The following is a 45,532-nucleotide window of genomic DNA, read 5'->3' as shown; positions in this document are numbered from 1 at the left end:
GGCCGGCATGTAGGGACGCGTGTCGTAACTGGTCTTGTAGCCGGGCAAAGCGATCAGGCCCACCAGCGCCAGCGCGCCGGCCAATGTCGGCTACACCGCGGCCGAGAAACATTTCTCGCGGGCCCGGCTGGAGCCCGAATTGCTCATGGTCGAAACCGATCACGACATGCGTAACCCGGAAAGCATGCTCATCCTGGACAAGGTGGCCAAGGCGGTATTTCACGTTCCCGGCGTCGCGCAGGTGCAGACCATCACCCGGCCGTTGGGCACCCCGCTGGTGCACAGCTCCCTGGCGTTCGTGGTCAGCAACTCCAGCGCGGCGCAGCAGGAAAACCTGACCTACCAACAGGATCGGGCCAACGACGCCCTCAAACAGGCGAACGAGCTGAACAAGACCATCGACATCCTCAAGCAGCAATACGTATTGCAGCAGCAGCTCGCCGGCACCACCCACGACGAGACCGAGAGTTTCCACGACACGCTCGGCACCATCCAGGACCTGCGCGACAAGATCGCGTACTTCGACGACTTCTTCCGACCGGTTCGCAGCTACTTCTACTGGGAACGGCATTGCTACGACATTCCCATCTGCTTCGCGTTCAGATCGCTCTTCGACGCGCTCGACGGGATCGATCAGCTCACCGAGAAGTTCGAAAACCTCACGGCCTCACTCGATAAGCTCGACGCGCTGCAGCCGAAACTGGTGGCGCTGATACCGCCGCAGATCCAGAGTCAACAGACCAACCGCGATTTGACTTTGGCCAATTACGCCACGCTGTCGGGCATCTACGCGCAGACCGCGGCCGCGATCGACAACGCGACCGCGCTGGGGCGGGCCTTCGACGCCGCCAAGAACGACGACACCTTCTACCTGCCGCCGGAGGTGTTCAACAACCCCGACTTCAAGCGCGGGCTCAAACTGTTCCTCTCACCCGACGGCAAGGCCGCCCGCATGATCGTCACGCACGAAGGCGATCCCGCTACCCCGCAAGGCATTTCGCACATCGACCCGATGGCCAAGGCGGCGCACGAGGCCCTGAAGGGCACGCCGATGGCGGACGCGGGAATCTATCTCGGCGGGACGGCCGCGACGTACAAGGACATTCAGGACGGTGCCAAGTACGACCTGATGATCGTCGCGTTCGCCGCGCTCAGCCTGATCCTGCTGATCATGATGATCATCACGCGCAGCCTGATCGCCGCGCTGGTCATCGTGGGCACCGTCGCCCTGTCGCTGGGCGCATCGTTCGGGCTCTCGGTCCTGGTCTGGCAGTACCTCCTCGGCATACAGCTGTATTGGGTGGTCCTCGCGCTGGCCGTGATCCTGCTTCTCGCAGTGGGATCCGACTACAACCTGCTGTTGATCTCCCGGTTCAAGGAAGAGATTCACGCCGGCTTGAACACCGGCATCATCCGGGCGATGGCGGGTTCCGGATCGGTGGTCACCTCGGCCGGCATCGTCTTCGCGGTGACCATGTGCGCGTTCGTCTTCAGCGGTTTTCAGGTTCTCGGTCAGATCGGGACGACGATCGGCCTCGGCCTGCTGTTCGACACGCTGATCGTGCGGTCGTTCATGACGCCTTCCGTCGCAAGGATTCTCGGGCGCTGGTTCTGGTGGCCGCAACGGGTGCGCCCGCGCCCGGCCAGCACCATGCTGCGGCCCTACGGTCCGCGCCCGGCGGTTCGGCAGTTGTTGCTGTGGGAGGACGACGACCCGGCGGTGCTGTCCGGCTCGACCTCGCCGACGGTGCTGTCCGGCTCGGCGCGCTAGCGGAGCATGGTGGCGACGATCCCGGCCAGGTAGCCCAGGCGGGCCACCTCCGACGGCCGGAATTCCGGGCCCGGGCGGCCCAGCACCACCGCGGTGTGCGGATCGCCCAGCGGGGCCGCGACCATCGTGGTGTCCATGTCGCGCCAGGCCTGCGGCACCCAATCGCCCGCGCTGTCGAGCGTGACGGCCCGCTCGATCGGCAGCCACGGGGCCGAATCGGCCCGCGTCTCGGGCGCCCCGGGGCTCGAGGCCAGCCGCTGGAGCCCGTCGCCCGCGCTGCGCACCACGGTGCACCAGCTGACCCGCAGCACCCGGGGCGCCTCGTTGGCCAGGACCTGCAGCCGGGACGCGTTGTCGCCGGCCGCGGCGACGTGGTCCAGCAACTCGAGCTCGCGATGCGCTTCCAGCAGCCCGGTGTGCGGGCGCACGCTGTCCACCCGAACACCGTTGAGTGATTCCGCGGCGGTGATCAGCGTGTCCGGCATCGCGCCGGGGGGCAACTCGATCACCAGGTCGTCGATCGCATAACCCGAGCTGCGCTCGACCACGTCAAGGGACAGGATGTCGGCGCCCACGGAACCGAGCGCGACGGCCAGCGAGCCCAGGCTTCCCGGGCGGTCGACCAGCTCGATGCGCAACAGATACGACGGCACGGCCAACACTGTTGCACAGCGATGCGTGGACTGCATTTCTGCGCATAACCGGCGGCCCTGAACCTGGCCCCGCGGTCGCGACTAGGCTTTCCTGTCGTGTCTCAGATCTCCCGCGACGAGGTGGCGCACCTGGCCCGGCTGTCCCGGCTGGCGTTGACCGACAGCGAACTCGACAGCTTCGCCGGCCAGCTCGACGCCATCCTGACCCACGTCAGCCAGGTGCAGGCGGTCGACGTCACCGGCGTCGAAGCGACCGACAACCCGCTCAAGGACGTGAACGTCACCCGGCCGGACGAGCCGACCCCCTGCCTGACGCAGTCCGAGGCGCTGGCCCAGGCGCCCGAGGCCGCCGATGGCCGCTTCGCGGTGCCGCAGATCCTGGGGGACAGCGAGTGAACGAGATCATCCGGTCCGACGCCGCGACCCTAGCGGCCCGGATCGCGGCCAAGGAGCTGTCGTCGGTCGAGGTCACCCGGGCGTGCCTGGACCAGATCGCGGCGACCGACGACCGCTACCACGCCTTCCTGCACGTGGCCGCCGACGAGGCGTTGGGGGCGGCCGCTGTCGTCGACGAGGCGGTGGCCGCCGGGGAGCGGCTGCCCTCGCCGCTGGCCGGGGTCCCGCTGGCGCTCAAAGACGTGTTCACCACCGTCGACATGCCCACCACCTGCGGCTCCAAGATCCTCGAAGGCTGGCGTTCGCCCTATGACGCCACCGTCACCACGCGGTTGCGCGCGGCGGGCATCCCGATCCTGGGCAAGACCAACATGGACGAGTTCGCGATGGGCAGCTCGACGGAGAACTCCGCCTACGGCCCCACCCGCAACCCGTGGGATCTCGACCGGGTGCCCGGCGGCTCCGGGGGAGGCAGCGCGGCGGCGCTGGCCGCGTTCCAGGCGCCCCTGGCCATCGGGTCCGACACCGGCGGCTCGATCCGGCAGCCGGCGGCGCTGACCGCGACGGTCGGCGTCAAGCCGACCTACGGCACCGTGTCGCGCTACGGCCTCGTCGCGTGCGCGTCGTCGCTGGATCAGGGCGGCCCGTGCGCGCGCACGGTGCTGGACACCGCGCTGCTGCACCAGGTGATCGCCGGCCACGACCCCCGTGACTCCACGTCCGTCGAGGCGGCGATACCCGATGTGGTCGGGGCCGCCAAAACCGGCGGGACGGGTGACCTCAAGGGCGTGCGCGTCGGAGTCGTGAAGCAGCTGCGCGGCGACGGCTACCAGCCGGGCGTGCTGTCCTCGTTCGAGGCCGCCGTCGGGCGGCTGACCGAGTTGGGCGCCGAGGTGACCGAAGTCGATTGCCCGCACTTCGAATACGCGCTGGCGGCCTACTACCTGATCCTGCCGTCGGAGGTGTCGAGCAACCTGGCCCGCTTCGACGCGATGCGATACGGGCTGCGCGTCGGTGACGACGGGACACACAGCGCCGAGGAGGTGATGGCACTGACCCGGGCCGCCGGTTTCGGTCCGGAAGTCAAGCGGCGCATCATGATCGGCACCTACGCGCTCTCGGCCGGGTACTACGACGCCTATTACAACCAGGCGCAGAAGGTGCGCACGCTGATCGCCCGCGACCTGGACCGGGCCTACGAGTCCGTCGACGTGGTGGTGTCGCCCGCGACGCCGACCACCGCCTTCCCGCTGGGCGAGAAGGTGGACGACCCCCTGGCGATGTACCTGTTCGACCTGTGCACGCTGCCGCTGAACCTGGCCGGCCACTGCGGCATGTCGGTGCCTTCGGGGTTGTCACCCGATGACGGCCTCCCGGTCGGACTGCAGATCATGGCCCCTGCGCTGGCCGACGACCGCCTCTACCGGGTGGGCGCCGCCTACGAGGCGGCGCGCGGCCCGCTGCCGTCGGCACCCACCCTGTAGCCGCTTACCGGGCGATTTTGCGCCTGCTCGCGCCATAGGGGCGTCGCCCCAGGCAAGATAAGGGCATGCGGATCGGAGTTCTCACTGGAGGTGGTGACTGCCCGGGGCTGAACGCGGTCATCCGGGCGGTGGTGCGCACCTGCGACGCCCGGTACGGCTCGTCGGTGGTCGGCTTCCAGGACGGGTGGCGCGGATTGCTGGAAAATCGGCGCATACAACTGCAGAACGACGACCGCAATGACCGGCTGCTGGCCAAGGGCGGCACCATGCTGGGGACCGCCCGGGTGCATCCCGACAAGTTGCGGGCCGGGCTGGACCAGATCAAGCAGACCCTGGACGACAACGGCATCGACGTGCTCATCCCGATCGGCGGCGAAGGCACCCTGACCGCAGCGCACTGGCTGTCGGAGGAGAACGTTCCCGTCGTCGGCGTGCCGAAGACCATCGACAACGACATCGATTGCACCGACGTCACTTTCGGTCACGACACCGCGCTCACCGTCGCCACCGAGGCGATCGACCGGCTGCACAGCACCGCGGAATCCCATCAGCGGGTGATGCTGGTGGAGGTGATGGGCAGGCACGCCGGCTGGATCGCGCTGAACGCCGGCCTGGCTTCTGGCGCGCACATGACGCTGATTCCCGAGCAGCCCTTCGACGTCGAGGAGGTGTGCCGGTTGGTGAAACGCCGCTTCCAGCGCGGAGATTCGCACTTCATCTGCGTGGTCGCCGAGGGGGCCAAACCGATTCCGGGCTCAATCTCGTTGCGCGAGGGCGGACTTGACGAGTTCGGCCACGAGAAGTTCACCGGCGTCGCGGCCCAGCTGGGCGCCGAGGTGGAGAAGCGGATCAACAAGGACGTCCGGGTGACCGTGCTCGGTCACGTCCAGCGCGGCGGCACCCCGACCGCCTACGACCGGGTGCTGGCCACCCGGTTCGGCGTGAACGCCGCCGACGCCGCCCATGCCGGCGAGTACGGCCAGATGGTGTCGCTGCGGGGGCAGGACATCGGGCGGGTGGCGCTGGCCGACGCCGTGCGCCAGCTCAAGCTGGTGCCCGAAAGTCGCTACGACGACGCCGCCGCCTTCTTCGGCTGATCCCCGCGGATTCGGCAAACGGCGGGTGGCCCTGACCTGACCCCGGCCTGACCAGGGCCTGAACTTGCCCCACGGCCGCCCAGCTCGGGGCCCGGTCGCGCAAAATTCGTGGTTTCCGAACCGGTTCCCAGCGGTTATACCCCCGAAGTGAGCAACCGCGGTTCGATTCGCGGAGTCGTTCAGCACCCCGCGGCGACGGCGGGGCCGGTGGGCCCGCCGGTTCGTCTGCCGCGTCCGCCCGCGCGGCGTGTCGATGCCGATCCGGCGGCCGCCACAGTGCCTCAGCCCCACCCATCGGACCCGGCCATCCGCCGGCCGCCGTTCAGGCCGCCCCCACCCGCACCCGCCCCGGCGCCGGGAGGCCCCGCGGGGCGACGGCCTGCTCGACTGCCGGGCGGGACGGCGCTGGACGGGCTCGACCAGCAGGAGCGCGACGTCACCTCCCGGTTTAGCTGGCGAGAAATGGTCCGTCGCCTGACGGGCGTCGATCTAGGCCCCGGCAAAGACGCCCGGTACGCAGAGGAGCTGCGCAACCGCATCCGTGCGGAGGTGGGCGGCGCATTTCCCATCGCCGTTCTCAACCTCAAGGGCGGCGTCGGCAAGACCGCGGTGGTGGAGGCGCTGGGGTCGACGTTCGCCGACGTGCGCCACGACCGGATCGTCGCCGTCGACATGGACGCCGGCGACCTGGTGGAGCGCCACGGCAAGCCCAACGCACTGGGAATGGCCGAGCTGCTCGCCGACGACACGATCACGAGTTACGCGGACGTCCGGGCGCACACCTACATGAACAACTTCGGCCTGGAAGTGCTCGGATTGCCCGACTACGCGCACACCGACTGGCGGCTCGAGCGGCACGACGCGGTCAAGGCGTTTTCGATCCTGCGGAACCACTATTCGGTGGTGTTGGTGGACTGCGCGAAGGCGCTCAACTCGGGGGTGATGGACGCGGTCCTGCGCGAGGCGCTGGCGTTGGTCGTGGTGACCAGCACGTCCATCGACGCGATTCGGAAGACCGCCACCACACTGGATTGGTTGGCCAACAACGCATATCAATGGCTGGTGCAGTCGACGGTACTGGCGATCAACCACGTCGAGCCGGCCAAGGTGGAACTGCTGGCCGCCACCGAGCTCGAGCGATTGTCCGGGCGCGTCGGCGCAACGGTGGTGCTGCCGTTCGACCGGCACATCCACGGCGGGAATCAAATCGAGCTGGATCGACTGAGCAAGGAAAGCCGGCGAAGTTACCTCGAGATGGCGGCGGTGCTGGCCGACATGTTCCCCGGCAGGGGCGGCGAGCCCGACCGGTTCCCCGTGCCCCGCTCGCCGCACTGGCCCTGATCGTCGGTGACCCGCTTCGCCCGGCTCCGCCGCGCTCGCGGTCACCACTACGGTCGATGGTGGTGACCCGCTTCGCCCGGCTCCGCCGCGCTCGCGGTCACCACTACGATCGACGGCATGAGTGTTGCTGCCAGCGCCGATCTCATGGACTACGACGAGGTCATCTCGCGCTTCGACCCGGTACTCGGCCTCGAGGTGCACGTCGAGCTGTCGACCGTCACCAAGATGTTCTGCGGCTGCTCCACCGCGTTCGGCGCCGAACCCAACACCCAGGTATGCCCCGTCTGCCTCGGGCTGCCCGGCTCGCTGCCGGTGCTCAACCGCACGGCGGTGGAATCGGCCATCCGGATCGGGCTGGCGCTCAACTGCGAGATCGTGCCGTGGTGCCGGTTCGCCCGGAAGAACTACTTCTACCCGGACATGCCCAAGAACTACCAGATTTCCCAGTACGACGAGCCGATCGCGATCAACGGATACCTGGAAGCGCCGCTGGACGACGGCACCACGTGGCGCGTCGAGATCGAGCGCGCGCACATGGAGGAGGACACCGGCAAGCTGACCCACCTGGGCAGCGAGACCGGCCGCATCCACGGCGCGACGACGTCGCTGCTCGACTACAACCGGGCCGGTGTGCCGCTGATCGAGATCGTCACCAAGCCCATCGTCGGCGCCGGCGAGCGGGCCCCCCAGATCGCCCGGTCCTATGTCACGGCATTGCGAGACCTGTTGCGCGCCTTGGGCGTATCCGATGTCAGGATGGACCAGGGATCGATGCGTTGCGATTCTAACGTCTCGCTGATGCCCAAGGGCTCCACCGAGTTCGGCACCCGCACCGAGACCAAGAACGTCAACTCGCTGAAAAGCGTTGAGGTCGCCGTGCGTTACGAAATGCAGCGGCAGGCCGCCGTGCTGGCGTCCGGCGGTCAGATCATCCAGGAGACCAGGCACTTTCACGAGGCCGGATACACCAGCCCGGGCCGCGCCAAGGAGACCGCCCAGGACTACCGCTATTTCCCCGAGCCCGACCTCGAACCGGTCGCGCCCAGCCGCGAGTGGGTCGAGCAGCTCCGCGAGACGATCCCCGAACTACCGTGGCTGAGCCGCAAGAGGATTCAGCAGGAATGGGGCGTTTCCGACGAGGTGATGCGCGACCTGGTCAACGCCGGCGCCGTCGACTTGGTGATCGAGACGGTCAAGCACGGCGCCACCAGCGAGCAGGCGCGCGCCTGGTGGGGAAATTTCTTGGTGCAGAAGGCCAACGAGGCCAACGTCGGCCTGGACGAGCTGGCGATCACCCCGGCTCAGGTCGCCGCGGTGATCGCGCTTGTGGACGACGGCAAGCTGTCCAACAAGCTGGCCCGCCAGGTCGTGGAGGGGGTGCTGGCCGGCGAGGGCGACCCCGAGCAGGTGATGGCGACGCGCGGCCTCGAGCTGGTGCGCGACGACTCGGTGACCCAGGCCGCGGTCGACGAGGCGCTGGCCGCCAATCCCGATGTGGCGGAGAAGATCCGGGGCGGCAAGGTGGCCGCGGCCGGCGCGATCGTCGGCGCGGTGATGAAGGCCACCCGGGGGCAGGCCGACGCGGCTCGGGTCCGCGAACTGGTGCTTGCGGCCTGCGGGCAGGGCTAGCCGGCCCACCAGGAGCAACTCGGCAGGACGCGCGAGACTTCAGCCCATCATTAGCCGAGTCTCGAACGTGATATCACCTGCGATATCGAATTCGCGAATCATGTGGTGGTTCGCTCACGGTAGGGGTGTGGCTGCTGTGGCGTGCTCCGGCAGGCCTCAATCAGGTCTTGTCGTCGTTGTTGCGCGGGAAACCGCCGCCCTGCGGGAACAGCGGGAACACCACGTCGTCGAGTTTCTCGGCGTCGCCGGCGGTCTTGTTGACGGTTGCGCCCCAGACGTTTCCGTCCGGTGACATCCGCAGCGCCCACGCGTGGGCGTGGGTGTCCTTGCGGACCACGTCGGGTTCACCGGTGACCGCACCCGTCGCCGGGGCCAGTCGCACTGCCACCGTCAGTTTGGTGTTGATCAGGTTGACCAGCACGGTCCCGTCCATCGCCGCGCAGCCGGCTACGCCCGGCTTGTCCGGCCAGGTCCACACCGTGGACACCTCCGAGGTCTTGGTGATGCGCTGCAAGCGATCCGCCGTCGGGGTGCGGTCGGCGACGTAGAGCGAGCCGTCCACGGGATCGATGCACAGGCCGCCGCCCGCGCCGACGCCCGACAGCGCCGTCGTCGGCGGGGCCTGCCCGATGGTGGTCGGCTGCTCGATGCGAAGCACCTTGCCGGCCAGCGATTTGGGATCCGAGGCCGCCGCGGGGTTACCCGCATCGCCGGTCATCACGACCAGCGTGGTGGGGCTCGTGAAGATCAGCGCGCCGGTGTTCCCGGTGGCGCCCTTGGGGATCCCGGTCAGGATGTCCTTCGGAATGTCGCCGTCGGCGACCCGGATCACCCGATTGTCGGTCGGCGTGCTGATGTAGGCGTACATGAGCCGGTCCTGGGTGTAGGTCGGCGACAGCACGATGTCCATCAGGCCGCCGTCCCCGGACGGATCGACGGGGATGACCATCTTCACCTTCGGCTCGGCGCTCACCGAGATCTCCTTGACCGCGCCGGTGGTGCGCTCGGCGACCAGCGCGGTTTTGCTGTCGGGCCCCATGATCAGGCCGCTGGTGCTCTCCAGGCAGCCCTGCATTACGCCCGGAGCCGGGCACGCCTTGGGGAACGGCGTGGGCGGCAGCGGCGGCGGCGGAGGAGGCGTCGAGCTGGGTTGCGGCTTGAGTTCGGGGTTGGTGGTGAACGGCTGCGACTGGGCGTCGTTGAATCGTGCGCACCCGCTCGCGACAAGCACCACCGCGCAAAGCGCGGCGAACCCGCACCGAACCGAGCGCCCTAATCGCATGACCGACAGGCTACGGACACTGTGGCCGCCGCCGCCACACGCCCGCGCCCGCCCGCCTGGCGCGACGCGTTCCGACCGCTTCCCGCGAACGGCGAACGGGTCGGGCCGGGCGGCGATTTCCGGGCGTATGGTGCCCTTCGGCGGGCCGCGAAAGGCATTTTCGGGCCGATCTGGGCGTGTTCGGCGGGCAAACCGCCGATTGCCTGGCGAAAGCGCCGCTCAAATCCCCAATTCAGGGCCAACTGCCCTTACCCTGACACGCGTGACCAGTCAACCGAATGACGGACATTGGCAGCGGCCCGGCGAATCCCCGGAGCCAACTCCAGGTCGCCCCGCGACGGCGCGTGTGGTTGACCCCGAAGACGATCTGACGCCCGTCGGTTACCCCGGCGACTTCAACCCCTCCACCGGAACCACCACCGTCATTCCCTACATGGGCGACCACGCGGGCGTGGGCGGGTCCAGCGCGGCCGGTTACAACGTGCTCGACCAGCAGGAGCCGTTGCCCTACGTCCAGCCGCAGGCATCGCGGCACGCGGCGGCCGAGCCCGCCGAGATCGACGCGGACGAACACCACGGCCGGCTGCACGAGGTCGGCCGGCGCGGAACCCAGCATCTGGGTTTGCTGATCCTGCGAGTCGGGCTCGGGGTCGTGCTGGCCGCCCACGGGCTGCAGAAGCTGTTCGGCTGGTGGGGTGGCTCCGGCGTGGGCGGCTTCAAGAACTCACTGTCCGACGTCGGCTACCAGCACGCCGACATCCTCGCCTACGTCAGCGCCGGCGGCGAGCTTGTCGCGGGCGTGCTGCTGGTACTCGGCCTGTTCACTCCGGTGGCCGCCGCCGGCGCGCTGGCCTTCCTGATCAACGGCATGCTGGCGACCATCACCGCGCGGCCGCATCCGCACAGTTTCACGTACTTCCTGCCCGACGGGCACGAATACCAGATCACGCTGATCGTGATGGCCGTCGCGGTGATCCTGTGCGGGCCGGGCCGCTACGGTCTCGACGCGCGCCGGGGCTGGGCGCACCGGCCCTTCATCGGGTCGTTCGTCGCGCTGCTGGTCGGCATCGCCGCGGGCATCGCGGTGTGGGTGCTGCTCAACGGGGTCAACCCGATCGCCTGAGCCTCACTCGTACGGGTTGGGCACCCGGCCGGAGCTGGCCTCGGTCAGCTGCGGCAGCGTCGCGAACGTCACCGCGGGCAGGCGCACCTCCGCGCCGCTCTTGAGACGCGCACGGGCCCACGAACCCCGATGGAAGCGCAGCCCGTCGATGTCATCCCAGTCCAGCGTCTGGCTGCCCAGCAGCGTTCGGACCGTCACGCCCCGATCGTCGGCGACGGTCCGCAACCGGACGATCAGCGCCGACAACAGCACGGGGATCACCAGCAGCGGCGCCGAGGGCGGCCACAGCATCACCGGGATCAGCAACCCCAGGGTGAAGAACCCGACGGCCAGATGCGCGATCGGGGACACCTTGATCACGACGGGTGTGTGGGAGGACGATCCGGTAGCCACCCGACCATCATTTCACCCGTTGCGAGGGGCCGGATCCATGTGCGGGCCGAGGGCAGCGGATTTGACTGCTGAGCTGTGCGAAGGCTACCGTCGGACGTTATGGATACCGCCGGACAGCCCGGGATGCTCGTAGTAATTAGTCGGCGCGTTGGTGCCTGACTAGCCTCTCGGCATTTGAAGCTATCCAGACCAACGCGCAACCCTCGTGCAGCAGAAGAGCTGTCGGGGGTTTTTTGTTGCCCCCAGCGAGACTCCCAGAGTGAATAAGGACGAAAGACAGTGAGCGCACCCACGAGGCAGCACACCACCCAGCCGGAGCGTGCCGCCGACATCGCCTCCGACGCGGCGGAAACCCCCGCCGCCGCCCCCGCAAGGAAGCCGAAACGTGTTGGGCCCGAAAAGGTTACCGGCGCCCAGTCGGTGATCCGGTCGCTGGAGGAACTCGACGTCGAGGTCATCTTCGGGATTCCCGGCGGCGCCGTGTTGCCGGTGTATGACCCGCTGTTCGACTCGAAAAAGCTTCGCCACGTGCTGGTTCGGCACGAGCAGGGCGCCGGTCACGCCGCCAGCGGCTACGCCCACGCCACCGGCAAGGTCGGGGTGTGCATGGCGACGTCGGGCCCCGGCGCGACCAATCTGGTCACGCCGCTGGCCGACGCCCAAATGGACTCCGTGCCCGTCGTCGCCATCACCGGCCAGGTGGGCCGCACGCTGATCGGCACCGACGCCTTCCAGGAAGCCGACATCTCGGGCATCACGATGCCGATCACCAAGCACAACTTCCTGGTCCGATCGGGCGACGAGATTCCGCAGGTGATGGCCGAGGCGTTCCACATCGCCTCCTCGGGCCGCCCCGGCGCGGTGCTGGTCGACATCCCCAAGGACGTGCTGCAGGGTGAGTGCACGTTCAGCTGGCCGCCGCGCATGGACCTGCCCGGCTACAAGCCGAACACCAAGCCGCACAACCGCCAGATCCGCGAGGCCGCCAAGCTGATCGCCGACGCCCGCAAACCGGTCCTCTACGTCGGTGGCGGCGTGATCCGCGGGGAGGCGACCGAACAGCTGCGCGAGCTGGCCGAACTGACCGGCATCCCGGTGGTCACCACCCTGATGGCTCGCGGGGCGTTCCCCGACAGCCATCGACAGCACATGGGCATGCCCGGCATGCACGGCTCGGTCGCCGCGGTGGCGGCGCTGCAGCGCAGTGACCTGCTGATCGCCCTGGGCACGCGCTTCGACGACCGGGTGACCGGGAAACTCGACACCTTCGCGCCCGAGGCGAAAGTCATCCACGCCGACATCGACCCGGCCGAGATCGGCAAGAACCGCCACGCCGACGTGCCGATCGTCGGCGACGTCAAAGCGGTCATCACCGACCTGATCGCGATGCTGCGGCACTACGACATCCCCGGCAACGTCGACATGACGGAATGGTGGGCCTACCTGGACAGCGTTCAGTCCACCTACCCGCTGAGCTACGACCCGCAGAGCGACGGCAGCCTCGGCCCGGAATACGTCATCGAGAAGCTGGGCCAGATCGCCGGCCCCGACGCGGTGTATGTCGCCGGGGTGGGCCAGCACCAGATGTGGGCGGCGCAGTTCATCTCCTACGAGAAGCCGCGCACCTGGATCAACTCCGGCGGGCTGGGCACCATGGGGTTCGCCATCCCGGCGGCCATGGGCGCCAAGATGGCCCGACCCGAGGCCGAGGTGTGGGCCATCGACGGCGACGGCTGCTTCCAGATGACCAACCAGGAGCTGGCCACCTGCGCGATCGAGGGCGTGCCGATCAAGGTGGCGCTGATCAACAACGGCAACCTGGGCATGGTGCGGCAGTGGCAGACGCTGTTCTACGAGGAGCGGTATTCGCAGACCGACCTGGCCACCCACTCGCATCGCATCCCCGACTTCGTCAAGCTGGCGGAGGCGCTGGGGTGTGTCGGATTGCGTTGCGAGCGTGAGGAAGACGTCGAGGACGTGATAAACCAGGCCCGGGCGATCACCGACCGCCCGGTGGTGATCGACTTCATCGTCGGCGCGGACGCGCAGGTGTGGCCGATGGTCGCCGCGGGCACCAGCAACGACGAGATCCAGGCCGCTCGCGGCATTCGCCCGCTGTTCGACGACGAGAGCGAAGGGCACGCCTGATGCACACGCACACGCTGTCGGTGTTGGTGGAGGACAAACCCGGTGTGCTGGCCCGCGTTGCGGCGCTGTTCTCGCGGCGCGGTTTCAACATCGAGTCGCTCGCCGTCGGTGCCACCGAGCAGAAGGACATGTCGCGCATGACGATCGTGGTCAGCGCGGAGGAGACCCCGCTCGAGCAGATCACCAAGCAGCTCAACAAGCTGATCAACGTCATCAAGATCGTCGAGCTCGACGACGGGGCCGCGGTGTCCCGGGAACTGGCGCTGATCAAGGTGCGCGCCGACGCGGGCAGCCGCAGTCAGGTGATCGAAGCGGTTAACCTGTTCCGCGCCAAGGTAATTGACGTATCGCCAGAGGCGCTGACGATCGAAGCGACCGGTGATCGCGGCAAGATCGAGGCGCTGCTGCGGGTGTTGGAACCGTTCGGCATCCGCGAGATAGTCCAATCGGGAGTGGTGTCGTTGTCCCGCGGTCCGCGCGGCATCGCCACGGCCAAGTAACACACAAGGAGATATTCAACAGTGGCACTAGAAATGTTCTACGACGACGACGCAGACCTGTCGATCATCCAGGGCCGCAAGGTCGGCGTCATCGGGTACGGCAGCCAGGGGCACGCCCACTCGCTGAGCCTGCGCGACTCCGGCGTGCAGGTGCGGGTCGGGCTCAAGGAGGGTTCGAAGTCGCGGGCCAAAGTCGAGGAGCAAGGGCTGGAGGTCGACACCCCCGCCGAGGTGGCCAAGTGGGCCGACGTCATCATGCTATTGGCGCCCGACACCGCGCAGGCGGAAATCTTCGCCAACGACATCGAGCCCAATCTGAAGCCCGGTGACGCGCTGTTCTTCGGGCACGGCCTCAACATTCACTTCGGTTTGATCAAGCCGCCCGCCGACGTGACCATCGCGATGGTCGCCCCTAAGGGGCCCGGCCACCTGGTGCGCCGCCAGTTCGTCGACGGCAAGGGCGTGCCGTGCCTGATCGCGGTCGACCAGGACCCGAACGGCAACGGCGAGGCGCTGGCGCTGTCCTACGCCAAGGCCATCGGGGGCACCCGCGCCGGCGTCATCAAGACCACGTTCAAGGACGAGACCGAGACCGACCTGTTCGGCGAGCAGGCCGTATTGTGCGGTGGCACAGAGGAATTGGTGAAGACCGGCTTCGACGTCATGGTGGAGGCGGGCTACCCGCCGGAGATGGCCTACTTCGAGGTGCTGCACGAGCTCAAGCTCATCGTCGACCTGATGTACGAGGGCGGCATCGCCCGGATGAACTACTCGGTGTCCGACACCGCGGAGTTCGGCGGGTATCTGTCGGGTCCGCGGGTCATCGACGCCGGCACCAAGGAGCGGATGCGCGAAATCCTGCGCGACATCCAGGACGGCACCTTCACCAAGAAGCTGGTGGCCAACGTCGAGGGCGGTAACAAGCAACTCGAGCAGCTGCGCAAGGAGAACGCCGAGCACCCCATCGAGGTGACCGGCAAGAAGCTGCGCGACCTGATGAGCTGGGTCGACCGGCCTATCACCGAGACGGCGTAGTCGCGAGCGGACGGGCGTCCGTGAGGCCGCCCGTTCGCTGGGCCGTCCGTCCGCGAGACTTAAACCATGGCGACCGTTTACGGCGTGTCGTGTGCGTGGTTTAAGTGTCGCGGAGGCGGGCGTGCGGCCGGCCGTCTGGACCACGCGGCGGGGAGCCAGCCGCGAGGCCGCCCGTTCGTGAGGCCGCCCGTTCGCGAGACTTAAACCATGGCGACCGTTTACGGCGTGTCGTGTGCGTGGTTTAAGTGTCGCGGAGGCGGCCGGCCGTCTGGACCACGCGGCGGGCCAGGTGATCCAGGGCGTTGCCGGTCGCCTCGTCGAACTCGTGGATGTTGTCGTGGGTGGAGGTCAGGCTCACCCCATACGGATTGCCGTCGACGAACTTGACCGGGTCGGTGTAACCGGGCGGCACGATGATGCCGCCGAAATGCATCAGGGTGATGTATAGCGACAGCAGCGTGGTTTCCTGTCCGCCGTGCACGGTGTTGGAGGACGTGAACGCGGCGTACACCTTATCCGCGAGCTTGCCCTCGGCCCACAGCCCGCCCAGCGAGTCCAGGAAATTGCGCAATTGCGCAGCGGGAGAGCCGAAGCGGGTCGGCGAACCGAAGATCACGGCGTCGGCCCAGACGATGTCCTCACCCGTCACGGCCGGAAGGTCCTTGGTCGCTTGGTAATTCGCGGTCCAGGCCGGATTCTGCGCGAACGACTCCGGGTCGCGGGTTTCGGCGACGTGCCGCAGCCGGACCTCGGCGCCGGCGGACTCGGCGGCGGCGGCCACGCGTTGCGCCATCGCAGTGCCGTGCCCGGTGGCCGAATAGTAGATGATCGCGAGTTTGGTCACGAGCGCATCTTAGGGCACCCGGCCCGCGTCCCCGGCGCGCGTCGGTGCAGGTTACGGCAGTGGTGAGCCCGTCGATGCCCGTCAAACGGAGCCGTTAGGCTGGCCGGGTGAATCTGCCTGTTGTATTGATCGCCGACAAACTCGCCCAATCGACTGTCGCCGCCCTGGGAGACCAGGTCGAGGTGCGTTGGGTAGACGGGCCAGACCGGGAGAAGCTGCTGGCCGCGGTGCCCGAGGCCGACGCGCTGCTGGTGCGCTCGGCCACCACGGTGGACGCCGAGGTGCTGGCGGCTGCCCCCAAGCTGAAGATCGTCGCCCGCGCCGGGGTCGGGCTGGACAACGTCGACGTGGATGCCGCGACCGAGCGCGGCGTGCTGGTGGTCAACGCGCCCACCTCGAACATCCACAGCGCCGCCGAGCACGCGGTGGCCTTGCTCTTGGCCGCCGCCCGGCAGATCCCGGCCGCCGACGCCTCGCTGCGTGAGCACACCTGGAAGCGGTCGTCGTTCAACGGCACCGAAATCTTCGGCAAGACGGTCGGCGTGGTGGGCCTGGGCCGGATCGGGCAGTTGGTCGCGCAGCGGTTGACGGCCTTCGGCACCCACCTCGTCGCCTACGACCCCTACGTCTCGCCGGCCCGGGCCGCGCAGCTGGGCATCGAACTGCTGCCCCTCGACGACCTGCTGGGCCGCGCCGACTTCATCTCTGTGCACCTGCCGAAGACACCCGAGACGGCGGGCCTGATCGGAAGGGAAGCGCTGGCCAAGACCAAGCCGGGCGTCATCATCGTCAACGCCGCGCGCGGCGGCCTGGTGGACGAGGCCGCGCTGGCCGAGGCGGTGAGCAGCGGCCACGTCCGGGCGGCCGGTCTCGACGTCTTCGCCAAGGAGCCGTGCACGGACAGCCCGCTGTTCGAGCTGCCGCAGGTGGTGGTCACGCCACACCTGGGCGCATCCACCTCCGAGGCCCAGGACCGGGCGGGCACCGACGTCGCCGAAAGCGTGAAACTCGCGCTGGCCGGGGAATTCGTTCCCGACGCCGTCAACGTGGGTGGCGGCGTGGTCAACGAAGAGGTGGCGCCCTGGCTGGACCTGGTGCGCAAGCTCGGCGTGCTGGCCGCCTCGCTGTCCGCCGGGCCACCCGTTTCGGTGTCGGTGCAGGTGCGCGGCGAGCTGGCCTCCGAAGACGTTGAGGTGCTGAAGCTTTCGGCTCTGCGTGGCCTGTTCTCGGCCGTGGTCGAGGGTCCCGTCACGTTCGTCAACGCCCCGGCGCTGGCCGAAGAACGCGGCGTCACCGCCGAGCTCACCACGGCGTCGGAGAGCCCGAACCACCGCAGCGTCGTCGACGTGCGCGCGGTCGCCGCCGACGGCAGCGCCGTCAACGTGGCCGGCACGCTGTCCGGGCCGCAGTTGGTCGAGAAGATCGTCCAGATCAACGGCCGCAACTTCGATCTGCGCGCCCGCGGCACCAACCTGGTGATCAACTACGTCGACCAGCCCGGGGCGCTGGGCAAGATCGGCACCCTGCTCGGCTCGGCGGGCGTGAACATCCAGGCCGCGCAACTCTCCGAGGACGCCGAGGGGCCGGGCGCGACGATCCTGCTGCGACTGGATCAGGACGTGCCGGGCGAGGTGCGATCGGAGATCGGCGCGGCGGTGGGCGCCAACAAGCTTGAGGTGGTTGATCTGTCGTGACGCGCGCCGCTGACGTTGCAGAACGAACTGATGTGGAGTGGCGCCGATGAAGTTGGCGGTTATCGGCGGTGACGGCATCGGGCCGGAAGTGACGGCCGAGGCCGTCAAAGTGCTCGACGCTGTGCTGCCCGGTGTCGAAAAGACCGATTACGACTTGGGCGCCCGGCGTTTTCACGCCAGCGGTGAGCTCTTGCCGGAATCGGTGCTCGCCGAGCTGCGCCAGCACGATGCCATCCTGCTCGGCGCGATCGGCGATCCGTCGGTGCCCAGCGGCGTGCTCGAGCGAGGTCTGTTGCTGCGCCTGCGTTTTGAGCTCGATCATCACGTCAACCTGCGACCGGGCCGGCTGTATCCCGGTGTGGCAAGCCCGCTCGCCGGAAACCCCGACATCGATTTCGTGGTGGTGCGCGAGGGCACCGAAGGCCCGTACACCGGCACCGGCGGCGCCATCCGCACCGGCACGCCCAACGAGGTTGCCACCGAGGTGAGCCTGAACACCGCCTTCGGCGTGCGCCGCGTGGTGGCCGACGCATTCGAGCGCGCGCAGCGCCGGCGCAAGCACCTGACGCTGGTGCACAAGACGAACGTGCTGACGTTCGCCGGCAAGCTGTGGGCGCGCATCGTCGCCGAGGTCGGGGAGCAATACCCCGACGTCGAGGTGGCGTACCAACACGTCGACGCCGCCACCATCTTCATGGTCACCGACCCCGGGCGCTTCGACGTGATCGTCACCGACAACCTGTTCGGCGACATCATCACCGACTTGGCGGCGGCGGTGTGCGGCGGAATTGGCTTGGCCGCCAGCGGGAATATCGACGCCACGCGGACCAACCCGTCGATGTTCGAGCCGGTGCACGGCAGCGCGCCGGACATCGCGGGGCAGGGCATCGCCGACCCGACCGCGGCGATCATGTCGGTGGCGTTGCTGCTCGCCCATATCGGCGAGGACGATGCCGCTAGCCGGGTGGATCGGGCCGTCGAGTCGTATTTGGCAACGCGTGGGAACGAACGGCTCGCCACCACCGAAGTCGGCGAACGGATTGCCGCCGGGCTGTAGTTTCCAGGCCGGGCGGGAGCAGCCGCGCGGGCACCAACGGCACTGCGATGGCCGGGAACAGTCCGCACAATATCCACGCGTTCGGGTATTTCGCGGCGGTGATCAAGGCGCCGAAGAGCGGTGGCGCCGCGGCCGCCATCACCCGCTGGGTGGTGTTCTGGATGCCGAGGGCGCGCCCGCTCCAGAACGGCCCGGCGAATTCGGTGATGGCGGTGGCCTCCAAACCGTTGTCGAGCACGGCGATCACCGCGATGGCCACCATCAGCGGCGCCTGATAGCTCGAATTCAGGAAATCGGCCCACGCCAACAGGAACAGGGTGATGGCGGCCGCTCCCGCGATGAGGCGGACCGGGCGCATTCGCGAACCGATCCGGTCGGACCAGCGGCCGACCAGCACGCGGCCGACCGCTCCCAGCAGCTGCGAGAGGGTGACCAGACTGCCGGCTGCCGCGACCGACCAGTTCAGATTCTTGATCAGCCACACCAGCATGAACGTGACGGTCACCGTCTGCGGCACCATCATCAGACCCGCGACCGTGTGAATTCGCCACAGCGTCAACGACCCTCGGTAGGGGCTGGCGAGTTCGGTGTCAGAGGCTTTCTCCCGCGGCTTGCGCGGCGGGTCGATGATGCCGATCGCGCTGGCCGCCGCTCCCAAGGCGCACGCCAACGCCGTGAACCTTAATCCCGCGCTCGGCCCGTGCTCGCCGAGCTCCGGAATGACCAGCGCTCCCAAGGCGATTCCGAGGGGCTGTGCCGTTTGGCGGAAACCCATCGCCAGGCCGCGCTGGTGCGGCGGGAACCACGCCGACACCAGCCGCCCGCCGGCGGTGTTGCAGCTCGCGGCGGCCATGCCGCCGAGAAACAGGTAGACGGCCATGAGCACCATCGAGTGCGCCGAAGCCGCGGCGTAGGCCGCCACCGCGGTGAGCGCCGAACCCGCTGCCATCACCAGACGCTCGCCCACCCGGTCCAGCACATAACCCCATAGCACCAGCGTGACGACCATGCCCCAGCTGGGCATCGAGGACAACAGGCCGGCCTCGTCGAGGGGGATCCCCCGCGCCGATTGCAGCGAGGGAATCAGGAATGCGACGCCATTGATGAAGAGGAAAGAACTCGCGGTTGCCACCAGGGAGACGACCATGATGGACCAGCGCGCGCCCGCGCCGAGGTCCCTCGTGGCGGCCGTCCCCGTTTGCATTCCCCATGCTTGCACACGTGCGGAAAACCGCTGGTAATACTCGTGTGCGGGCCGCCATTGCGATGAGGCGACCGCTCATCAGTAGGCTCAACGAAATGCGCCTTGGTCGAATCGCCAGCCCGGACGGTGTCGCCTTCGTCAGCATCGAGGGCGACCTCGCCGATCCCGCCGCGATGATTGCCCGCGAGATCGCCGAGCATCCCTTTGGCACGCCGAACTTCACCGGCCGCTCGTGGCCGCTGCCCGATGTGCGGTTGCTGGCCCCGATACTGGCCAGCAAGGTGGTCTGCATCGGCAAGAACTACACCGATCACATCGCGGAGATGACCGAGCTCACCGGCCCGGCCGCGCCCGATCCGATCATCTTCCTCAAGCCCAACACGGCGATCGTCGGCCCGAACGTGCCGATTCGGTTGCCGGCCAACGCTTCACCCGTGCATTTCGAAGGCGAGTTGGCCGCGGTCGTCGGCCGTCCCTGTAAGGACGTCACGGCCGCCGAGGCCGCTGACAGCATCCTGGGCTACACCATTGGCAACGACGTGTCGGCCCGCGATCAGCAGAAGGCCGACGGCCAGTGGACGCGGGCGAAGGGCCACGACACCTTCTGCCCGGTGGGGCCGTGGATCGTCACCGATGTCGATCCCGCGGACCTGGAAATCCGGACCGAGGTCAACGGCGAGGTGAAGCAGCACAGCCGCACCTCGCTGATGATTCACGACGTCGGCGCCATCGTCGAGTGGATCTCGGCCGTGATGACCCTGCTGCCCGGCGACCTGATCCTCACCGGAACGCCGGCCGGTGTCGGTCCCATCGAGGACGGCGACACGGTCGCGATCACCATCGAGGGCATCGGCACCCTGTCCAATCCCGTGGTCCGTAAGGGAAAGTCGTGACGGCCGAGGCGAAAGTCCGGGTCCGGTTCTGCCCGTCGCCCACCGGCACCCCGCACGTCGGAATGGTCCGCACCGCGCTGTTCAACTGGGCCTACGCCCGGCACACGGGTGGCACGTTCGTGTTTCGCATCGAGGACACCGACGCCGAACGCGACACCGAGGAAAGCTATTTGGCGCTGCTGGACGCGCTGCGCTGGCTCGGTCTCGATTGGGACGAGGGGCCCGAGGTCGGCGGGCCGTACGCTCCGTACCGGCAGTCGCAGCGCAAGGAGATCTACCGTGACGTGGTGGCCAGGCTGCTCGAAGCGGGCGAGGCCTATTACGCGTTCTCGACCCCGGAAGAGGTTGAGGCGCGCCACATCGCGGCGGGCCGCAACCCGAAACTGGGATACGACAATTTCGACCGGCAGCTGACCGACGCCCAGCGGGCCGCCTTCCTCGCCGAGGGGCGCAAGCCGGTGGTGCGGCTGCGGATGCCCGACGAGGACCTCGGATGGAACGACCTCGTGCGCGGGCCCACGAACTTCGCCGCGGGCAGCGTGCCCGACTTCGCGTTGACCCGCGCCAACGGAGATCCGTTGTACACCTTGGTCAACCCCTGCGACGACGCGCTGATGAAGATCACCCATGTGCTGCGGGGCGAGGACCTGTTGCCGTCGACCCCACGCCAGCTCGCGCTGTATCAGTCGCTGATCCGGATCGGCGTGGCCGAGCGGATCCCGGAGTTCGCCCACCTGCCAACGGTATTGGGGGAGGGGACCAAGAAGCTGTCCAAGCGTGACCCGCAGTCGAATCTGTTCGCCCATCGCGACCGCGGCTTCATTCCCGAGGGGCTGCTCAACTACCTGGCGTTGCTGGGATGGGCCATCGCCGACGATCACGACCTGTTCAGCCTGGACGAGATGGTGGCCGCGTTCGACGTCGTCGACGTCAACTCCAACCCCGCGCGGTTCGACCAGAAGAAGGCCGACGCGCTCAATGCCGAGCACATCCGCATGCTCGCGCCGGCCGACTTCGCGGGCCGGCTGCGCGACTACTTCGACGTCCACGGCCACCGCCTCGAATTAGACGAAGCCGCGTTCGCCACGGCCGCCGATCTCGTGCAGACCCGCATCGTGGTGCTCGCCGACGCGTGGGAGCTGCTGAAGTTCCTCAACGACGACGAGTACGCCATCGACCCCAAGGCCGCCGCCAAGGAGCTCGGTCCGGACGCGGCCGCGGTGCTGGACGCCGCCCTGACCGCGCTGGACGGCGTGACGGACTGGACGACGGCCCAGATCGAGTCCGCGCTCAAGGCCGCGCTCATCGAGAACCTGGACCTCAAACCGCGCAAGGCCTTCGGCCCGATCAGGGTCGCGGCCACGGGCACAACGGTCAGCCCGCCGTTGTTCGAGTCGCTGGAACTGCTGGGCCGTGGGCGCAGCCTGCAGCGGCTACGCGCCGCTCGCGAAACCGTCGCCGGCTAGGCGAAGACCTCGCGTGCGGATTGTGTGGCGAGTCTTTGGTAGTCTGCACTGCGGTTCGCAAAGGCCGACAACGGCTGGCAGCGGCGGTCTCCCGAGCGGCGTGTTAGCGCTCAGAATGACCGTTGACCAGCGGTTTTAGGCAGCCAATGGGGTATGGTGTAATTGGCAACACAGCTGATTCTGGTTCAGCCATTCTAGGTTCGAGTCCTGGTACCCCAGCAAAATCTCGCCACCTCAAGCGATTAGGTGGCCTTCTGACGTGTGAGCTATGCTGACACCTCGGATCGTGTCTGGCCCCGTCGTCTAGCGGCCTAGGACGCCGCCCTCTCACGGCGGTAGCGTGGGTTCGAATCCCATCGGGGCTACAAAAACTATTGACCGGTTCCCAACACGGCCGGCGCCGTGGAGCCACCCACCGGCATGGCCGGCAGGCCGAGTTTGCGGTGATCCCAGGAGCGCGCGCGCTGAGCGACGATGCGGACGCAGACGCGCTTGTTCATCATCTGCTCGACGAAGGGCCTCATTTCGTCGGTGTAGGGCCCGGTGTAGCGCTCGAACACGCTGACCCCCACCCGGTGCGACACGTCGGGGTCGTCGACGATCTCCGCCACGCCCTCGAAGGACACCCCACGCAGTGTGTCGTAGGTGTCGCCGTCCTCGATCAGGAAGCTCACCCGCGGATCCCGTTTGAGGTTGACGGCCTTCTGCGACTTGGCCTTGGTCTCTAGCCAGATTTCGCCGTCCACGACGGCGTACCACATTGCGGTCAGATGCGGCTGGCCGTCGGGCCCGATGGTGGCCAGCGTGCCGGTGCGGCTCTTGACGACGAAGTCGGCGATTTCGTCTTCCGACATGACGATGCTCGCGCGCTGATTGGTTCCCATGGCGGTCAGTCTGTCAGGCGACGTGCGGTCGTGCACCGGTGGCTCGACCGATGTTCTACAGCCGGCGAGTGAGCGCTTCGGCCGCCGACAACAGATCGGCGGCCCAGCGCGCGCCGGGTCGGCGGCCGATACGGTCGACGGGTCCCGATACGGAGATGGCGGCGATGACCGCGCCGCGGCCATCGCGCACGGGAACCGACACGCTCGCGACTCCGGGCTCTCGCTCGGCCACGCTTTGCGCCCAGCCGCGGCGCCGCACTTCGGCAAGCGTGCGCTCGGTGAACTTCGCCGTCGGCAGCACCGCCTTCTGCGTCGCCGCGTCGCTGTGGGCCAGCAGCACTTTGGCGCCCGAGCCCGCCGTCATCGGCAGTCGCGCCCCGACCGGCACGGTATCGCGAAGGCCCGCAGCGGGTTCCAGGGCGGCCACACAGACCCGCGTGGTGCCTTCGCGGCGGTACAGCTGCACGCTCTCACCCGTGGTCTCGCGCAACAACGGCAGCACGCCGGCGCTGGCGGCCAGCAGCGGATCGTTGACGTGGGCGGCGAGCTCGGTGACGGCCGGACCCAGTAGCCAGCGTCCTTCGTCGTCGCGGGCGAGCAGGCGATGGATTTCGAGGGCGGCGGCCAGTCGATACGCGGTGGCCCGGGGTAATCCGGTCCGTTCACACAGTTCGGCCAGTCCGCAGGGGGATTCGGCGATCGTGTGCAGGATACCCACGGCTTTGTCGAGGACGCCGATGCCGCTAGACTGTCTCACAAGAAGATATTAGCGTCTCGCATTCTGAGATCACAGCCCGTGGTGGATCGGCGAGCCGCGCACCAGGAATAGAGGCGAGATTTCAAATGGGATCCGGCAAGCCGCGCACCCTGGCCGAAAAGGTCTGGGACGACCACGTTGTGGATAAAGGGGACGCTGACGCGCCCGACCTGATCTATATCGATCTGCATCTGGTGCACGAGGTCACCAGCCCGCAGGCGTTCGACGGTCTGCGCCTGGCCGGCCGGCCGGTGCGACGCCCCGACCTGACGCTGGCCACCGAGGATCACAACGTGCCCACCGTCGACATCGACAAGCCGATCGCCGACCCGGTGTCACGCACCCAGGTCGAGACGTTGCGCCGAAACTGCGCCGAATTCGGCGTGCGCCTTTACCCGATGGGCAATATCGAGCAGGGCATCGTGCATGTCGTCGGGCCGCAATTAGGTCTCACCCAACCCGGAATGACGGTCGTCTGTGGTGATAGTCACACGTCGACGCACGGTGCCTTCGGGGCGTTGGCGATGGGCATCGGCACGTCGGAGGTCGAGCATGTGCTGGCCACCCAGACGTTGCCGCTGCGGCCGTTCAAGACAATGGCGGTCAATGTCGACGGCGAACTGCCCGCGGGTGTGACGGCCAAGGACATCATTCTCGCGCTGATCGCCAAGATAGGCACCGGCGGCGGGCAGGGCCACGTCATCGAATACCGCGGCAGCGCCATCGAATCGCTGTCGATGGAAGCCCGGATGACGATCTGCAACATGAGCATCGAGGCCGGTGCCCGGGCGGGCATGGTGGCGCCGGACGCCACCACCTTCGAATTTCTGCGCGACAAGCCGCACGCTCCCCAGGGCGAGCAATGGGACGCGGCGATGCGCTATTGGCAGCAGCTGCACACCGATCCCGGCGCGGTCTTCGACACCGAGGTCCACCTCGACGCAACGTCGTTGAGCCCGTTCGTGACCTGGGGAACCAATCCGGGGCAAGGCGTGCCGCTGGCCGCGGCCGTCCCCGACCCGGAGCTGATGACCGGCGACGCGGAGCGGCAGGCCGCCGAGAAGGCGTTGGCCTACATGGACCTTCGCCCCGGCACCCCGATGCGCGAGATCGCGGTCGACACCGTGTTCGTGGGCTCTTGTACCAACGGTCGTATCGAAGACCTACGGGTGGTCGCCGACGTGCTGCGCGGCCGCAAGCTGGCGCCCGGGGTAAGGATGCTCGTGGTGCCCGGATCCATGCGGGTGCGTGCGCAGGCCGAAGCCGAAGGGCTGGGCGAGGTTTTCACCGCCGCGGGCGCCGAATGGCGCCAGGCGGGCTGCTCGATGTGTCTGGGGATGAACCCGGACCAGTTGTCGCCGGGGGAGCGGTGCGCGGCGACGTCCAACCGCAACTTCGAAGGGCGCCAGGGGAAAGGCGGCCGTACGCATCTGGTTTCTCCGGCCGTCGCCGCCGCGACGGCGGTTCGCGGCACATTGTCCGCCCCGGCCGATTTGAACTGATCCATTCCGAGAAGAAGGCAAGAGCATGGAAGCATTTCACACGCACACCGGCATCGGTGTGCCGTTGCGGCGGTCCAATGTCGACACCGATCAGATCATTCCGGCGGTGTATTTGAAGCGGGTCACCCGAACCGGTTTCGAGGATGGACTGTTCGCCAGCTGGCGGTCCGATCCCTCATTCATCCTCAACCTCAGCCCCTTTGACCGGGGGTCAGTCCTGGTCGCTGGACCCGATTTCGGGACCGGCTCGTCGCGCGAGCATGCGGTGTGGGCCCTGATGGACTACGGGTTCCGGGTGGTCATCTCGTCTCGATTCGGTGACATCTTCCGGGGCAACGCCGGCAAGGCGGGGCTCCTGGCGGCCGAAGTTTCGCAAGATGGCGTGGAACTACTTTGGAAGCTGATCGAACAGAGTCCGGGGCTGGAAATCACTGCCAATCTTCAAGATCGAAATATCACCGCGGGAACGACGGTGCTGCCGTTCAAGATTGACGACCACACCGCCTGGCGCCTGCTCGAAGGGCTCGACGATATAGCCCTTACGCTGCGGAAACTCGACAAAATCGAGTCATACGAGGCCGGGTACCCGCAGTGGAAACCGCGCACTCTGCCTGCCTCCTGAACGGTCGAGACGACCGGAATTTCTTCTCGCTCACCTAACTAAACCGGGCCGAATTCCAGTCCCCCACCGGTCAAGCGCGGCAACCGGATTGCGAAAATCTGCGATTGTCCGACCCTGAAATTGCGCGTGGCTCTTGGAAATTTGCTGGGTGAGGGTTTACCGTGTGCACTAGTCGGTTCAAACAGAGGACCACTAGCGTCGGAGGGATTGGATGAATAAGGCAGAGCTCATAGATGTGCTCACTCAGAAATTGGACACCGACCGCCGGCAGGCAACCGCCGCCGTCGAGAACGTCGTCGACACCATTGTGCGCGCGGTGCACAAGGGCGACAGCGTCACCATCACCGGGTTCGGTGTATTCGAGCAGCGGCGCCGCGCGGCCCGGGTGGCCCGCAACCCGCGCACCGGCGAGACGGTGAAAGTCAAGCCGACTTCCGTGCCGGCGTTCCGGCCCGGTGCTCAATTCAAAGCGGTTGTGTCTGGGGCACAGCGTCTCCCGTCGGAAGGACCTGCAGTGAAGCGTGGTGTAGTGGCAAGCGGCGCGGCGAAGAAGACGGCCGCCAAGAAAGCTCCGGCGAAGAAGGCGGCGGCCAAGAAGGCGCCCGCCAAGAAGGCCGCAGCGAAGAAGGCTCCCGCCAAGAAGGCTCCGGCGAAGAAGGCCGCGACCAAGGCTCCGGCCAAGAAGGCCGCAACCAAGGCCCCGGCCAAGAAGACCGCGGCGAAGAAGGTCGTGGCGAAGAAGGCTCCGGCCAAGAAGGCCGCAACCAAGGCCCCGGCCAAGAAGACCGCCGCCAAGAAGGCTCCCGCCAAGAAGGCCACCGCGCGTCGCGGTCGCCGCTGAGGCATCGGTCGAGTTCTAGACGCGAATACCCTTCGGGGGGCAGCGATGCACCCGAAGGGTATTCGCGTGTTACGCCCGCACGTTGGCGGCCAGGGCCCCACCGATGTGGTCGGCCGACACCAGCCGGCCGCCCGCGAGCGAGAGCACCCAGGTGCTGCCCTTGTGGTTGCGTGACTTGTCGGGACGCACCCCGTCCCGTTCGCACCACCACGCGATCAAATCGGGGATCACCTTGCCCTGCGTGCAAATGACCGGTGTGCCTTGCTGCTCCGCGATGGCGAGCACGCGGCGCCGGCCGCGTTTGGGGTTCTTGGCGTAGGCCTCTTCGGTGAGGGCGGGCTCGTTGTGTACCGGCACACCCAACTCCTCCGCGAGCGGCTCCACCGTCTGGTGGCAGCGCAGCCGGTCGGCCGCGTAGACGTCGGTGGCGCCGAAGGCAAGCAGTTGCGGCACCAGTGCCTCGGCCTGTGCGCGCCCCCGTTTGTCCAACGGCCGCTGGGTGTCGTCGCCCTTGAAGCGCGATTTCCGGCCGGCCGTGGCGTGCCGGACCACCAGCACGGTTTTCGTGTCTGCGGGGACTTTGGTGAAGTGGCGCAACATCTTTCGATCGTGAGAGTAGCTGAGTTTCTTCAGCGCGTCGGAGACCGGCAGCCATACCAATTCGTCGACCTCGTTGCCGGGGGTGAAGTCACCGCCGGTGCTGCGCGCCGCCCAGTAGTAAACCTTTTTGACCCCCGCCTCGATCGGGTAGCTCACCATGTCGAGGCGCCTGCCCAGGATCGCGCCGTGTCCGGTCTCCTCGCACACCTCCCGCACCGCGGCGACGGGCGCCGTCTCGCCCGGGTCGACCTTGCCCTTGGGCAGCGACCAGTCGTCGTAGCGCGGGCGGTGGATCACCGCGACCTCGAGGCCGGGGTTGGACGAATCGGTCGGCCGCCACAACACGGCTCCGGCGGCGTACACGATCCGGCTTCCCGAACGCGAGCTCTTGGTCGGCAACTCAACTCCTGCAGGTCAATTCGGTCCGGGGTCGGCCGCACGTTCGCGGTGCGGCCGGAGACAACCGTAAATCACCACGCGGAGGGTTATTGACTGCGGTGCCGCTCCATCAACGACACTTGGTGATCGCGCACGGTGTGGCCCTCCTGCGGCGACGCGGTCCACTGCCCGTCGGGCCCCAGCTCCCAGCAGCGGGTGGCGGGGTCGAGCGCCGATTCGAACAAGTCGTCCAGGTATGAGGTCAACCGCGGATCTTTCACCTGAACCAACGCCTCGACGCGGCGGTCGAGGTTGCGGTGCATCATGTCGGCGCTGCCGATCCAGAACTCGTTGATGCGATTGAAATGCATGATGCGCGAATGCTCCAGGAAGCGACCGAGAATCGAGCGGACCGCGATGTTCTCCGAGAATCCCTCGGCCCCGGGCCGCAGCGCGCAGATGCCGCGCACCACCACCTCCACCCGCACGTCCGCCATCGACGCGCGATACAGCGCGTCGATGACCTGCTCGTCGACGAGGGCGTTCATCTTGAGCCGGATCCGGCCGCCGCCGTGTTCGCGGTGGGCGGCGATCTCACGCTCCACACGATCGATGATGCCGGTGCGAATGCCGTGCGGGGCGACCAGAAGGTTGCGGTAGGAGACCTTGCGCGAGTAGCCGGTCAGCGAATTGAACAGGTCGGTCAGGTCGGCCCCGATCTCGGGAGACGCGGTCAGCAGCCCGACGTCCTCGTACAGTCGCGCTGTCTTGCCGTTGTAGTTGCCGGTGCCGATGTGGCAGTAGCGCCGGATCGTGGAACCCTCGCGGCGGACCACGAGGCAGGTCTTGCAGTGTGTCTTGAGTCCGACGTATCCGTAGACGACATGCACGCCCGCCTGCTCCAGCTCGCGCGCCCAGCGGATGTTGGCCTGCTCGTCGAAACGCGCCTTGATCTCCACGAGCGCAACCACTTGCTTGCCGGCCTCGGCGGCGTTGATGAGCGCCCGGACGATCGGCGAATCACCGCTTGTGCGGTACAGCGTCTGCTTGATCGCCAGCACATTCGGGTCGGCGGCGGCCTGCTCGATGAATCGCTGCACGCTGGTCGAGAACGACTCGTACGGATGATGAAGCAGCACATCGCCTTCGCGCAGCGTCGCGAAAATGCTCCTCGGCGTCTCGCGGTCGACGAAGGCGGGGCTGGTGGCGGGGACGAACGCCGGATCTTTGAGCGCCGGCCGGTCGACGCTGTAAACCTGCCACAGCGACGACAGGTCCAGCAGACCGGGGACCTCGATGACATCACTCGGATTCACGTCGAGCTCGCGGAGCAGCAATTCCAGCATGCTCTCGGTCATGTCGTTGGCGACCTCGAGTCGCACCGGCGACCCGAACCGCCTGCGCGCCAACTCCCGCTCCAGCGCCTGCAGGAGGTCTTCGTCGCGGTCCTCTTCGACCTCGTAGTCTGCGTTGCGGGTGATGCGGAACGCGTGATGCTGAACGATCTCCATGCCCGGGAAGAGCACCGGCAGGAAGGCCGCGATCAGCTCTTCCATTGGCAGGTAGCGGATTATGGCGGGTCCCTCGCCGTCGTCCGGATGTCCGGGGCCGCGCAGTTCGACGAAGCGGTCCACGTTGTTGGGCACCTTCACCCGCGCGAAATGCTGCCCGCCCTCGTCGGGTTGGCGCACCATCACCGCCAGGTTCAGGCTCAACCCGCTCACGAACGGGAAGGGGTGAGCGGGATCGACGGCGAGCGGGGTGAGAACGGGGAAGACTTGTTCGTGGAAGTAGGTCGACAGTTCGTCGCGCTCAGCCTGATCCAAATCGGCCCACGTGACTATATGTATGCCTTCCTCGGCCAGCGCCGGGCGCACCGAATCGAGGAAGACCCGCGCGTGCCGGGTCGCGATCCGTTGCGTCTGCTCACCGATCAGGGCGAGTTGCTCGCGCGGCGTGAGTCCGTCGGCCGATCGAACCGACAGCCCCATCTCGTCGCGGCGCTTGAGGCCGGCGACGCGCACCATGTAGAACTCGTCGAGGTTGGACGCGAAGATCGCCAGAAACTTGGCCCGCTCCAACAACGGCAACGAGTTGTCGGCGGCCAGCGCCAGCACGCGCGCGTTGAAGTCCAGCCAGCTCAGCTCGCGGTTGAGGTAGCGGTCCTCCGGCAGGTCGGTGATGGCGGACGGCGTCGCGGCGGGCGGCGCTGCCACGGCCGAGTCGCCTTGATGCCACGAGTTCTGGTCGGGGCGCGCCTCAGCTTCGGTTTCAGTCACCCTGCGATCATTGCTCATCACTCGCCGATGCTGCTAGCGCTCGACGGACATCCATTCGCCGTTGGGATGACGTTCACCGCGAGGACAGCTTCGCCGCGTCCCGGTCGATGTCATTGCTGGGCGAGGGCCCGGGCGGTCGCCGCGCCCACCCCGAGGCGGCGCGCGGCGGCGAGGTCATCGGGGGTGTCGACGTCGCAGCGCAGGCCCGGCCACGCGCCGGTCAGCTCGATGGCCCCCGAACGTCGATGCCGCGCCGACGAATCGGCGCCGAACCGCGGATCGAGTTCGGCGCCGAACGCGAACAACGCGGCGGTTCCCGTCGCCAGCCGGTCGGCGACGAAGCTGCGGCGGTGCTGCCGCGCCGCGGCGATCGCCTCGGCCAGCTCCTGCGTCTGCAGTGCGGGCAAATCACCTTGCAGCACAACGATGTTCGGGAAGAATCCGCCCACCGCACGTTCCGCGGTGGCGATGGCGTTGTTCAGCGGGTCGCCGTGCCCCTCGGGCGTCGGGTCGGCCAGCACCTCGGCCCCCAGCTCCGTTGCCGCCGCGGCCGCCGCCTCGTCGGGCGTGACGACGGTGATGGAGCCCAGCGCCGCAACGCGCCCCGCCGCGGTCAGGGTGTCGATCAGCATGGCGAGGACCACGCTCTCCCTGGTGCGCGCCGAGAAAACCGGGGCCAGCCGGGTCTTGGCCGCGGCCAACCGCTTGACGGCGACGATCAGGGCAACGTCCTTACCCGCTTCGTCGGCTCGTGTGCCGCTCATGAGATCTCATCCTGCCAGCGACCGCCGAGGGCGGACGCGCTAGCTCGCGTGACACCCGCTGATCTAGGGTGTAGCGGCTGCAACACGCTGAGAGGACAGACGGGGGTGGTGGATGACCGGCTCGAAGGGCGCCGTCGCGGTCATGGGCGCCGGGGCTTGGGGCACGGCGCTGGCCAAGGTGCTCGTCGAGGCCGGGGAACCGGAATCCGAGGTCACGCTGTGGGCGCGCCGGTCTGACGTCGCCGACCAGATCAACACCACCCGGTCCAACCCGGACTATCTGCCCGGCACCGTGCTGCCGGCGGGCATCCGCGCGACCACCTACGCGGCGGAGGCGCTCGCCGGCGCCTCGACCGTGCTGTTGGGGGTGCCCGCGCAGACGATGCGCGCCAACCTCGAAGGCTGGGCGCCGCTGCTGGCCGACGGTGCGACCCTGGTCAGCCTGGCCAAGGGCATCGAGCTGGGCACCCTGATGCGGATGAGTCAGGTCGTCGTGTCGGTGACCGGGGTGGACCCGGACCAGGTCGCGGTGGTGTCGGGGCCCAACCTGGCCAGCGAGATCGCCGAATGCCAGCCCGCCGCCACCGTCGTCGCGTGCAGCGACTCCGGTCGCGCCGTCGCCCTGCAGCGCATGCTCAACACCGGGTACTTCCGCCCCTACACCAACAGTGATGTCGTCGGCGCCGAGATCGGCGGGGCGTGCAAGAACGTCATCGCGCTCGCGTGCGGCATGGCGGCCGGCGTCGGACTGGGGGAGAACACCGCGGCGGCGATCATCACCCGGGGTCTGGCCGAGATCATCCGGTTGGGGATCGCGCTCGGCGCCAAGGGCGCCACGCTCGCCGGGCTGGCCGGGGTGGGCGACCTGGTCGCGACGTGCACGTCGCCGCAGTCGCGCAACCGGTCCTTCGGCGAACGCCTGGGCCGCGGCGGAACGATGGAGTCGGCCATGCAGGCCGGCGGCGGCCACGTCGTCGAGGGCGTGACGTCCTGCGAGTCGGTGCTGGCGCTCGCATCCAGTTACGACGTCGAGATGCCGCTCACCGACGCCGTGCACCGGGTCTGCCAGAAGGGGCTGTCCGTGGACGAGGCGATGGCACTGCTGCTCGGCCGCCGGACCAAGCCCGAGTGACCGCCGCGTCCATCGAAACCGCAGCCAGCGGCGCCGCCCGGCCCGAACGCCGCGCAACCGGTAGCCTCTTTAGGTTGTGAGTGCCAGCGGAAAGCGCGTGCGCGTCGCCGTCGTCTTCGGCGGGCGCAGCAACGAGCACGCCATCTCGTGCGTGTCCGCGGGCAGCATCCTGCGCAACCTCGACCCCGAGCGGTTCGACGTGCTGGCGATCGGCATCACCCCGGAGGGATCGTGGGTGCTCACCGACGGCGACCCGGACACGCTGGCAATCAGCAACCGGCAGCTGCCCGAGGTGACCGCGCAGTCCGGCACCGAACTGGCCCTGCCGGCGGATCCGCGCCGCGGCGGCCAACTGGTCGCCCTGTCGCCAGGCGCCGGCGAGGTCCTGGCGTCCGTCGATGTGGTGTTTCCGGTGCTGCACGGGCCGTACGGGGAGGACGGCACGCTCCAGGGCCTGCTCGAACTGGCCGGTGTGCCCTACGTCGGGGCCGGCGTGCTGGCCAGCGCGGCGGGCATGGACAAGGAGTTCACCAAGAAGCTGTTCGCCGCCGAAGGGTTGCCGGTCGGCGCGTACGCGGTGCTGCGCCCGTCGCGGTCGACGCTGCAGCCCGAGGAGCGCGAGCGGCTCGGTCTGCCGGTGTTCGTCAAACCCGCGCGGGGTGGCTCCTCGATCGGGGTCACCCGGGTGGCGAGCTGGGATGACCTGCCCGCCGCCGTCGCGGCCGCGCGCCGGCACGACCCGAAGGTGATTGTGGAGGCGGCGATCCCCGGCCGCGAGCTGGAGTGCGGCGTGCTCGAAATGCCGGACGGCACAGTCGAAGCCAGCACGGTGGGTGAGATTCGCGTGGCGGGGGTGCGGGGACGCGAGGATTCGTTCTACGACTTCGCCACCAAATACCTTGACGATGCAGCCGAATTGGACGTGCCGGCCAAGGTGGACGACGACATTGCCGATGCCATAAGGCATTTGGCGGTGCGGGCGTTCAAGGCCATCGACTGTCAAGGGCTGGCCCGGGTCGACTTCTTCCTCACCGACGACGGACCCGTGCTCAACGAAATCAATACGATGCCCGGGTTCACCACGATCTCGATGTACCCGAGGATGTGGGCGGCCAGCGGCGTGGACTATCCCACCCTGCTTGCGACCATGGTGGAAACGGCGTTGGCCCGGGGCGTGGGTTTGCGCTAACCGGCCGCCGGCGCCGGGTTGATGGGCACGGCCGCTATTGTGCGGTCGATCAGCTCCGAGAGTTGCTGGATCGGCGTCGGGCCCGATCCCGACGGCAGCGTGAGCGCCACGTACACCGGCCGGTCCACCGTGTACCAGGTCGACCTGCCGGCGTCACCGGCGGACTGTTGTTCGGCATGCACCTCGAACCACTGCACCCGGTCGACGATCTGGATCGGCGAGCCCACCACGAACTCGGCGGGCCGGTCGAGACCGCAGCGCAGCACCACGGGCTCGCTGTCCGGTCCGGCCCGCCACGCGGTGACACCCTGCGGCGCCGGCTGCGCCACGGGCGCGCGTTGATAGTCACCGAGCCGCTGCGGCAGCGCCCCGGCCAGCGCCCGGCACGCGGCGCTGTCGGCCTGGGGCGCCGGAGCCGCGGGCACGGCGACCGGTTGCGGCGGCGCCTCGCGGTTGGCCGCGATCACCAGGATCACCCCGATCGCGGCGACGGCCAGGGCGACCGCGGCGATGATCAGCGCGGGCGGCGGCCCCTCGTCGACGGCGGGGCGGGTATCGGGGTCGGTCGTCACCGCCCGCGCACCTCCTATCTCGGGCCGCGAGCGGTCCGCATCGTGCCGGGGATCTAGACTGGCGCGGGCCGCTCGCGCGGGCAGTAACCCAACTTACCGCAGGTCGGCGGCTCCGATAGTGGCCCGCACCGGGCGGGGACGCGCCGGAGGAGGTGGCGTGGTCGACGACGGATCGAATTCCACACTGCAGCAGCTCGGTGAGTTCGCGGTCATCGATCGCCTGGTGCGCGGCCGCCGGCAGCCGGCCGCGGTGGCGGTCGGGCCGGGCGACGACGCGGCCGTGATCCAAGCCAGGGACGGCCGCGTCGCGGTGTCGACCGACATGCTGGTGCAGGACCGGCACTTTCGGCTGGACTGGTCGACCCCGCACGACGTCGGCCGCAAAGCAATCGCCCAGAACGCCGCGGACATCGAGGCGATGGGTGCGCGGCCCACGGCCTTCGTGGTCGCCTTCGGCGCCCCCGGTGACACGCCGACCGCGGACGTCGACGCGCTGGTCGGCGGGATGTGGGACGAGGCGCACCGCATCGGCGCGGGCATCGCCGGCGGCGACCTCGTCAGCTGCCCGCAGTGGGTGGTCTCCGTGACGGTGCTGGGTGACCTCGATGGCCGCGCGCCGGTGCTGCGGTCCGGAGCCAAGGCGGGCTCGGTGATCGCGGTCGCCGGCGAGCTGGGCCGCTCGGCGGCCGGCCTTGCGTTGTTCGGCAAGGGGATTGAGGGTTTCGACGCGCTGCGCCGGCGGCATCTGGTGCCCCAGCCGCCCTACGGTCAGGGTGTGGCGGCGGCCGCCGGGGGAGCGCAGGCGATGATCGACGTCTCCGACGGCCTGGTCGCCGACCTCCGCCACGTCGCCGAGGCGTCCGGCGTGGCGGTGGATCTGTCGACGGCGGCGCTGGCCGCCGACCACGACGCGCTGGCCGCCGCGGGCGCCGTGGTGGGCGCCGATCCGTGGTCGTGGGTGTTGGGCGGCGGTGAAGACCACGCCCTGGTGGCCTGCTTCGCCGGGCCGGCGCCGGCCGGGTGGCGAATCATCGGGCGGGTACTCGAGGGCGAGGCCGACGTGCTCGTCGACGGGCAACCGTGGACCGGCTACGCGGGCTGGCAGTCATATGACGGTTAGGGTGGCGCGATGAGCGTCGATGCTACGAAAGGACCGGCGATGACGGCGCGGCCGTTGACCGAACTCGTCGAGCAGGGCTGGGCCGCCGCGCTGGAACCGGTGGCGGATCAGGTGGCCGCCATGGGTCAGTTCCTGCGGGCGGAGATCGCCGCCGGACGCAAATACCTGCCCGCCGGTCAGAATGTGTTGCGCGCCTTCACCTTTCCGTTCGACGACGTCCGCGTGCTGATCGTCGGGCAAGACCCGTACCCGACCCCGGGACACGCAGTGGGACTGAGCTTTTCGGTGGCCCCCGATGTGCGTCCGCTACCGCGCAGCCTGGCCAACATCTTCGACGAATACTGCGCCGACCTCGGTCATCCGCAGCCCTCGTGCGGTGACCTCACGCCCTGGGCCCAGCGCGGGGTGATGCTGCTGAACAGGGTGCTCACCGTGCGGCCGAGCAATCCGGCCTCGCACCGGGGCAAGGGCTGGGAAGCGGTGACCGAGTGTGCTATCCGCGCGCTGACCGCGCGCCCGCAGCCGCTGGTGGCGATCCTGTGGGGGCGCGACGCTTCCACCCTCAAACCGATTCTGGCCGAGGGGAATTGCGTGGCCATCGAGTCGCCGCATCCGTCACCGCTGTCCGCCTCTCGGGGGTTCTTCGGGTCGCGCCCGTTCAGCCGCGCCAACGAACTGTTGACGGGCATGGGTGCCGACCCCATCGATTGGCGGCTGCCGTGACCGAGATGACGGCGTTGCGGGCTCACCATCGGGGTGGGCCGGAGCAGTTGGTGGTCGAGCGGGTGCCCGTGCCGGTTCCCGCCGCGGGCGAAGTTCTGCTGGCCGTTCGTGCCGCGGCCATCACGTTCGACGAGTTGACCTGGGACGAGACCTGGACCCGAGACGGTGTCAGCCGCACGCCGGTGATCCCGTCGCACGAAGTCTCCGGCGTCGTTCGCGAGGTGGCCGCGGGCGTGGGGGATTTCGCGCCCGGCGACGAGGTGTACGGCCTGGTGCCGTTCGACCGCGACGGCGCCGCGGCCGAATTCGTCTGCGTGCCCGCGACCGATCTCGCCACCAAGCCGTCGACGGTGTCGCACGTCGTCGCCGCCGCGCTGCCGCTGGCCGGCCTGACCGCCCTGCAGGCGCTCGTCGACCACGCGGACGTGCGGGCCGGCGAGAACGTGCTGGTGCACGGCGGCGCAGGCGGCGTGGGCGCGTTGACGGTTCAGCTCGCCGCGATGCTGGGCGCGCGCGTCACCGCGACCGTGCACAGCGACACCGGCGACCTCGTCCGCGGGTATGGGGCCGCCCGGGTGATCGACGTCCGCACCGAGACATTCGACGACGCCCGCTACGACGTCGTGATCGACACCGTCGGCGGTGAGACGTTGGACCGGTCGTTTCCCGTGTTGAGCCGTGGCGGGCGGCTGGTCACCCTGTCGGCGCCACCCCCGCCGGGCAAGGCCGACGAATACGGCGTCACGGCAATCTTTTTCATCGTCGTCCCGGACCGTGACCAGCTGAGCAAACTCGCCGCGCTGGTCGACGACGGACGGTTGCGGGTCGACATCGCCGAGACTTTCCGGCTCGAGCGGGGCCGCGAGGCGTTCGAAAGCGGCCGGCGCCCGGGCCATCGACCCGGCAAGACGGTCATCGTCGTCGGGGACTAGGCGGGCCTGTTTTCAGGTTCGTGGGTAATCTGTACTCCCCTGTGTCACTGTCGTTTCTGTGGTCATATTGTGGGGCCGATCGGCTACTCTGACCCCGACTTTCCCCCAACAACCTGCACATCGCCCGTGACCCCGTGGACCGGCGCGCCGTTTTCCTCGACGAGTGAGCTTGCGAGTGACGGCGAGTGTGGGGCCTATGCATGCAAACTCTCGAAAATGTGTACATAGGCCACACAGTCGCGCGCCGTGACCTCACGGCCCCGGGAAGTTGACGTCCTTGGTGACGGACTTCCACTCTTCGATCGACGATGACAGCGCGGCGAGCTTGTCGCGCATGGCCTTGAGCACGTCACGGCCCAGCAGCAGCCGCAGTGGCGGCTCGTCGAGCGTGGTCACCATCAACACCGCCTCGGCGACCTTCTTCGGATCACCGGGAAGATGATCGGCGAACTGCTTGATCAGGTCCTTGCGCGCGGCCACGTCGACATAATCGGCGATCGGTGTGCCCGACTCCTTCATCGATCGGGTCGCCCAGTCGGTGCGGAAGGCGCCCGGCTCGATGGCGGTCACCTTGATCCCCAGCGGCCGCACCTCGGTGGCGAGCGCCTCGGTGATCGCCTCCAACGCGAACTTCGTCGACGAGTAGTAAGCGTTGGGCGGGTTGGCGACCAGACCGGTCATCGAGGACATGTTGATGATGTGCCCGGAGCGGCGGGCGCGCATCGCCGGCAGCACCGCCTTGATCATGTTGACCGCGCCGAAGTAGTTGACCTCGAACAGCTGTCGGACCTCGGCGTCCTCGCCCTCCTCGACGGCGGACAAATAGCCGTGGCCGGCGTTGTTGACCAGGACGTCGATGCCGCCGAACGCCGCTTCGGCCGCCGACACTGCCGCCGCGATCTGTCCGGGGTCCGTCACGTCGAGCGCGACGGCGAGCGCCCGGTCACCGAACTCGTCGGTGAAGTCGCGCACCGAGTCGGCGCGGCGGGCGGTCACCACCGCGCTGTGACCCGCTGCCAAAGCGGCGCGGGCGATTTCGCGACCGAAGCCGGTCGAGCATCCGGTGATGAGCCAGCGCGCCATCTCAGGCCGACCCTTCCGGGAGGCGCCGCAGATACCCGGCGCGCCGGTCGGCGAGTTGCGCGGCCCGCTCCCGCGGGCTGACCCGGGGCAGGTGGCCCACCTCGGCGTCGAGCCGGTCCAGCTTGACCACCCGCCCGCGCGCGCCGAGGTCTTCGCGAGGGCCCGCCTCGCCGAATTCGGCCATGCGCAGGGTCAGGATGCCCTCGCGCAGGCCGTCGGAGTCGATCCAGTTGGCCACGCCCGGATCGGTCGGCGCGATCACGTAGGTGTAGCTGCCGTCCTCGTTGGCCAACGACTGCGCCTTATTGAGGCTGCCGGTGCGGTCGAGGATGTCCAGCGTGGTGCCCCAGATGTTGCTCAGCGGCACCGTGAAATATTCGGCGCCACCGTCGTTGAGGTCGACCACGAACGCCTCGTCGGGCGCGAGATCGAAGCGACCCATCACATAGACCTGGTTGCGCATCGCGCCGACCTTGTCCGCCGACCAGGCCAGGTCGAAATGGTTGGGGGGCATCTTGTACACGCCGTGGCTGAGCTTGCCGGTGAAGTTGGCGAAGTAGTCCATCATCGCCGCGGTGGCCTCGGCCTGCTCGTCGAGAGTGCGCGCCGCGGAAGCCGGCGGCCCGCCGAGCCGTTGCACCTCTAGGTGATTGGGGTCGTCCCGGCCCCAGTCCAGCAGCACGTCGCGGATGTAGAACTCGTGCGCCGCGGCCGTGGTTTGCACGTGGTTGGGCCGCCCGCCCGCGGGATCGGCGTCCACGGTGATGGTGAAGCTGCCGTCGGAGTCGACCCGCATGGTGCGCCCGTTGAGCACGTCGACAGTGCCCATGTGCGCATCCCAGAGCGTGAAGTAGTTCTCGGTCATCCGATGCTTGCCGACCCGGCCGTGGATTTCGTAGCGTTCGTCGCCGGAGATCGGGATCACCCGGTACACGCTGTCGGGATTGTCGATGCCCCAACGTGATCCGGGGATGCGCCGGCCGTCGACGGGGTGCGCGAGCCGGGTGATGCAGCTGACCTTGGGCCGCAGCTTGTCCTGGTTGGACGACCACACCGCCGCCGAGAACATCACCTCGGCGAACGCGTCGTCGAACCGCTCCCGCATCGCCTCCGACGCCTTGGCCCGGCCCAGCCAGGTCTCGGCCACCGATTGGTAGGCGGCCTTGACGACCGGGTGCTCGGTCAGCTCGAGCGCGGCCAATTCCTGTTCGTGCTGCGATGCTGTCGCGACGGGGTCATCAGGCATGCGCTGCTCCTTCGATGTACTGTCCAAAGCGCTTGTGATACAAGGTGAATCGTTCGTCGACCTGCTCTGGGCGCAGCCCGTAGGCCGGCAGGTCGTAGGGCGGGCGCGCCGCCTCGCGGGGACGCCCGGCCAGCCAGCGCCGCATCGCACCCTCCGCCTCGGCCGTCAGCGGAACCCCGACGGCGTCATAGACGCGGGCGACCTGACCGATCGGGTCGGCGACCGCGTCGTCGAAGCCGATGTCGGTGACCCGGTTTTCGTCATCGGACCAGCCGTCGCGTGTCGCCATCGCGCGGTCGTTGGTCCAGCCCATCCGCTCCAGCCACTGCGCGCCCACCCGGTGCCCATCGACGACGTCGGCGTGCATCGCGTGCAGCGTGGCATTCAGGCTGGCCCCCGACGCGATGGTGGTTCGCGGATCGCGATGCATGTGCACGATGTGTAGACCGGGGAACCGCGCGCGCAGTAAATCCAGATAGCCCAGGTGCGCCGGCGATTTGAGCACCCAGCGCTGGCCGTGCAGCCCGCGCCGACGCTTCTGCCACTGCACGAACTGCAGCATGCGGTACAGGTGGTCGTAGGCGGGGGTGAAGTCCTGCGTGTCGAGCCACGATCGGTAATGGGGAAGGTGCGCACCGGATTCGGGTACGTGGGACAGGAACGCGTCGGCCAGAAAGACGATCTCCTCCTCGGCCTCCCGCGCGTACATCGGATGGATGGCGAACAATTCCGGTGCCAGCTCGCGCGACTTCGCCTCCCGCGCTTCGCTGATGGCGATCCGCGGATCCACGCCGGTGAACCGATAGTCCAGCCGGGGCGCCACCTCAACGACCTCCCAGCCGTAGGCGCAGACGAAGCGCGGGTCGGCGGCCAGCAGCCGCTGTAGCAGGGTGGTGCCGCTGCGCATCATCCCGACCACCACGATCGGCGGGGCGACCCGCTCGTCGAGGATCTCCGGGTGGCGGCGTATCCACTCCTGGGCGCGTAGCCGCATGCGCAGGCTGTGCACGATGCCCGAGCGCAGGATGTGCACGCCAACGGCATTGAGGTCGGCGGCCGCGTAGTCGTCGAGCAACACCCGCAGCGGCCCTTCGAATTCGCCTGGCCCCCAGTCGGTGAGCGCCTCCTTGCGCTGGGCGCTCGCCAGCACGGCGGGCAGGTCGAACGGGCCGTCCATGCGCTCAGAACTTCAAATGCTGGCTGACATCGCCGACCTGGTCGACGAACATGGTGCGGCTGTCGAACCGCCAGGCGCCCTCCACCCGGTGGAACGTGTCCTTGTAGTGCCCGGTCACGATCACCTGCAGCGGGAGGTCGGGGGTTGCCTGGGTGACGGAGTAGTACGACGTGCTGCGGGCGGTCCCCGCGGCCTCATCGATGTGCAGTTGCACGTTGGTGGTGTTGTGCTTGGTCTTGGGCGTCCCGTCTTCGTAGATGCGCGTGGCCATCTCGTACATCTCGCGCACCCGGGCGGCGCCGGCGAACACCGTCTCCGGTGGTCCGTTCTCCACGCCGCAGATGCGGCCATGCGCGAAGAGCCGGGCGACCCCGTCCAGATCGCCACCATCGAGAAGCTCGGCGTAGGTGTAGATCAGGTTGGTGATTTCTGTTGCGCTGTCACTCATGTGGACCACCCGTCGCACCCTGTTCCGCCGCTTCCGCGAACAATGGTGGCAGAACCGGTCGAATTTACATAGAACCGACCATTACTCTTGATCGCCGTGACCCTACCTTGGACGCCGAGCCGGCTCGGCAACCTGACCGGCAAGCGAGTCGTCGTGACCGGAGCGACCAACGGCGTCGGGCTCGGGACCGCCCGCGCGTTGGCCAAGGCCGGCGCGCACGTGATCCTGGCGGTGCGCAACACCGAGCTGGGCGAGCAACGCGCCGCCGAGATGGGCGGCAAGACGACGGTGGCCAGGGTCGACCTCGCCGACCAGTCCTCGGTGCGCGCCTTCGCCAGTTCGATCGACGACGACGTCGACATCCTGATCAACAACGCCGGCGCCCTGACCGAACGCCGCACCGAAACGGTCGACGGATTCGAAAAGACACTGGGCACCAACCTGCTCGGCCCGTTCGCCCTGACCAACCTGCTGCTGCCCAGGGTGCGCTCACAGATCATCAACGTCGGCTCCGACGCGCACCGGTCGGCGACGCTACACCTCGACGACCTGCACCTGCGCCGGCACAAGTGGACCCGGCTGGGCGCCTACGCGCAGTCGAAACTCGCGGTCATGCTGTGGGGATTGGAGCTGGACCGCAGGCTGCGTGCGGCGGGGTCGCCGGTGGTCACCCAGCTCACTCACCCGGGCTGGGTGGCGTCGAACCTGTCGCAGCTCGGCGACTCGCCGCTGATGTCGGTGGCCCACAAGGTGGTCAAGGTGGTGGCCGACCGGCTGGCCAACGACATCGACGAGGGCGCGGCCCCCACGCTGTACTGCATCAGCGAACCGTTGCCGCCCGGCAGCTACGTCGGGGTCACCGGGAGATTCGGGCTGCGCGGCGGCCCGGTGCTGATCGGCCGGTCGCCGGTGGCGTGCGATTACGACGCGGCCGCCCGCCTGGTGGCCTTCGCCGAGCAAGAGACCGGCACGAAGTTGGAGGTGTAGCCATGGGCGAACTCGACAACAAGGTCGCCGTCATCACCGGAGCGGCACGCGGCCAGGGCCGCAGCCACGCGGTGGCCTTCGCCGAGCAGGGCGCCGACATCATCGCCGTGGACATCTGCACCGACATCGACGCGATTCCCTACCCGCTGGGCACCAAATCGGACCTCGACGAGACCGCCCGGCTGGTCGAAGCCGCGGGCCGCCGGGTGGCGCCCGTCGTCGCCGACGTCCGCGACCTGGCGCAATTGGAGGCCGCCGTGCAAAGCGGAATCGACGACGTCGGGGAGGTGGACATCGTCGTCGCCAACGCCGGGGTGGTCGCCATCGGTGACCCCGAAGCCCACTCGGAACCGGTGTTCAACACGATCGTCGACACCAACCTCAAGGGCGTGTGGCACACCTTGCTGGCGACGGTGCCCTCGATCATCCGCAAGGGCCAGGGCGGGTCGATCGTGCTGATCAGCTCGTCGCAGGGGCTGACCGGCCGGGGCGGCGACGGCAGCGCGGCCATGTTCGCCTACGCCGCGTCCAAGCACGGGGTGGTGGGATTGATGCGGTCGGCGGCCAACGCCTACGCGCCGCACAAGATTCGGGTCAACTCGGTGCACCCGAGCGGGGTCATGACGCCGATGATCCTCAACGACTTCGTCGTCAACCGGATGCTGGAGAACCCGAACCCGGCCGTCTCGCAGATGCTGCTGCCCGACGTGCCGCTGGTCGAAGCGCAGGACGTGACCGAGGCGGTGCTGTGGCTGGTCGGTCCCCGGGCCCGCTATGTGACGGGCGTGTCGATACCCGTCGACGCCGGGCACATCGTGATGTAGCCGGGACTAGCCCCGATGGTGGCGACCCGCAGCGCGCGGCAATGCCGCGCTTGCGATCGCCACTAGCCCCGATGGTGGCGACCCGCAGCGCGCGGCAATGCCGCGCTTGCGATCGCCACTAGCCCCGCGTGACCTTGCCGGCCTTGATGCAGGACGTGCAGGCGTTGAGGCGCTGCTTGTTGCCGCCCGGGCGGGTGACAACGTGCACGGTCTGGACGTTGGGGTCCCACCGGCGGCTGGTGCGGCGGTGGGAGTGCGACACCGACTTGCCGAAGCCGGGGCCTTTCCCGCAGATGTCGCACACAGCGGCCATTGTTCAAGCTCCTCAAATCTCGGGGGTCCGGCTCGGCGGTCTGACACGGGGCCGGAAAAGCCCGGGCCGACCCGGGCCCAACCAGGATACCGACTCCCGTGGCAACCACCAAAACGATCACCACCGCTGTCGCCCCGTCTGGCTAGGCTCAATGGGCCGGATCGCCCCGCCGGCGGGTGGTGGTCACGGGCAGCCGTCGCCCAAGTCGCCGGGCTACGCTGGCGCCCACCGGGTGCCTGGTTGTGGAGGAGGTGGCTGACTCTGGGAACGTCGGAACGTCTGCTCGACGCGATCACCTTGCGGGACTGGGCGCACACCGCCGTCGGCGACCTCATCACCCACATCGACGAGATCAACCGGCTCAACGTCTTCCCCGTCGCCGACTCCGATACCGGCGCCAACATGCTGTTCACCATGCGTTCGGCGCTGGCCGAGGCCAATGCGGGGGTGAATACCGAGGGCGGCTCGGCCTGCGTCGCCCGGGCCGCGGCCGCGATGTCGGCCGGCGCGCTGAACGGCGCCCGCGGCAATTCCGGGGTGATCCTGTCCCAGATCCTGCGCGGGATCGCCGACGTCACCGCCGTCGCGGCGGCCGAAGCCGGCGGTGAGCTGCCCCACATCGACGCCGCCACCCTCGCGGCGTCGTTGCGGCGCGGCGTGGACCTGGTCATCGCCTCGATGGGCGGGGAGGAGGTCCCCGGGACCATCGTCTCGGTGCTGCGGGCGGCGGCCGACGCCGTCGCGGAGTGCGCCCAGGCCGGGGAGGGGCTCGCCCCGGCGATCACCGCCGCCGGTGACGCGGCCGTCGTCGCCCTGGAGAAGACGACCGAGCAGCTCGACGTGCTGGCCGACGCCGGCGCTGTCGACGCCGGCGGCCGGGGCCTGCTGGTGCTGCTGGACGCGCTGCGCACCACGGTCACCGGTCAGGCGCCCGCCCGAACCGTGTACGAGCTGTCGCCGCGGTCGCCGGCGCCGGACGTCGCGGCCGAACGGCCCGCGCCGCAATTCGAGGTGATGTACCGGTTGGACGGCTGCGATGCGGCCGCGGCCGACGCGCTGCGGGACCGGCTCGGGGAGCTGGGCGATTCGGTGGGCATCGCGGCCGCCACGTCGGCCGAGCGGACGTACTCGGTGCACGTGCACACCGACGACGCCGGCGCCGCGGTCGAGGCGGGGCTCGGGGCGGGGCGGCTGAGCCGCATCGTGATTTCGGCGCTGAGCTCCGGCGCCGCCGGCCTGCCGGCCGGGGGCTGGACGCGGGAGCGGGCGGTGCTGGCCGTCGTCGACGGCGACGGCGCCGCCGAGCTCTTCGGCGGGGAGGGCGCCTGCGTGCTGCAGCGCGATCCGGCCGACCCGGTGAACATCAGCGCGCACCAGCTGATGCGGGCGGTCATCGACACCGGCGCCGCGCAGGTGATGGTGCTGCCCAACGGCTACGTGCCCGCCGAGGAGCTGGTGGCGGGGTGCACCGCGGCCATCGGCTGGGGGATCGACGTGGTGCCCATCCCGACGGCGTCGATGGTGCAGGGGCTGGCGGCGCTGGCCGTGCACGAGACCGGCCGGCAGGCGGTGGACGACGGCTACACGATGGCCCGCGCCGCCGGTGCGGCCCGGCACGCGTCCGTGCGGATCGCGACCGAAAGCGCGCTGACCTGGGCCGGCCGCTGCCAGCCGGGCGACGGGCTCGGCATCGCGGGCGACGAGGTGCTGATCGTGGCGGCCGACGCGGTGGCGGCGGCCATCGGCCTGCTGGACCTGTTGCTGGCCTCCGGCGGGGACCTGGTGACGGTGCTGGTCGGCGCCGGCGTCGAATCGGAGGACGACGCCGCGGCCGTCGGCGACATCCTGCAAAAGCACATGCACGACCATCACCCCGGCACCGAGCTGGTCACCTACCGCACGGGCCACCGCGGTGACGCGCTGTTGATCGGGGTCGAGTAGCCGTGGTGTCGCTGGGCGACCGGCTGGACTTCGTGGTGGGCGCCAAGGCCGCCGACCAGCTCGACGAGGAGTTGGGCATCCGCACCGTCGACGACCTGCTGCGCCACTATCCGCGCAGCTACACCGAGGGCGCGACCCGGTGGGACACCGACGATCAGCGCCCGCCGGCCGGCGAGCACATCACGATCGTCGACACGATCACCGAGACCAAGACGTGGCCGATGAAGAAGACCCCGAAAAAGCTCTGCCACCGCATCACCCTCGGCGCCGGCCGCAACAAGGTGACCGCGACGTTCTTCAACGCGAACTATCTGAAGAAGGACCTGACCGAGGGCACCAAGGTGATGCTGTCCGGGGAGGTCGGGTTCTACAAGAACGTCATGCAACTGACGCACCCGGCCTTCCTCGTGCTCGACTCCCCGGACGGCAAGAACCGCGGCACCAGCTCGCTGAAGAACATCGCGATCGCCTCGCAGGCCACCACCGGTGAGGTGCAGATGGCGGCGTTCGAGCGCGCCTTCTTCCCGATCTATCCGGCGACCACGAAGGTGCAGAGCTGGGACGTCTTCCGGTGCGTGCGCCAGGTGCTCGACGTCCTGGATCCGGTGGACGACCCGTTGCCCGCCGACCTTTGCAGCCGCCACGGCCTGGTCTCCGAGGACCGCGCGTTGCGCGACATCCACCTGGCCGAAGATGTGTCGGCGCGGCGGCGGGCGCGGGAGCGGCTGACGTTCGACGAAGCAGTGGGGCTGCAGTGGGCGCTGGTCACCCGGCGGCACAGCGAGCTGTCGGAGTCGGGGCCGCCGGCGCCGCCACGCTCCGACGGCTTGTCCGCGGAACTGTTGCGGCGCTTGCCGTTCGAGCTGACCGACGGGCAGCGCGAAGTGCTCGACGTGCTCGCCAAGGAGCTCGCCGCCACCCGGCCGATGAACCGCCTGCTCCAGGGTGAGGTCGGTTCGGGCAAGACGATCATCGCGGTGCTGGCGATGCTGCAATTGGTGGACGCCGGTTACCAGTGCGCCCTGCTGGCACCCACGGAAGTCCTTGCCGCCCAACATCTCCGGTCCATCAATGACGTGCTCGGCCCCTTGGCGATGGCCGGTCAGCTCGGGGGTGCGGACAGCGAAGGTGGGGTGGCCACCCGGGTGGCCCTGCTCACCGGCTCGATGACCGCGGCGCAGAAGAAACAAGTCCGCGACGAGGTGGCG

General features: G+C 68.6%; 41 protein-coding genes, 2 tRNA genes and 1 pseudogene. 28 read left to right on the top strand and 16 right to left on the bottom strand.

Going from position 1 to position 45,532, the window contains the following annotated elements; genetic code table 11:
• Nucleotides 1–67: 67 nt before the first annotated feature.
• A pseudogene (locus A5681_RS15800) lies at nucleotides 68–1,771 on the top strand (MMPL family transporter); the annotation flags it as partial.
• Here A5681_RS15800 and A5681_RS15795 read toward each other — a convergent pair.
• Nucleotides 1,768–2,424, bottom strand: a complete 657-nt coding sequence (locus tag A5681_RS15795; protein ID WP_156738003.1) for an amino acid-binding protein — start codon at nucleotides 2,422–2,424, stop codon at nucleotides 1,768–1,770. The pseudogene A5681_RS15800 and the gene A5681_RS15795 sit on opposite strands and share 4 nt — an antisense overlap.
• A gap of 96 nt (nucleotides 2,425–2,520) precedes the next feature.
• On the opposite strand from A5681_RS15795, the gene gatC reads away from it, so the two are divergent.
• From gatC to gatB, 5 genes are all read left to right on the top strand, one after another.
• A complete protein-coding gene (gene gatC, locus A5681_RS15790) occupies nucleotides 2,521–2,820 on the top strand; it encodes an Asp-tRNA(Asn)/Glu-tRNA(Gln) amidotransferase subunit GatC (RefSeq protein ID WP_067276513.1) in 300 nt (99 codons plus the stop codon).
• Nucleotides 2,817–4,304, top strand: a complete 1,488-nt coding sequence (gatA, locus tag A5681_RS15785) for an Asp-tRNA(Asn)/Glu-tRNA(Gln) amidotransferase subunit GatA (RefSeq protein ID WP_067276510.1) — start codon at nucleotides 2,817–2,819, stop codon at nucleotides 4,302–4,304. The genes gatC and gatA overlap by 4 nt, the downstream gene beginning before the upstream one ends.
• Nucleotides 4,305–4,369: 65 nt before the next feature.
• On the top strand, nucleotides 4,370–5,401 hold the full coding sequence (locus A5681_RS15780; protein WP_067276507.1) for an ATP-dependent 6-phosphofructokinase: 1,032 nt from the start codon (nucleotides 4,370–4,372) through the stop codon (nucleotides 5,399–5,401).
• Between the two features lie 462 nt (nucleotides 5,402–5,863).
• Nucleotides 5,864–6,742 (top strand): MinD/ParA family ATP-binding protein, encoded by an 879-nt coding sequence (locus A5681_RS15775; protein WP_231996323.1) that lies wholly within the window; start codon nucleotides 5,864–5,866, stop codon nucleotides 6,740–6,742.
• Nucleotides 6,743–6,859: 117 nt separating this feature from the next.
• Complete coding sequence (gene gatB, locus A5681_RS15770) at nucleotides 6,860–8,371, top strand: Asp-tRNA(Asn)/Glu-tRNA(Gln) amidotransferase subunit GatB (protein ID WP_067276504.1); 1,512 nt, start codon at nucleotides 6,860–6,862, stop codon at nucleotides 8,369–8,371.
• 160 nt (nucleotides 8,372–8,531) lie between these two features.
• Here gatB and A5681_RS15765 read toward each other — a convergent pair whose 3' ends face one another.
• Entirely contained in the window at nucleotides 8,532–9,653 is a 1,122-nt protein-coding gene (locus tag A5681_RS15765; protein ID WP_067276500.1) for a PQQ-dependent sugar dehydrogenase, read from the bottom strand.
• A gap of 262 nt (nucleotides 9,654–9,915) precedes the next feature.
• On the opposite strand from A5681_RS15765, the gene A5681_RS15760 reads away from it, so the two are divergent.
• Nucleotides 9,916–10,776 (top strand): DoxX family protein, encoded by an 861-nt coding sequence (locus A5681_RS15760; protein WP_067276497.1) that lies wholly within the window; start codon nucleotides 9,916–9,918, stop codon nucleotides 10,774–10,776.
• A gap of 3 nt (nucleotides 10,777–10,779) precedes the next feature.
• Here A5681_RS15760 and A5681_RS15755 read toward each other — a convergent pair whose 3' ends face one another.
• Nucleotides 10,780–11,136 carry a PH domain-containing protein gene (locus tag A5681_RS15755; protein ID WP_067276494.1) on the bottom strand — a complete coding sequence of 119 codons (357 nt, stop codon included), beginning with the start codon at nucleotides 11,134–11,136 and terminating at the stop codon, nucleotides 10,780–10,782.
• 312 nt (nucleotides 11,137–11,448) lie between these two features.
• Between A5681_RS15755 and A5681_RS15750 the strand changes: the two genes are divergently transcribed.
• Genes A5681_RS15750 through ilvC form a run of 3 tightly spaced genes read left to right on the top strand, consistent with a single transcriptional unit; the run spans nucleotide 11,449 to nucleotide 14,852 of the window.
• Entirely contained in the window at nucleotides 11,449–13,317 is a 1,869-nt protein-coding gene (locus A5681_RS15750) for an acetolactate synthase large subunit (RefSeq protein WP_067276491.1), read from the top strand.
• Complete coding sequence (gene ilvN, locus A5681_RS15745; protein WP_066952481.1) at nucleotides 13,317–13,817, top strand: acetolactate synthase small subunit; 501 nt, start codon at nucleotides 13,317–13,319, stop codon at nucleotides 13,815–13,817. The genes A5681_RS15750 and ilvN overlap by 1 nt, the downstream gene beginning before the upstream one ends.
• A 33-nt stretch (nucleotides 13,818–13,850) precedes the next feature.
• The gene (ilvC, locus tag A5681_RS15740; RefSeq protein ID WP_082968376.1) at nucleotides 13,851–14,852 is read left to right on the top strand and encodes a ketol-acid reductoisomerase; all 1,002 of its coding nucleotides are present in this window, start codon (nucleotides 13,851–13,853) and stop codon (nucleotides 14,850–14,852) included.
• A gap of 241 nt (nucleotides 14,853–15,093) precedes the next feature.
• Here the strand turns inward: ilvC and wrbA are convergent, their stop codons facing one another.
• Nucleotides 15,094–15,696, bottom strand: coding sequence for an NAD(P)H:quinone oxidoreductase (wrbA, locus tag A5681_RS15735; RefSeq protein WP_067276485.1), 603 nt, complete (start codon nucleotides 15,694–15,696; stop codon nucleotides 15,094–15,096).
• A gap of 107 nt (nucleotides 15,697–15,803) precedes the next feature.
• Between wrbA and serA the strand changes: the two genes are divergently transcribed.
• Together serA and A5681_RS15725 are read left to right on the top strand one after the other, a co-directional pair.
• Nucleotides 15,804–17,390 (top strand): phosphoglycerate dehydrogenase, encoded by a 1,587-nt coding sequence (gene serA / locus A5681_RS15730; protein ID WP_067276482.1) that lies wholly within the window; start codon nucleotides 15,804–15,806, stop codon nucleotides 17,388–17,390.
• Nucleotides 17,391–17,436: 46 nt separating this feature from the next.
• Nucleotides 17,437–18,447, top strand: coding sequence for a 3-isopropylmalate dehydrogenase (locus tag A5681_RS15725; RefSeq protein WP_067276475.1), 1,011 nt, complete (start codon nucleotides 17,437–17,439; stop codon nucleotides 18,445–18,447).
• On the opposite strand, the gene A5681_RS15720 is transcribed toward A5681_RS15725, so the two are convergent.
• A complete protein-coding gene (locus A5681_RS15720) occupies nucleotides 18,347–19,651 on the bottom strand; it encodes an MFS transporter (RefSeq protein ID WP_067276473.1) in 1,305 nt (434 codons plus the stop codon). The genes A5681_RS15725 and A5681_RS15720 overlap by 101 nt on opposite strands.
• Before the next feature lie 95 nt (nucleotides 19,652–19,746).
• On the opposite strand from A5681_RS15720, the gene A5681_RS15715 reads away from it, so the two are divergent.
• From A5681_RS15715 to A5681_RS15700, 4 genes are all read left to right on the top strand, one after another.
• On the top strand, nucleotides 19,747–20,544 hold the full coding sequence (locus A5681_RS15715; RefSeq protein ID WP_067276470.1) for a fumarylacetoacetate hydrolase family protein: 798 nt from the start codon (nucleotides 19,747–19,749) through the stop codon (nucleotides 20,542–20,544).
• Nucleotides 20,541–22,010, top strand: a complete 1,470-nt coding sequence (gltX, locus tag A5681_RS15710; protein ID WP_082968375.1) for a glutamate--tRNA ligase — start codon at nucleotides 20,541–20,543, stop codon at nucleotides 22,008–22,010. Before A5681_RS15715 ends, gltX begins: the two co-directional genes overlap by 4 nt.
• 147 nt (nucleotides 22,011–22,157) lie before the next feature.
• Nucleotides 22,158–22,229: transfer RNA gene (locus A5681_RS15705), tRNA-Gln, on the top strand.
• Nucleotides 22,230–22,302: 73 nt separating this feature from the next.
• Nucleotides 22,303–22,375 (top strand) — tRNA-Glu (locus A5681_RS15700).
• 6 nt (nucleotides 22,376–22,381) lie between these two features.
• Here A5681_RS15700 and A5681_RS15695 read toward each other — a convergent pair.
• Nucleotides 22,382–22,894, bottom strand: a complete 513-nt coding sequence (locus tag A5681_RS15695) for a pyridoxamine 5'-phosphate oxidase family protein (protein ID WP_067276530.1) — start codon at nucleotides 22,892–22,894, stop codon at nucleotides 22,382–22,384.
• Nucleotides 22,895–22,949: 55 nt separating this feature from the next.
• Nucleotides 22,950–23,651 carry an IclR family transcriptional regulator gene (locus tag A5681_RS15690; RefSeq protein ID WP_067276467.1) on the bottom strand — a complete coding sequence of 234 codons (702 nt, stop codon included), beginning with the start codon at nucleotides 23,649–23,651 and terminating at the stop codon, nucleotides 22,950–22,952.
• 86 nt (nucleotides 23,652–23,737) lie between these two features.
• Between A5681_RS15690 and leuC the strand changes: the two genes are divergently transcribed.
• The 3 genes from leuC (at nucleotide 23,738) to A5681_RS15675 (ending at nucleotide 26,616) form a co-directional block, all read left to right on the top strand.
• Complete coding sequence (leuC, locus tag A5681_RS15685; protein WP_067276464.1) at nucleotides 23,738–25,153, top strand: 3-isopropylmalate dehydratase large subunit; 1,416 nt, start codon at nucleotides 23,738–23,740, stop codon at nucleotides 25,151–25,153.
• Nucleotides 25,154–25,178: 25 nt separating this feature from the next.
• The gene (gene leuD / locus A5681_RS15680; RefSeq protein ID WP_067276462.1) at nucleotides 25,179–25,775 is read left to right on the top strand and encodes a 3-isopropylmalate dehydratase small subunit; all 597 of its coding nucleotides are present in this window, start codon (nucleotides 25,179–25,181) and stop codon (nucleotides 25,773–25,775) included.
• A gap of 211 nt (nucleotides 25,776–25,986) precedes the next feature.
• Nucleotides 25,987–26,616 carry an HU family DNA-binding protein gene (locus tag A5681_RS15675; RefSeq protein ID WP_067276458.1) on the top strand — a complete coding sequence of 210 codons (630 nt, stop codon included), beginning with the start codon at nucleotides 25,987–25,989 and terminating at the stop codon, nucleotides 26,614–26,616.
• Nucleotides 26,617–26,685: 69 nt separating this feature from the next.
• On the opposite strand, the gene A5681_RS15670 is transcribed toward A5681_RS15675, so the two are convergent.
• The 3 genes from A5681_RS15670 to cofC all read right to left on the bottom strand — a co-directional run bounded on the left by A5681_RS15670 (nucleotide 26,686) and on the right by cofC (nucleotide 30,637).
• Nucleotides 26,686–27,615 (bottom strand): NUDIX hydrolase, encoded by a 930-nt coding sequence (locus A5681_RS15670; RefSeq protein WP_067276442.1) that lies wholly within the window; start codon nucleotides 27,613–27,615, stop codon nucleotides 26,686–26,688.
• A gap of 86 nt (nucleotides 27,616–27,701) precedes the next feature.
• Entirely contained in the window at nucleotides 27,702–29,894 is a 2,193-nt protein-coding gene (locus A5681_RS15665) for an RNA degradosome polyphosphate kinase (protein ID WP_067276438.1), read from the bottom strand.
• Between the two features lie 89 nt (nucleotides 29,895–29,983).
• Nucleotides 29,984–30,637, bottom strand: coding sequence for a 2-phospho-L-lactate guanylyltransferase (gene cofC, locus A5681_RS15660; protein WP_067276435.1), 654 nt, complete (start codon nucleotides 30,635–30,637; stop codon nucleotides 29,984–29,986).
• Between the two features lie 112 nt (nucleotides 30,638–30,749).
• Between cofC and A5681_RS15655 the strand changes: the two genes are divergently transcribed.
• Both A5681_RS15655 and A5681_RS15650 read left to right on the top strand, forming a co-directional pair.
• Nucleotides 30,750–31,769 carry an NAD(P)H-dependent glycerol-3-phosphate dehydrogenase gene (locus A5681_RS15655; RefSeq protein ID WP_067276432.1) on the top strand — a complete coding sequence of 340 codons (1,020 nt, stop codon included), beginning with the start codon at nucleotides 30,750–30,752 and terminating at the stop codon, nucleotides 31,767–31,769.
• 76 nt (nucleotides 31,770–31,845) lie between these two features.
• Nucleotides 31,846–32,958: a D-alanine--D-alanine ligase family protein gene (locus A5681_RS15650; protein WP_067276428.1), complete on the top strand. Its 1,113-nt coding sequence runs from the start codon at nucleotides 31,846–31,848 to the stop codon at nucleotides 32,956–32,958.
• Here the strand turns inward: A5681_RS15650 and A5681_RS15645 are convergent.
• Entirely contained in the window at nucleotides 32,955–33,530 is a 576-nt protein-coding gene (locus A5681_RS15645; RefSeq protein WP_067276425.1) for a DUF3515 domain-containing protein, read from the bottom strand. The two genes, A5681_RS15650 and A5681_RS15645, sit on opposite strands and share 4 nt — an antisense overlap.
• Before the next feature lie 157 nt (nucleotides 33,531–33,687).
• On the opposite strand from A5681_RS15645, the gene A5681_RS15640 reads away from it, so the two are divergent.
• From A5681_RS15640 to A5681_RS15630, 3 genes are read left to right on the top strand one after another with little or no spacing between them, the layout of a single operon-like run.
• On the top strand, nucleotides 33,688–34,650 hold the full coding sequence (locus tag A5681_RS15640; protein WP_067276422.1) for a thiamine-phosphate kinase: 963 nt from the start codon (nucleotides 33,688–33,690) through the stop codon (nucleotides 34,648–34,650).
• A gap of 39 nt (nucleotides 34,651–34,689) precedes the next feature.
• Nucleotides 34,690–35,373 (top strand): uracil-DNA glycosylase, encoded by a 684-nt coding sequence (locus A5681_RS15635; RefSeq protein ID WP_067276419.1) that lies wholly within the window; start codon nucleotides 34,690–34,692, stop codon nucleotides 35,371–35,373.
• A gap of 5 nt (nucleotides 35,374–35,378) precedes the next feature.
• Nucleotides 35,379–36,305 carry an NADP-dependent oxidoreductase gene (locus tag A5681_RS15630; RefSeq protein WP_067276528.1) on the top strand — a complete coding sequence of 309 codons (927 nt, stop codon included), beginning with the start codon at nucleotides 35,379–35,381 and terminating at the stop codon, nucleotides 36,303–36,305.
• Between the two features lie 252 nt (nucleotides 36,306–36,557).
• On the opposite strand, the gene A5681_RS15625 is transcribed toward A5681_RS15630, so the two are convergent.
• Genes A5681_RS15625 through A5681_RS15610 form a run of 4 tightly spaced genes read right to left on the bottom strand, consistent with a single transcriptional unit; the run spans nucleotide 36,558 to nucleotide 40,259 of the window.
• On the bottom strand, nucleotides 36,558–37,388 hold the full coding sequence (locus tag A5681_RS15625) for an oxidoreductase (protein ID WP_067276417.1): 831 nt from the start codon (nucleotides 37,386–37,388) through the stop codon (nucleotides 36,558–36,560).
• Between the two features lies 1 nt (nucleotide 37,389).
• Complete coding sequence (locus A5681_RS15620) at nucleotides 37,390–38,634, bottom strand: DUF1214 domain-containing protein (RefSeq protein WP_067276414.1); 1,245 nt, start codon at nucleotides 38,632–38,634, stop codon at nucleotides 37,390–37,392.
• On the bottom strand, nucleotides 38,627–39,811 hold the full coding sequence (locus A5681_RS15615) for a sulfotransferase family protein (protein WP_067276412.1): 1,185 nt from the start codon (nucleotides 39,809–39,811) through the stop codon (nucleotides 38,627–38,629). Before A5681_RS15615 ends, A5681_RS15620 begins: the two co-directional genes overlap by 8 nt.
• A 4-nt stretch (nucleotides 39,812–39,815) precedes the next feature.
• Nucleotides 39,816–40,259 carry a nuclear transport factor 2 family protein gene (locus tag A5681_RS15610; protein WP_067276525.1) on the bottom strand — a complete coding sequence of 148 codons (444 nt, stop codon included), beginning with the start codon at nucleotides 40,257–40,259 and terminating at the stop codon, nucleotides 39,816–39,818.
• Nucleotides 40,260–40,355: 96 nt separating this feature from the next.
• Between A5681_RS15610 and A5681_RS15605 the strand changes: the two genes are divergently transcribed.
• A complete protein-coding gene (locus A5681_RS15605) occupies nucleotides 40,356–41,246 on the top strand; it encodes an SDR family NAD(P)-dependent oxidoreductase (protein ID WP_067276522.1) in 891 nt (296 codons plus the stop codon).
• 2 nt (nucleotides 41,247–41,248) lie between these two features.
• A complete protein-coding gene (locus tag A5681_RS15600) occupies nucleotides 41,249–42,070 on the top strand; it encodes a mycofactocin-coupled SDR family oxidoreductase (protein ID WP_067276410.1) in 822 nt (273 codons plus the stop codon).
• Between the two features lie 118 nt (nucleotides 42,071–42,188).
• On the opposite strand, the gene rpmB is transcribed toward A5681_RS15600, so the two are convergent.
• Complete coding sequence (rpmB, locus tag A5681_RS15595; protein WP_067276408.1) at nucleotides 42,189–42,383, bottom strand: 50S ribosomal protein L28; 195 nt, start codon at nucleotides 42,381–42,383, stop codon at nucleotides 42,189–42,191.
• Nucleotides 42,384–42,644: 261 nt separating this feature from the next.
• Here rpmB and A5681_RS15590 point away from each other — a divergent pair, with 261 nt between their 5' ends.
• Both A5681_RS15590 and A5681_RS15585 read left to right on the top strand, forming a co-directional pair.
• Entirely contained in the window at nucleotides 42,645–44,324 is a 1,680-nt protein-coding gene (locus A5681_RS15590; protein WP_067276519.1) for a DAK2 domain-containing protein, read from the top strand.
• A gap of 2 nt (nucleotides 44,325–44,326) precedes the next feature.
• Nucleotides 44,327–45,532 (top strand): DEAD/DEAH box helicase (locus tag A5681_RS15585; protein WP_156738002.1); only part of this gene is annotated, 1,206 nt, incomplete at its 3' end.

This window comes from Mycobacterium scrofulaceum, assembly GCF_001667885.1.
Taxonomy (GTDB): Bacteria; Actinomycetota; Actinomycetes; order Mycobacteriales; family Mycobacteriaceae; genus Mycobacterium; species Mycobacterium scrofulaceum_C.
The sequence above is the reverse complement of the archived record's forward strand: the minus strand, read 5'-3'. Positions and strand labels throughout refer to the sequence as shown.

Bases quoted from the DNA above. Each gene is read 5' to 3' on its own strand.
- A5681_RS15765 (WP_067276500.1), bottom strand. From the start codon at position 9,653: ATGCGATTAGGGCGCTCGGTTCGGTGCGGGTTCGCCGCGCTTTGCGCG.
- A5681_RS15675 (WP_067276458.1), top strand. From the start codon at position 25,987: ATGAATAAGGCAGAGCTCATAGATGTGCTCACTCAGAAATTGGACACC.
- A5681_RS15615 (WP_067276412.1), bottom strand. From the start codon at position 39,811: ATGGACGGCCCGTTCGACCTGCCCGCCGTGCTGGCGAGCGCCCAGCGC.
- A5681_RS15600 (WP_067276410.1), top strand. From the start codon at position 41,249: ATGGGCGAACTCGACAACAAGGTCGCCGTCATCACCGGAGCGGCACGC.
- A5681_RS15725 (WP_067276475.1), top strand. From the start codon at position 17,437: ATGAAGTTGGCGGTTATCGGCGGTGACGGCATCGGGCCGGAAGTGACG.
- cofC (WP_067276435.1), bottom strand. From the start codon at position 30,637: ATGAGCGGCACACGAGCCGACGAAGCGGGTAAGGACGTTGCCCTGATC.
- A5681_RS15655 (WP_067276432.1), top strand. From the start codon at position 30,750: ATGACCGGCTCGAAGGGCGCCGTCGCGGTCATGGGCGCCGGGGCTTGG.
- A5681_RS15610 (WP_067276525.1), bottom strand. From the start codon at position 40,259: ATGAGTGACAGCGCAACAGAAATCACCAACCTGATCTACACCTACGCC.
- A5681_RS15695 (WP_067276530.1), bottom strand. From the start codon at position 22,894: ATGGGAACCAATCAGCGCGCGAGCATCGTCATGTCGGAAGACGAAATC.
- ilvN (WP_066952481.1), top strand. From the start codon at position 13,317: ATGCACACGCACACGCTGTCGGTGTTGGTGGAGGACAAACCCGGTGTG.
- ilvC (WP_082968376.1), top strand. From the start codon at position 13,851: ATGTTCTACGACGACGACGCAGACCTGTCGATCATCCAGGGCCGCAAG.
- leuC (WP_067276464.1), top strand. From the start codon at position 23,738: ATGGGATCCGGCAAGCCGCGCACCCTGGCCGAAAAGGTCTGGGACGAC.
- A5681_RS15635 (WP_067276419.1), top strand. From the start codon at position 34,690: ATGACGGCGCGGCCGTTGACCGAACTCGTCGAGCAGGGCTGGGCCGCC.
- A5681_RS15715 (WP_067276470.1), top strand. From the start codon at position 19,747: ATGCGCCTTGGTCGAATCGCCAGCCCGGACGGTGTCGCCTTCGTCAGC.
- A5681_RS15775 (WP_231996323.1), top strand. From the start codon at position 5,864: ATGGTCCGTCGCCTGACGGGCGTCGATCTAGGCCCCGGCAAAGACGCC.
- rpmB (WP_067276408.1), bottom strand. From the start codon at position 42,383: ATGGCCGCTGTGTGCGACATCTGCGGGAAAGGCCCCGGCTTCGGCAAG.
- A5681_RS15620 (WP_067276414.1), bottom strand. From the start codon at position 38,634: ATGCCTGATGACCCCGTCGCGACAGCATCGCAGCACGAACAGGAATTG.
- A5681_RS15625 (WP_067276417.1), bottom strand. From the start codon at position 37,388: ATGGCGCGCTGGCTCATCACCGGATGCTCGACCGGCTTCGGTCGCGAA.
- A5681_RS15630 (WP_067276528.1), top strand. From the start codon at position 35,379: ATGACGGCGTTGCGGGCTCACCATCGGGGTGGGCCGGAGCAGTTGGTG.
- A5681_RS15780 (WP_067276507.1), top strand. From the start codon at position 4,370: ATGCGGATCGGAGTTCTCACTGGAGGTGGTGACTGCCCGGGGCTGAAC.
- A5681_RS15720 (WP_067276473.1), bottom strand. From the start codon at position 19,651: ATGCAAACGGGGACGGCCGCCACGAGGGACCTCGGCGCGGGCGCGCGC.
- gatB (WP_067276504.1), top strand. From the start codon at position 6,860: ATGAGTGTTGCTGCCAGCGCCGATCTCATGGACTACGACGAGGTCATC.
- leuD (WP_067276462.1), top strand. From the start codon at position 25,179: ATGGAAGCATTTCACACGCACACCGGCATCGGTGTGCCGTTGCGGCGG.